Raw genomic sequence first — 56,969 nt, 5'->3', positions numbered from 1 at the left:
CCGGTCCGGGCAGGAAACTCAGCCGACCATCGAGACGGCTCATCACCTCAAGACTGATCGCCAGCCCCAGGCCTGCGCCCGGCGCCCCTCGCGCGGTATCAAGGCGCGAGAACTTCTCGAAAATCAGCGCCTCCTGCCGAGACGGGATGCCAGACCCATTGTCACAGAAATCTACGGCGATCCCCTGCCCCAGACGCTCGACCGAGATGGTGAGTTCCGGCGCCTCGGCGTCGCAATATTTCTGCGCGTTCGAGATCAGGTTGATGAACACCTGAGACAGCCGGTCGGCGTCGGTCCACAGGGTGATCTCTTCCGCCGCGCGGTCGCGGTTGATGATCAGGCGGGACTGCGATTCCGCGACCGCCGCCGAAATCGCGCGGTCCATCACGTCCGACAGCACAGCCTTGTCCATGTTCAGCGTCACGCGTCCGTTCTCCAACACGCTGAGGTCCAGCAGATCGTCCAGAAGCCGCGTCAGGCGCATGGATTCGTCGTGGATGATCCTGCTGAAGCGCGTGCGCGCGGCCTCGTCAACAAGGTCTGACTGCATCAGGATTTCGGAAAACGCCCGGATCGACGTCATGGGCGTGCGCAGCTCGTGACTGATCTGCGACAGGAAGGCGTCTTTCTGCAGCGACAGCTCCGTCAACTTGGCATTTGCCTCGCGCAGGCTGCGGGCGGCCTGGGCCAGCTCTTCGGATTTCGCCTCCAGCTGACTGGAATATTCCATGATCTGGGCCGTCTCGTCCGCCACGGCAAGCAGGTCACGGACCGACACGCTGGCAGCTCCGGCGATCTGGGCCACCATGGCGTGCGCCGTGGCCGCCCCGACGGAGCCCGCAAGCTCGCGTTCCAGTCGTTGGAGGAAATCGGGGGTCGGTTCCGGCAAGTCGCCCTCGCGGCCCTGATCGGCGGCGACCTCGGCAAAGAGCCTGCCCGCACGTCCGGTTCCGAGGATCCGCTGCGCCATGATCAACAGATCATCCGCCGTGCCAACCGCGCCGCGCCAGCCTTTGAGCGCGCGCGAATGATCGAAGACGTTGACGAATTGCGCGCCTTGCAGCCGTTCCAGCGGTGAGGGAAAGCTGAAGAGAGAGCCCATGATGAACAAAGCCGTATTAACGCCCAGCGACAGCACCATGGCGGTGAGCAGCGGGTCCGTGGCTTGCAGCCCGAGCGGCGTCGCGGGAGAGAGCCAAGCGATGCCGAAAGGTCCTTCCGACAGGATCGGGGCGATCAGGCCGCCGGTCTCGAACACATTCGGCAAGAGGAGCAGCCAACCCCAGATCAGGAAGCCCGACCCGATCCCCAAGGCCGCCCCGGGCCGCGTGGCCCCGCGCCAGAGGATGCCGCCGACCAGCGCCGGCAGCACCTGCGCCACACCAAGGAACGAGATCAAACCGATGGAGGCAAGCGCCTCTGTCCCGCCGGATTGACGGTAATAGAGAAGTCCCAGCAACAGCACGCCCGCAATGGAGAAGCGGCGCGCCATCAGGGCCATGCTCCGCATGTCGCCGTCCCGCGCCTCGCCCCGGTGGCTGATCCGCAGCCAGAGCGGCACGATGATATGGTTCGACACCATCGTCGACAGGGCAAGCGCTGCCACCATCACCATCGAGGTTGCCGCCGAAAACCCGCCGAGGAACACCAGCAGCGCCAGCATGTCCTGATCGAGCGAGAGCGGCACGGTGAGAACGTAGAGGTCCGGATTGTCACCGGTGCCGGGCAGGCTCATCCCCGCCACGGCCAAGGGCACCACGAAGAGCGAGATCAGCATCAGGTAGAGCGGAAACGCCCATCCGGCGACGGCGAGGTGACGTTCGTCGGAGTTCTCGACCACCAGCACCTGAAACATCCTCGGCAGGCACAGGATCGCGGCCCCGGCCAGCACGGTGAGCCCCAACCACCGCGCGCCATTCAAAGGCTCTGCAGCGATGGGCGAGGCCTCGATCCGTGCCAGCATGTCGCCGGGGCCATCGGCGACACCCCAGACCACGAAGATGCCCACGCTCAGGATGGCGGCGAGCTTGACGATGGCCTCGAAAGCAATGGCGCTGACGAGGCCGGGGTGACGCTCGTTCAGATCAAGCGAGCGGGTGCCGAAGATAATGGTGAACAAGGCGAGGCCCGCAGCCAGCCAGACCGCCGTCGCCCCTGCCCCGTCCGGCCCGAAAGAGCCCGGCTGCGCAAAGACGGCAAACGACAGCGTGACGGATTGCAACTGCAAGGCAATGTAGGGCGTCGCGCCGATGACCGAGAGGACCGTGACCAATGCAGCCAAACCGCCAGACTTGCCGTAGCGGCTTGAAATCATGTCGGCAATTGACGTGATCCGCTGCGCGCGCCCGATCCGCACCACCTTTCGCAGGAGCCAGTACCATCCGACGAAAACCAGTAGCGGGCCGAGGTAGATCGTCAGGAATTCCAGCCCCGACCGCGCGGCGGAGCCGACCGCGCCGTAGAACGTCCACGCGGTCGCGTAGATCGACAGGCTCAGCGTATAGGTGATCGGCGAGTTCAGCCATTTTGCCCCGCCCCGCCGGGCGCTTTTCTCGGCCCAGAACGCGATGGCAAAAAGCCCCAAGACGTAGAGGACGCAGACCGCGACGAGGGCGTCCAGATCCCGCATCTCAGCTACGCTCGGACGTCGCGGCGGGCGTTTGATCGGCCGTCTTGTCTGTCGGTGGCAAGGCGGGCGATGGCGGGGCGGATGTCTCGCCCTCGCCTCCGACAGACCGCACGAGGGCGCGGCTGATCACGGCGGTCAGAACGATCAGCCCGAGCCATATGGCAAAGTAGTACACCAGTTCGCCGGCAAGCGTCGGCGCACCGCCTTCCTCGTCACGGATGAAGACAGGCCCAAAGATCATTATCGCACCGAGGAAGGGCAAAAGGCGCGCGGCGTCTTGCAGCCGGTTCTGTCGATAGGTCCGACGCTCGAGGAACATGCGGCGCGGCACGGGTCAATCCCCGCTGGCCGCAGCGCTCTCCCGCAGGGAAGAGATCACGTCCAGCAACTCGGTATTGGCGAAAGGTTTGGTGAGAAAACCGTTCGCCCCCAGTGACATGGCCTGATCGCGGTCCTTCGTCTGCCCCTTCGCGGTCAGCATCAACACCGGCAGGTTCCGCGTCTCAGGACGCGCGCGCAGGTCGGCGAGGATCTCGAACCCCGTACGGCCGGGCAGCATCACGTCGAGCACGAGTATATCGGGCGTCAGCCGCGCGATCTCTTCCAGCGCATCGCTGCCCTTGCCGTGGCCGCGCACGTCCCACCCCGCACGACTGAGAATGAAGCTGAGGGCCTCCAGGATATTGCCCTCATCCTCGACGATCAGGATGCGGCCGATGGGTCCGGTGGATGTCGCGCCCTCATCCGTCGTGGTCGGCGCCTCACCGGTCTCGCGGCGCTCTGTGGCGATTATCTCCACCGGATTTCTCGACATGGGCTCATTGGCAACCGCCAACTCGCTGGCCCCACTGCCCATCGCAGCTCCGGCCCTGTTATCATGTTCTCCCGTCATCGGCCCTCCTCTGTGGGGCGCTGGACCCTCCCGTCCCTCGCGCCGCCAAGCCTGATGGCGCGAGTGTGCATCCTACGCACCGCCCGTGCAATGGTCTCCTGCGTTCGGCAACTCGGCCCCTAGCGCCGCGCAGGGCAGCCCTCTCGCGGGCATGTGCCGCATCCGGGGCCCGCTGGAATTACTTCGACCGACTCCTTCGCTGCTGTCGTCGGCATGACCAGCATGGTCGCCTCGATCCGAGGCAACGAGCCGAAGCGTGCGCCGCCGCCGGAGCGTGCGCCGGATTGATCGGCGACCGGTTGCGCCACGGTCCAGGCCTTGAAGCGCGCGCCTCTCGGTGTCTCGATCACGGCCATGTCGGGCTGACCGACCCGTCCCATGACGCGGTAGAGCGGCCAAAGCGGACATCCCGCCGCCACCCGAGGCAGCGCAAAACCCTGCACGCGGCGTCGATGCAGCATCGCGCCCGAGGCATCGCAAATCGCCAAGCCGCGCGGCGGCACGGTTTCGTCTGACGGCAGGCTTGCCATGCGGCGCAGGATCAAGGCGACATCTCCGCCGATCGCATCGAGAATGCGCGCCGGATCATAGTCCAAGCCTTTGGCCAAAGGCGCAAATTCCGCCATAGGCAGACGCTTGGCGTCCCGCGCCATGGCCCGCAACCGCGCCTCGGCGCGGCCTCGCGCTGGCCCTTCCACCATGCCCGCATGGCGCGCAAGGACCGTTGAAATAGCGTTTTCGTAGCCCGCCTCACCGGCGGTTTCGATCTCGGCGAAATAATGGTCTTCGGCCTCGAACATGGCCTCAACGGTTTCTTCCGGCGCCGAAACTTCAGCGCCCGCACCCGGTGCTTCGAACTGCGCGAGCAACCCCGTGGCGCGGGCCGAGAGGCGTTCGGCATCCTCGTGCAAGTTGCGGTGAAAGCGTCCGCGCCACGCGGGATCCAGATCGGCTTCTTTCACGAGGATATCCGCCGTCGTGCGGATCGCGGCGACCGAGGACAGAACCTCATGCATCGCCTCTGCCAGCGCGGGGTCATGGGCCAACCGGTCGCGCAGCGCGTCGATCTGGCCTTCCAGATGCCGCGCGCGCGCCTCCTGCGCCGCGATCAGGGCGGTCCAGCCGGGAAACCGCGCCACCAGCTCGTCAATCCGCGAGGTCTCTGCCGGCACATCGCCCATGGCGCGGGCTGCCGCGTCGAGCAACTCGCTGATGCCCGCGTCGACGCCCTCGGTGAGGGTCGAGGCATCGACCTCCAGCGCGCGGGCTAGTTCCAACAGCAGCTTGCCCCCGATCCGCCGGTGATTGTGCTCGATCAGGTTGAGATAGGACGGCGAGACCCCGACGTCCGCAGCGAGCGCCCCCTGCTTCACGCCCAGGGCCAGACGCCGCTCGCGGATACGGCTGCCGGTCAGGTGGTCGGGGCCTTGGAGCATCGCTTAGGGTCCAAAATTTACAACATTTTCAGCTAATTTACACGGATCGAAGGCCGGCGCAACGTGCGCCCCGGATCTGCCGACGAACGGGTCACGCAATTTAACTCAACCCTTTGGCAAATGGCCCGGCGCGTTAACGCTTTTGAAACCTGAATGCTGAACCATCGCTGGCGGGTGTCTCTGAACGAAATTCGTGTGAGGAGTGAGAAATGGAATATTCGAGTTTAGTGCCACGAACAGAACCTGCGGGCCTGCCGGCCAGCACAAGTCAGAACTTTGCGCCAAGCGCGCTCAGCACAGCCGCCGAAACGGCGCGGCCCGTGCTGGCTGTCGCCAAGACGGATGCGGCGGATGCCAAGACCGGAGAGGAGTTTCAACCTCTCGATACCTTCGAGGTGGGTGACAACGATCACGTCCCGGTCCCGCCGGAACCTCCGCGTGAGGCGACGGTTCGAGCGATCATCGCCGACGCGCCCGAAATTGAGGAGGTGGAAGAGCCCGCCGATCCCGAAGACCCGATCGCGGCCACCCTGCGTGACATGGAAGCGGACAGTAAAACCCCCACGGTTGATGTGCGCAGCTGAACGGCGACAGAAGTGATCCTGTCAGCGGCGACACGGGCCGAGGGCAGGTAAAGGTCGAAGAACGCACGGGCGTTGACGACCAGCAAAGGCTTCCCCTTTGATCCGGACAACAAGGCAACGCATCGCACGACACCTGCGCCGCTCCAGTCCCCGGTCGAAGAACCAAAAGACCCCGCACGCCAAGGCGCACGGGGTCCAAGCAAGCTACTGCCTGCTGCCTTGGGTTACTCTGCGAGTGCCGCGTCGGTCACCACATGGGTGAAGGCCCCTTCGGGTGCTTCCGAGATGACGGGATCCGAGCCGCCCGCCAGCAGGGTATCGACCGTGCGCTGATAGGCTTCCTCATCCAGTCGGCCGTCACCCCCTTCGACAAGCAGGGCGACCTCGCCCATCATGCGAAGCTGGTGCTCTTCGGTCTGCGCGCCGGTCTCGTCGTAGTCGAGCACGATCATCGCGGCTTCATCGGGGTTCTCGGCCGCCCAAGCCCAACCGCGCATGGAGGCCCGCACGAAACGCGCCATGCGGTCGACGAACTCGGGGTCTTCGAGGTTCTCTTCCAGAGCCCAGATGCCATCTTCGAGGGTCGAAACGCCGTAATCCTCGTAACGGAAGGTCACCAGCTCGTCCGGCGAGACGCCCGCGTCGATCACCTGCCAGTACTCGTTGTAGGTCATGGTCGACATGCAGTCAGCCTGACGCTGCAGAAGCGGATCGACGTTGAAGCCTGCCTGAAGCAGCGTCACGCCATCGTCGCCGCCTTCGACGCCGATGCCGAGCTGCGACATCCAGGACAGGAACGGATACTCGTTCCCGAAGAACCAATGGGCGACGGTGTGCCCGGCGAGGTCTTCCGGCTCCGTGATACCGCTGTCCGCCCAACAGGTGAGCATCAGACCGGAGCGCACGAAAGGCTGCGCGATGTTGACCACGGGCAGACCGTTTTCGCGCGCTGCGAGGGCCGAGGGCATCCAGTTCAGCATCACGTCCGCGCCGCCGCCGGCAAGCACTTGCGGCGGGGCGATGTCGGGGCCGCCGGGGATGATGTTCACGCTCAACCCCTCTTCCTCATAATAGCCGTTCTCGAGCGCCACGTAGTAGCCGGCGAACTGGGATTGCGTGACCCACTGAAGCTGCAGGTTCACTTCCGCCTCGTGGCCGTCAGCCAGCGCCATGCTTCCGCTTGCCAGCAGCGCCGCGGCGCCAAGTGTCAGATGTTTCATAGTTTTCCCTCCAGGTTGCGTAGGTCTTGTTATTATGTTCAGCCCCGCCTTTGTGACGGGTGCCAGAATGTCAGTTTGCGCTCCAACAGCGCCATCAGCCCGTAGAGGCCAGAGCCCGCGAGGGCCGCGACCGCAATCTCGGCCCAGACCATGTCCATGGCCAGACGTCCGACCTCGATCTTGATCCGAAAACCCATCCCAACCGTGGGTGAGCCAAAAAATTCAGCCACAATCGCCCCGATAAGCGCAAGGGTCGTGCAGATTTTCAACCCGTTGAACAGGAAGGGGAGCGCGGTCGGCAGCCGGAGTTTCAACAGCGTCTGCCAATAGCTCGCCGCGTAGGTGTGCATCAGATCGCGCTGGATCGCGTCGCTTTCCTTCAGGCCCTGCACCGCGTTGACGAGCATCGGGAAGAAGACCATCGCCACAACCACGGCGACTTTTGACGAGGGCCCGAAGCCATACCACATCACGAGGATGGGCGCGGTGCCCACGATCGGCAGCGCGGCGATGAAGTTGCCGACCGGCAGAAGGCCTTTCTGCAGGAACGGGCTGCGATCAATCGCCAATGCGGCGAGGATCGCGATGCCGCAGCCCAGAACGTAGCCCACCAATGCGCCGCGCACGATGGTCTGGACGAAATCGACCCAGAGCGTGGGGAGGTTCGACATGAAGGCCGCGGCGATGTCCGTGGGTGCCGGCAGAATGACCGGCGAGATCTCGAACCGCACCACGATCATTTGCCACAAAATCAACAGCGTGGCGCCAAAGATCACCGGGACCAACAGGCGTGCGAAGGGCCATGACCGCGACGCGAGCAAGACGTTGACGCCCCAGAACATCACCCAGACCGCAAGGATGACCTGCAGATTGCGCCCGGCCTCGGCGTTCGGCAGCAGGAGCGGAAACAGAAGGATCGCCGCCAGTCCGAGCCAGGCAATCATGCGAGGGAGGTTCAGCATCTGCGTCATCGATCCAGCCCCATCCGCTTGAGCGTGCTCCGCTCGGCCAAGCCGAGGAGGCTCACCAGTATGGCGGCGCAGATCGCGGCCATGAAAAGCGCGCTCCAGATCTGGATCGTCTGGCCGTAGTAGCTCCCGGTCAAGAGCCGCGCGCCAAGGCCGAAGCGGGCGCCCGTCGGCAGCTCCGCCACGATGGTGCCGACCAGTGCGGCGGCAATGCCCACCTTCAGCGAGGCGAAGAGGAAGGGCACCGAGGCCGGTAGACGCAGCTTCCAGAAGGTCTGCGCACGGCTGGCCGAATAGGTCCGCAGCAGGTCGAGATCCATCGCGCCGGGACTGCGCAGGCCCTTCACCATGCCCACGACCACCGGGAAGAAAGAAAGATAGGCCGAGATCAGGGATTTCGGCACCAGTCCAACCAGCCCCACCGCGTTCAGCACCACGATGACGATGGGCGCGATGGCGAGGATCGGAATGGTCTGCGAGGCGATGGCCCAGGGCATCACGCTCATGTCCATCGCGCGATTGTGGACGATGGCAATGGCAAGCGCCATGCCCGCCAGCGTGCCGATGACGAAGCCGAGCATCGTTGGTGCAAGGGTTTGAAACGCATGGAAGAACAGGCTGCGCGGGTTGGGCCGAAGCTCTCCACGCCGCTCGCGGAACATCGCCTCGCCGGCGGTGGTATTCCACAGCTCGATCGCCACCTGATGCGGCGCGGGAAGTCGGGGGCGTTCCTGCCACATGGTGTCGGTGAACAACTCGGTGGCGGTAATCTCCACTCCGCGACGCTCGGCCTGATCCAGCGTCCAATGCCGGTTCATGTTCCAGGCTGCGGCGTACCAGATCGCGATGATGACCCCGACGACGACGAGGATCGGCAGCACCGCACCGGCTGCGCGGCGCATGGCGAGGCAGAAGGCGCAGGGGGCGGCCTCGACCGCCGATGCCGATGCCGCGTCACTCATAGGCATGGCCCTCGCGCAGGCCTTCGCGCACCCGGTGCGCCAGCGCCAGGAACTCGGGCGTGTCGCGGATCTCGAGAGGCCGCTCGCGGGGCAGATCGCTTTCGATCACGTCGGTGATCCGGCCGGGGCGCGGCGACATGACGACGATCTTGGTGGAGAGGTAGACCGCCTCGGGGATCGAGTGGGTGACGAAGCCGATGGTCTTCTCGGTCCGCGCCCAGAGTTTCAGCAACTCCTCGTTCAGCCGGTCGCGCACGATCTCGTCCAGCGCGCCGAAGGGCTCGTCCATCAGCAGGATGTCGGCATCGAAGGCCAGCGCCCGCGCGATGGAGGCGCGCTGCTGCATCCCGCCCGAGAGCTGCCACGGAAATTTCTTGCCGAAGCCTTCCAGATCAACCAGTTGCAGGACACGGTCGGCCCTCTCCTGCTGGTCGCTGGCGGAATATCCCATGATCTCCAAGGGCAGCTTGATGTTCTTCTCGATCGTCCGCCAGGGGTAGAGCCCCGCGGCCTGGAAAACATAGCCATAGGCCCGCGCGCGACGCGCCTCGTCAGGGGTCATGCCGTTGACCGTGACCGTGCCGCCCGTGGGCTGCTCCAGCGCCGCGATGGTGCGCAGGAAGGTGGTCTTGCCGCAGCCCGAGGGCCCGATGAAGGAGACGAAATCACCCTTGTTGATGTCCAGCGACACGTCCGAGAGCGCGTGGACCGGCCCATCGTTGGTGGGGAACGTCAGGTCGAGCGACTTGGCCTGGATGACGGGGGAAGTGGTGTCCAAAGCGCCCTCTCCGGTAAACTGCGTGGTCGAAACCTGGTTCATCGTGCGGCCCCCGCTATGGCGAAAGGGCCGCGACGCGTCTGATCGGCAAAGGCTGACCGCACGCGCTTACACCCCCGCCGGAATGTTCATCGGATCACGCTCGATCTTGCGGGGCGTGTTGAGCGACTTCCACTTCGACAGAGCCTTCGACGCGCTGGCCGCTGGCGGGCGCTTGACGAAGCGGCCCCGGCCCGGCTGCGGCTGGCTGTTTTGCCCCGCCGCCCAGACCACATCCCCGCGCGAGAGCGTGTAGCGGGGTGAGGCGCTTACTTCCATGCCCTCGAAGACGTTGTAATCAAGGATGGATTTCGCCGTCGCCGTAGAGATCGTGCGGCCCAGTTTCGGGTCCCAGACCACGATATCGGCGTCGCCACCGACGTTGATGCCGCCCTTCATCGGGTAAATGTTGAGGATCTTGGCGATGTTCGATGACGTCACCGCGACGAATTCCTCCGGTGTCAAACGGCCGGTCTCGACCCCTTGGGTCCAGAGCATCGCCATCCGCTCCTCAAGCCCGCCGGTTCCATTGGGGATCATCCCGAAGTTGTCGACGCCCATGCGCTTCTGCTCGTCGGTGAAGGCGGCGTGGTCCGTGGCCACCACCTGCAGCGAGCCGGCTGCGAGGCCAGCCCAGAGCCCGTCCTGGTGCTCCTTCGAGCGGAACGGCGGCGACATCACCCGGCGCGCGGCATATTGCCAGTCCTTGTTGAAATACTCGCTCTCGTCCAGCGTCAGGTGCTGGATCAACGGCTCACCGAAAACACGCATCCCCTTCTGGCGCGCGCGGCGGATCGCCTCGTGGGCCTGCTCGCAAGAGACATGAACGATGTAGAGCGGCGTGCCGGCGGCGTCCGCGATCATGATCGCGCGGTTGGCGGCCTCGCCTTCCACCTCGGGCGGGCGGGAATAGGCGTGGCCCTCGGGCCCGGTGATGCCCATTTCCATATATTTCTGCTGCAGCTCGGCCACGATGTCGCCGTTCTCGGCATGGACCAGCGGCAGCGCGCCCAACTCGGCGCAGCGCTTGAAGGAGGCGAACATCTCGTCGTCCTCAATCATCAGCGCGCCCTTGTAGGCCATGAAATGCTTGAAGGTGTTGATGCCACGCTCGTTCACGACCGAGGCCATCTCTTCGAAGATCTTCTCGGACCAGCCAGTGATTGCCATGTGGTAGGAGATGTCGACGCAGATCTGGTCCTTCGATTTGCGATCCCACGCGTCGATGGCGTTCAGAAGCGAGCCATCCTCGCCGGGCAGGCAGAAGTCCACCAGCATGGTGGTGCCCCCGGCGGCGGCGGCGAAGGTGCCGGTCTCGAATGTCTCCGCCGCCGTGGTGCCCATGAAAGGCATTTCCAAGTGGGTGTGGGGGTCGATCCCGCCGGGAATCACGTAAGCGCCCTCGGCGTCGATCACTTCATCGCCGCGCAGGTTCTCTCCGATCTCGGCGATCTTCTCGCCCTCGATCAACACGTCCGCCGTCCATTGCCGGTCCGCGGTTACGATCGTGCCGCCCTTGATAACCTTGCTCATGAAACCCCCTTGGTTAACGTCGTTTACCTTTGTGCCACCACGCAGATCATCCGCTGGTCGCGGGTCAGAAGCGGGATGTAGACGCTTTCGACCACGTTATTGTGCAGGTACCAGTAGCAGCCATCGTCCTGCAGGCGCACCGTCGAGGTGTCCTGCCCCGGCGCGACAAGCGCCAGGACCTCGGGCGGCAGCGCCTCGGTCTCGCCCACCGGGGTCGGCGTGACGCAGCCCGAAAGGATCGATGTTGCCGCAATGGCCAGCCAAATCTTTGAATTCATGTCGTTATCTCCGCCGTCTCTACGACCGCGTGAAACAAGACGTTTGCGCCAGCCGCCGCCCATTCCGGGCTGATTTCCTCGGCCTCGTTATGGCTCAGACCGTCCACACAGGGACACATCACCATCGCCGTCGGGGCCACGTCGTTTATCCAGCACGCATCGTGCCCTGCCCCGGATACGATATCCATGTGAGAATAGCCAAGCCTTTCAGCCGCTTGTCGGATCGCCTGCACGCAGCCCTCGTCGAAGGCCGGCGGATTGAACTGGCCGACGATCTCGGCCTCGAAGCTCACCTCGATGTCTTCGCAGAGCTTCGGCGCGCGTTCCATCAGCTCCGCGACCATGCCTTCGAGCTTGTCGAGAATGTGCGTGCGCATGTCGATGGTGAAGACAACCTTGCCCGGAATGATGTTGCGGGAGTTCGGGTAGACGTCGATATGGCCGATGGCGCCCACGGCGTTGGGCTGGTTCTTCATCGCGATCTCGTGCACCAGCTCGGTCACCAGCGCGAGGCCCCGGCCCGCGTTCTTGCGCATGTGCATCGGGGTGGAGCCGGTGTGGCTTTCCTTGCCGGTGATCGTGCATTCGATCCAGCGCAGGCCCTGCCCGTGGGTCACGACGCCCACGTCCTTGCCCTCGGCCTCAAGGATCGGGCCCTGTTCGATATGCAACTCGAAGAAGGCGTGCATCTTGCGGTCGCCCACTTTCTCCTCGCCCTTCCAGCCGATCCGCTCCAACTCGTCGCCGAAGCGTTTGCCCTGCGCGTCGACCTTGTCATAGGCCCATTCCTGCGTGTGCTTGCCGGCGAAAACGCCCGAGGCCAACATGGCGGGGGCGTAGCGGGTGCCCTCCTCGTTGGTCCAGTTGGTCACCACGATCGGGTGCTTTGTCTTGATACCGAGATCATTCATCGTGCGGATGATCTCCAACCCGCCGAGCACGCCCAAAACGCCATCGTATTTTCCGCCCGTGGGCTGCGTGTCGAGGTGGCTGCCCACGTAGACCGGCAGCGCGTCGGGGTCGGTGCCCTCGCGGCGCGCAAACATATTGCCCATCTGGTCGACGCCCATGGTGCAGCCCGCGTCGTCACACCATTTCTTGAACAGGTGCCGCCCCTCGCTGTCCTCGTCGGTCAGGGTCTGACGATTGTTGCCACCCGCGATGCCCGGCCCGATCTTGGCCATCTCCATCAGGCTGTCCCAAAGACGCTCGCCGTTGATTTTCATGTTTTCTGCGGGGGCTGGCATGGTGGTGGTCCTTCGGATGCTGGCTTTGGTCGGAGAGGCGCTCGACGTTCTACTGCAAGTTTTGCAACACGTCGCGCAGGGTGCCAAACAGTTGATCTATTTCGCTTTTCGAGATGATGAGCGGCGGGGACATGGCGATGATGTCACCCGTAGTCCGGATCAAAACGCCCTTGTCATAGCAGTCGAGGAACGCCTGGAAGGCGCGCTTGGTCGGCTCGCTCGCGATGGGCTCCAGCTCGATCGCGCCGATCAGACCCTCGGACCGGATGTCGATCACATGGGGGCAATCGCGCAGGGAGTGGACCCCGTCGGCCCAATAGGGTGCCAGTTCGGCCGCGCGCTCAAACAGGCCATCCTCCTTGTACGTCTCCAGCGTCGCGAGTCCGGCGGCCGAGGCGACGGGATTGCCGGAATAGGTGTACCCGTGGAAGAGCTCGATCAGGTGCTCCGGCCCGGTCATGAAGGCGTCGTGGATCTCTTTAGTCGCCAGCACCGCGCCCATGGGAATGACACCATTCGTCAGGCCCTTGGCGGTGGTGATGAGGTCCGGCATCACGTTGTAATGCTCAGCCGCGAAGCTGGAGCCCAGACGCCCAAAGCCGGTGATCACCTCGTCGAAGATAAGGATGATGCCGTGCTTCGTGCAGATCTCGCGCAGCTTCTCGAGGTAGCCCTTGGGCGGCATCAGCACGCCGGTGGAGCCTGCCATCGGTTCGACGATGCAGGCCGCGATGGTCTCGGCGCCGTGGAGCGCCACGATCCGCTCGAGTTCTTCGGCCAGATGCGCGCCATGTTCGGGCTGACCCTTCACGAAGCGGTTCTGGTCCGGCAGATGCGTATGCGGCAGGTGGTCCACGCCGGTCAGGAGTGAGCCGAACACCTTGCGGTTGTTGACGATGCCGCCCACGCTGATGCCGCCGAAGTTCACACCATGATAGCCCCGCTCGCGCCCGATCAGCCGGGTACGGGAGCCTTGGCCGATGGCGCGCTGGTAGGCGATGGCGATTTTCAGAGCGGTCTCAACGCTTTCCGAGCCGGAGTTGGTGTAGAAAACATGCTCGAAAGGCTTGGGCGCCATGTCGCGCAGGCGGTTGGCGAGCTCAAACGCCTTGGGGTGACCCATCTGGAAGGCCGGCGCGTAATCCATCTCGGCGGCCTGCTTCTGGATCGCCTCGACAATGCGCGGCTGGTTGTGGCCCGCGTTGCAGCACCAAAGGCCGGCGGTACCGTCCAGCACCTGCCGCCCGTCGGCGGTGGTGTAATGCATCTTGTCCGCGCCCACGAACATCCGCGGCTGCTTCTTGAACTGGCGATTGGACGAAAACGGCATCCAGAAGGCGCTGAGGTCGTTGGGGACCGGGTTGCTGCGGTCGAGAGCCATGGCTATTCCCCCTGCCCCTGATCGAGGCGGCATGATTTTTAAGTCACACGCGTGTTGCGCGAAATCTTTTGACCAAATGGTCAAGAGCACGCTAGCAAATGAATCGTGCCAGTCAACGTTAACGATCCATTTGCAGTCACAAACATTCGCGTCGCGGCGCCTCGCCCCTCCAAGTTGGACGGTTTAACCATTTCAACGGGGCATCTGCCGCGCTATTGGGCACCAAAAATACAGGCAGACCGATGAACGCTCCCAGACCCCGCACCCGCATCCAGGAAAAAAACCGCGCCCTCGTGCTCGGCGCGGCGCTGGAGGTTTTCTCTGCCCATGGTTTCCGCGGGTCGACGCTGGACGCCATCGCCAAGGAGGCGGGGCTCTCGAAGCCGAACCTGCTCTATTACTTTGCCTCGAAGGAAGAGATCCACGTAACGCTACTGGCGGGCCTCGTGGACAAGTGGCTCGCGCCTCTGCGGGCCTTGCGTGCGGACGGCGATCCGCAGGAGGAGTTGCTCGCCTACGTGCGCCGCAAATTGCAGATGAGCCGCGATTTTCCGCGCGAATCCAGATTGTTCGCGCAAGAAATCGTGCAAGGCGCGCCGCGCATGTCTGACGGCCTGCGGTCCGATCTGCGCCCTCTGGTGGATGAGAAAGCCGAAGTTATCCGCGGCTGGATGGAGGCGGGCAAGATCGCGCCCTCGGACCCGCATCATCTGATCTTTTCGATCTGGTCGCTGACCCAGCATTATGCCGATTTCGATGCCCAGATCAGGGCGGTTTTGGGAGAGGCGCGCGATCCGCTGGACGAGGCCGAGATCTTCCTCGGCACGCTGTTCTCGCGACTGCTTACGCCTTGATCTGCGACGTGTTGAACTCTTCGAAGTCGAGGCCGTCAGCCTCGGAAGCGTGAAAATCGATATGCAGGTGGTTCCCGTCCGGATCCCAGACGTTAACCTGAACCAAGGGCATGTCCGGCACCCGCACCAGACGCATGGCCTCGCCCGCCTCTTGCAAGCGCGCCACGAATTCCCGCAGCCCCTTGGCGCTGAAGGCGGCGTGTTCCAGCGCCAGGTTATCGGCCGTGGGCGGCGCCTGTTCGACGCCGACCAGATGCACGACCGGCATCTCGCCCGCATACATCCATGCGCCGGGAAACGGGAACCCCGGACGGGGGCCGCTTCTCAGCTGCAAGATATGCTCGTACCACGCGATCATCGCATCAAGCTGCGCCGTGCGCAGGTTCACGTGGTCGAGCCGGTCGATCATTCAGCCGCCTCTACCCGTCCGGGATTGTTGGGGTGCGTCGTCCAATTGGCGTATTCCGGCCGGACAGGCTGGCCCGTGCGCTCGTCCAGCGTTCCGGGTGCCAACTCCACCATCGTGATGCAGTCCTCGACCGGGCAGACGTTGACGCAGAGGTTGCAGGCGACGCATTCGTCATCCAGCACCTCGAACACCCGGTCCGCGGACATACCGATGGCTTGGTGCGACGTGTCTTCGCAAGCGGCATAGCAGCGGCCGCACGCGATGCAGAGGTCCTGGTCGATCCGCGCCTTGGCGACGTAATTGAGGTTCAGGTACTGCCAATCGGTCACGTTCGGCACGGCGCGGCCGACGAGGTCATCGAGCGACATTTCCTTTTCGTCGAGGTATTGCGACAGGCCCGAGATCATCTCCTGCACGATCTTGAAGCCGTAAGTCATCGCGGCGGTGCAGACCTGCACGTTCCCAGCGCCGAGCGACATGAACTCTGCCGCGTCGCGCCACGTGGTGACACCGCCAATGCCCGAGATCGGCAGGTTGCGGGTCTCGGCATTGCGCGCGATTTCGGACACCATCGACATGGCAATGGGCTTGACCGCCGGGCCGCAGAGCCCGCCGTGGGAGCCCTTTCCGTCAATCGACGGCTCGGGCGACATCGTGTCGAGGTTGACCGAGGTGATGGAGTTGATCGTGTTGATCAGCGAAACCGCGTCCGCCCCGCCCCGATGCGCGGCCTCGGCGGGCTTACGGATGTCGGTGATGTTGGGGGTCAGCTTCACGATGACAGGCTTGGAGTAGTATTGCTTGCACCAGCGGGTCACCATCTCGATGTATTCCGGCACCTGCCCCACCGCCGCGCCCATGCCGCGCTCGGACATGCCATGGGGGCAGCCGAAGTTCAGCTCGATCCCATCGGCCCCGGTCTCTTCCACCAGCGGCAGGATCGCTTTCCACGCCTCCTCCTCGCAAGGCACCATGATCGAGACGATGATCGCGCGGTCCGGGTAGTCGGCCTTCACGCGTTTGATTTCCTCGAGGTTGGTGTAGAGGTCCCGGTCGGTGATCAGCTCGATGTTGTTAAGCGCCAGCAGCCGCCGGTCGGCCCCGTGGATCGCCCCGTAGCGCGGGCCGTTGACGTTGACCACGGGCGGCCCCTCGGAGCCGAGCGTTTTCCAGACGACGCCGCCCCAACCGGCCTCGAAGGCGCGGCGCACGTTGTATTCCTTGTCCGTCGGCGGCGCGGAGGCGAGCCAGAAGGGGTTGGGCGATGAGATGCCGATGAAGTTGGAGGTGAGGTCAGCCATGGGTTCGGTCTCCGGTTAGTCGGTCTGGCACGGCGCAGCGACCGGGCGGGTCGTCGGCTGTGGCTGGATGGATGAGGAGGAGAGGGTTTGGCTGATCATTGCGTCAGCCTCGCGTGAATATCTTCGGCCGCGTCGCGCCCTTCGGCCACGGCGGTCACCGTCAGGTCATCGCCCCCGGCCGCGCAGTCGCCACCGGCCCAGACCCCGTCGAGCGAGGTGCGGCCCGGCCCCGACACCGCGATCTTGCCGCCTTCGATCGCAACCGTCTCTGGTGCGTTCGCGAGGGTCTGACCGATGGCCTTGAGGATCTGATCGGCGGGAATGTCGAAGGTCTCTCCGGTTCCGATCAGGCTCTGCCCTTCGACGCTGGTATATTCGCAACGCAGAGAGGTCGCGGCGCCGTTGCCAAGCACCTCGATCGGCATCGCGTTGAAGATGAACCGCACGCCCTTGGACGCGGCGAGGTCCTGTTCAAAGCGGCTTGCGGGCATCGCATCGCGACCGCGCCGATAAACCAGGGTGACGCTTTCCGCGCCCAGAAGCTTGGACTGAACCGCTGCGTCGATCGCCGTCATGCCGCCGCCGATCACCACGACATTGCGTCCGACGGGCAGCACACCCAGATCATCCGCCTGCCTCAGATCAGCGATGAATTCGACGGCATCGGCCACCCCGGCGCGGTCTTCGCCCGCGGCACGCAGGGCGTTCACACCGCCAAGGCCCATCCCGAGGAACACCGCGTCGAATTCGGACTGCAGCTTGTCGAGCGTGAAATCCACCCCGAGCGCCTTGCCGTTCGCCAGGGTAATGCCACCGATCTGCAGGAGCCAATCGACTTCGCGCGCGGCGAAATCCTCGGTGCTCTTGTAGCTCGCGATCCCGTATTCGTTCAGACCGCCGGGCTTCGGGCGGGCCTCGAAGATCACCACGTCATGGCCTTTCATCGCCAGACGGTGCGCGCAGGCAAGGCCGGCCGGGCCGGCGCCCACGACCGCGATGGTCTTGCCCGTCGGCGCCGCACGCTCAAAGGGGTGGATACCTTGCGCCATCACCGTATCCGTCGCGAAGCGCTGCAACTGCCCGATCAGCACCGGACGCCCCTCTGCCGCCTCTCGCACGCAGGCCTCTTCGCAGAGCGTCTCCGTGGGGCAGACCCGCGCGCACATGCCGCCGAGGATGTTCTGATCGAAAATCGTCTTGGCCGCGGCCTCTTCGGTGCCGGTGGCGATCTGCCGGATGAACAGCGGGATATCGATGGAGGTCGGGCAGGCCGTGATGCACGGCGCATCGTGACAGAAGTAGCAGCGGTCTGCGGCCACCAGCGCCTCGTGGGCGTCGAAGGGTTCGTGCAGATCCGAGAAATTCTGCGCCAGCTCGGTCGCATCAAGACGCGCAGGCGCGATACCGGGAGTGAAAGGAGTGTTTCGCATTGGGCCTCGCTTGAAAGTCATGGCTTGGTCAGGAATCACGCTGGCACGGGTTCAAAAATTTATCAAATGGTAAAATTTTATAATGTGCAGATTCTGCGCCCCCAGGCGCTCGCTCACCGATTTGCTGCTATTTTAGGCGCGCGCGGGCTGTGTCGGGCGTTCCACCAAGCGCACAGAGCGGGTTTTCCCCACGCCGACGCTGCGTTATAGCCGATAGGACACGAAGACCCACGGACCTGGGCCAACGACAGACGGTGAGAGCAACATGGCAGAAAAAACGCACGATAACGACGTCGCCTTCATCAAGGCGCTCGCAGATGTATTGCGAGAGAACGAGCTCACCGAGCTGCACGTCAAACGTGAATACGGCGAGAACGACTGGCTGAACGTGCGTGTCGCCAAACAGGCAGCGCCTGCCGCCCCGATGATGGTGCAAGCGCCCGCAGCAGCCCCCGCGCCCGCCGCAGCAGCGCCCGCGCCTGCCCCGGCGGCTGCGCCTTCCGCGGCTCCGGCGCCCGCCTCCGATGATCCCTCGCAAGCACCCGGCGCCGTGACCTCGCCCATGGTCGGCACCGTCTATCTGCAGGCCGAGCCCGGATCGCCCCCGTTCGTCAGCGTCGGAGACAAGGTCTCCGAGGGTCAGACGCTGCTGATCATCGAAGCGATGAAGACGATGAACCAGATCCCCGCCCCCCATGCGGGCACCGTGAAGCGCATCGTCGTGGGCGATGGCTCGCCCGTCGAATTCGGCGCGCCGTTGATGATCATCGAATAACTGAAAGGGTCCTGGCCCATGTTCCGCAAGATCCTGATCGCCAACCGGGGTGAGATCGCCCTGCGCGTCATCCGCGCGGCCCGTGAAATGGGTGTTGAAACCGTCGCGGTGCATTCCACCGCGGACGCCGACGCGATGCATGTGCGCATGGCGGATGAAAGCGTGTGCATCGGCCCGCCGCCGGGTACCGACAGCTACCTCTCGATGTCCGCGGTCCTGTCGGCCTGCGAGATCTCGGGCGCCGAGGCGATCCACCCCGGCTATGGCTTCCTGTCCGAGAACGCCGCCTTCGTGCAGGCGGTCGAGGATCACGGCATCAAGTTCATCGGCCCGTCCGCGGCGCATATCTCCATGATGGGTGACAAGATCACTGCCAAGGAAACCGCCAAGCGCCTGGGCATCCCCTGCGTGCCCGGCTCGGACGGCGGCGTGCCGAACGTCGAAGCCGCGCGCCAGATTGGCGAGGATTTCGGCTACCCGGTCATCGTCAAGGCCACCGCCGGCGGCGGCGGGCGCGGCATGAAGCTGGCGAAATCCGCGGCCGAGATCGACACCGCTTTTCAGTCGGCGCGGCAGGAGGCCAAGGCGGCTTTCGGCAACGACGAAGTCTATATCGAGAAGTATCTCGGCACGCCCCGCCACATCGAGGTGCAGGTCTTTGGCGACGGCAAGGGCAACGCGGTCCACCTGGGCGAGCGCGATTGCTCGCTCCAGCGGCGCCACCAGAAGGTGTTCGAGGAAGCCCCCGGCCCCTCCATCACGCCCGAGATGCGCGACGAGATCGGCATGATCTGTGCCAACGCCGTGGCTGAACTCGGCTATGAGGGCGCAGGCACAATCGAGTTCCTCTACGAGAACGGCGAGTTCTACTTCATCGAGATGAATACCCGCCTGCAGGTGGAGCATCCGGTGACCGAGGCGATCATGGGCGTGGACCTCGTGCGCGAGCAGATCCGCGTCGCCGCCGGGGAGCCGATGTCCTTCCGCCAGGAGGACCTGAACGTGCAGGGCCACGCGATCGAGGTGCGGATCAACGCCGAGAAATTGCCGAACTTCGCCCCCTGCCCCGGCACGATCACCCAGTATCACGCGCCCGGCGGGCTCGGCGTGCGGATGGATAGCGCGCTCTACGATGGCTACCGCATCCCGCCCTACTACGATTCGCTGATCGCCAAGCTGATCGTGCACGGCCGTGACCGTCCCGAGGCACTGGCGCGTCTGAACCGCGCGCTTGGAGAGCTTATCGTGGACGGCATCGACACCACGGTGCCCCTGTTCCACGAGTTGCTGCAGGCCGAGGCCGTGCAGACCGGGGATTACACGATCCACTGGCTTGAAAAGTGGCTGGAAGAGAACCTTCAGGGCTGACGACATCACCACCATTGCGAGGGAGCTGATCCCTCGCAATGGCCGCGCCTAAGGCGAGCGGTTCAGGTTGGTAGTCGACGCAGGCGGATCGCGCCTCGCTGACGGCACGGCGGCGAGCCTGCAAAGTACAAACACCCATCGATAATCGGCGCTCAACACCCGGCACTGAGACCTACCGCACCGCCATTTGCGCCGTGTTACTCAAACACGAACGTCCAGCCGGCGCCCTGACTGGAAGGGCACCGACTGGGCGCGTGTTCACGAACACATTTGAACGTCGTGGCGCCGAGGGGGGTGAGGCCCACCAGCAGCACAACGCGATTGGTCCTGTCTTTGCCGGGTAAGGGAGACGAGGCGGGTTCCACGACATTCTGCCGTCACATCCGCTTGATCCAAGACCATCCAAAACCCGGGTTTAGAACAGGGTGCCACTTTAACAGTCAAACCCCCTGAACCCGTGTCAGTCCGTGCCAGTCCCGTGTCGGAGCCTGCGCCGAACTTCCATGGCAGATAAAAAACCACGACCGTCTTAATGCCGGGTTAAAGCGCATCAAAAAAATTTGCGGCGCGCTTGAAGCGCCTCTGACGCCGCCCATTTACGCTGAAAACTTCATAGGCTTTTGGCCAGCAACCCGTTAGAAATATCGCCATGGCCCACGATATGACGTCCCACTCACAGCCTCGGCTGACGCCAGATCTCATGGTGCGCGCCTATGCGGCGGGGATTTTCCCGATGTCCGAAGGGGCCGAAGTCTCGGACGTCTTCTGGGTCGACCCGCAGGAGCGCGGCGTTTTTCCGCTCGATGGTTTCCATATCTCCCGCTCGCTGAGGCGGCAGATCAATCGCGGCGGTTACCGCGTCCACGTTGACCGTGATTTCGCGGGCGTGGTGGAGGGCTGTGCGGCCCGCGATCAGACCTGGATCAATGGCGAGCTGTTCGGTTGCTACCTCGCGCTCAATGCACAAGGCCTCGCCCATTCGGTCGAGATCTGGGATCAGGAAGGGCTCGCTGGCGCGGTCTTTGGCCTCACGCTCGGCGCGGCGTTCTTCGGCGAAAGCATGTTCTCCGCACGCACCGGCGGCTCGAAACTCGCGCTCGTGCATCTGATCCACCGTCTGCGGTTCGGCGACTTCACTCTTTTCGATACGCAATTCGTGACGGACCACTTGATCAGCCTCGGCGCGGTCGAAATCTCGCGCGCGGCCTATCGCAAACAATTGGCCGAAGCTCTTGAGAACGAAGCTGATTTTCTGGCGCTTCCCGAAGACGCGCCGCTGGACAGCCTGTCCTAGGCCGAGCAGCCAAGCGCCCAGACATCATAGCGGGCATGTTCCAGCGCGTTCAGCGCCGGGCTGGAGGCGATCATCCAACCGGTGAACAGGTCCCGCCCATCGAGGTCGAGGATCTCGATCAGAGCAAAGGCGTCACCGCCCGGATCGGCGGTGGGAAAGCGGCATTCCACGGCACGGATCGCGATGCGCCCGAAGACGACGGTCTGGCCGATCGAGAGCTCGATATCCATCGGCTGACCCAACATCTTGTCGAGCGCGCGCAGCGACATCGTCGTGCCCTGCTCGGTCTCGGGTTGGCTGACCGAGGTGACCGGACCGGTTACACCGGGAAATGTCGTGAACACACCGGGAGACCCGGTGCCGAGGTTCAACTGGATATCCCCGTCCTCAGCGCCTTCCGACAGGGTGAGGCCGGTGCCATCCCCGCCGTCCAACTCGAAGTCGTCGAAATCTTCCCCGCCCTCGCCCGCTTCACCCTCGGGCTGGCCGAACTCCACGAAGGGCACTTCGCCATCGGTCACGTCGAATTGCTGCGCGGTGGCGAAGGAGGTCAGGCTGAGTGTTGCAGCGACTAGGAAAGCAATCGGTTTCATCGTTTATCCATCGCCGCCGACAAAGCGCAGAAGCAGGGTGATCAGGCTGACCGAGGATTGCGTGTCGAGCACCTCGCCCCCCGGTTCAAGGTTGAAGGGAGAACCGCCGGGAATGATCTCCACGAAGGAGCCACCCAGAAGGCTCTCGGAGGAAATCGCGATGGCACTGTCGTCGGGCAGCACGATGTCCTCATCGACGGTGAACGTGGTCTCGGCCAGGAACGACTGGGGGTTCAGGGTCATGCCGGTCACGGTCCCGATGCGGACCCCGCCGAGGCGAACCTCGGTGCCGACCGAGATGCCCTCGGCCGAGCGGAAGGCGGCCTGCAACTCGTAGCTGCCAGCGCTGGAAGCGACCCCCGTCCCCGACGCATAGAGGAAAAAGCCCACGGCAGCCGCCAAAACGGCGCCGCCGGTCGCAATTTCTGCAAGGGAATAGTCAGTCTCGGCCATGGGATGTAGCTAACGTGCCAATTGGCTGCCGCCAAGGGGGATTTCAGCCCGCCTGACCGGGGGGCTGTATTTCGCTTCGCGGCATCGAGGGCGCCGGTTACTCGGGCGTCCAGGCCTCGTAATCGCTGCGGGACGCGGGCTGCTCACGGCGGATCGAGCCCGCGGGCGCATAGGCCAGCGGTGTCCCGGTGAGGTTCGGCAGATGCGGCGCCTCCCAAGCCTTGTGGACCACGGGGCGATCGGTCGGCGGCTCATCCCAGGTGTGGTGCAGCCAGCCGTGCCATTCGGGATCGATGCGCGAGGCTTCGACCAGACCGTCGAAGATCACCCACCGTTTGCTGTCATCGCCGTTGCGATAGAAGACGTTGCCCTGGGTGTCCTCGCCCACTTTCACGCCCCGACGGGCGGTGAACAATTGCGTTCCGATCGTCTGGCCGTTCCACCAGGTGAACAGGCGATTAAAGATGCTGGCCATGGGCTGTGATCCGCAGTTTGGGTCGTTTGAGGGGGGTTTTGCCTTGTTGCACGCGCGACGTCCAGTGGGCTTTGCGTCGCGCCTTCTGCGGGCGGCGTGTCGGTCGTGCGAATAACGGCCGGCAGCGCGCGGTGCGAGGGGGGGGATTGAGTTGTATTGGCCAAGATGAAGGGAGGCCGTGCGTTTTGCTTTCGCCCGATTTGCAGAACACGCGGCCTTGGATCTGGCACGGTTGTTGCAGGCCTTGGGCCGCATGGCCTACAACCGGGCAAATTTACTTGGAGGGATACCATGACAGACGGCCCAAGCTACGGTTTCGACACGCTTCAGATCCATGCGGGCGCACGGCCCGACCCAGCGACAGGCGCACGGCAGACGCCGATCTACCAGACCACCGCCTACGTTTTCCGCGACGCCGACCATGCGGCGGCTTTGTTCAACTTGCAGGAAGTGGGGTACATCTACTCGCGTCTGACCAACCCCACGGTGGCGGTTCTCCAGGAGCGGATCGCGACACTGGAAGGTGGCGCGGGGGCGGTGTGCTGCTCCTCCGGGCACGCGGCGCAGTTGATGGCTCTGTTTCCGCTGATGGCACCGGGTCGCAACGTCGTGGTCTCGACGCGGCTTTACGGTGGCACGGTCACGCAGTTCAGCCAGACGATCAAGCGCTTCGGGTGGGAAGCCAAGTTCGTGGACTTCGACGATCTCGATGCGGTCAAGGCGGCGATCGATGACGACACCCGCGCGATCTTCGGCGAGGCGATCGCCAACCCCGGCGGCTACATCATGGACGTTCGCGCGATCGCGGACATTGCCGATGCCGCAGGCCTTCCACTGATCATCGACAACACCTCGGCCACGCCTTACCTGCATCGCCCGATCGAGCACGGTGCGACGCTGGTGGTCCACTCCACGACCAAGTACCTGACCGGCAATGGCACCGTGACCGGCGGCTGCGTGGTGGATTCCGGCAAATTCGACTGGAGCGCCTCGGACAAGTTCCCCTCGCTCTCGCAGCCCGAGCCCGCCTATCACGGCTTGAAGTTCGCGGAGACCTTCGGGCCGCTGGCCTATACGTTCCACAGCATCGCCATCGGCCTGCGTGATCTTGGCATGACGATGAACCCGCAGGCGGCGCATTACACGCTGATGGGGATAGAGACGCTGTCGCTGCGGATGGAGCGGCACGTGGAGAACGCCCAGAAGATCGCCAAGTGGCTGGAGGACGACCCGCGCGTCGATTTCGTCACCTACGCGGGCCTGGAATCCTCGCCCTATTATCACCGGGTCAAGGAGGTCTGCCCGAAAGGGGCGGGCGCGCTTTTCACCTTCGCGGTGAAGGGAGGCTACGAGGCCTGCCTGAAGCTTGTCGATTCGCTGGAGATCTTCAGCCATGTCGCCAACTTGGGCGATACGCGGTCGCTGATCATCCATTCGGCCTCCACCACGCACCGCCAATTGACGCCCGAGCAGCAGGAAGCCGCCGGTGCGGCGCCCAACGTGGTACGTGTCTCGATCGGTACCGAGGATGTGAACGACCTCATCGCTGATCTGGACCGCGCGCTTTCGGCGGCAACGGCCTAAGGCGTTATTAACCAAATCAAACCTACAATGGGGGGCGGCGTGGATCTTTTCTGCGCCGCCCTCTTTCTTGCCTCCGGAGGCGCCCCCTTTTGCCAAGCCCCCAAACGGGTTAGTCTGAATCTTGCCGATCGGCACCCCTGGGCGCGGTGGGTGCTTTGCCCCGCCGGGAATCCCCTGTAAGAGGGGGCGATTGTGGCACGTGAGCCACGGCTGAGACGAAATATTGAGGTCTGACTTGACGGTGAATATCGCACTCTTCCTATCGTCCGACGGCATTGCCCTTGCCCATCGACAAGCGGCGGGCCACTGGGCGATGATCGGAGAGACGGCATTGGACGTGCCGGATCTGGGCGCCACCCTATCGGGCCTGCGCGACCTTGCCGTGGAGCGGGAGGGCGACGATTTCGAGACGCTCTTGGTGCTGCCGGATGACCAGATCCTCTACACCTCGCTCACCGCGCCGACCGCGGATGCGGATCTCACCGCTTACCGGATCGAGGAAGGTCTGGAAGGGCTGACGCCCTATGCCGTGACCGAGCTGGAATACGACTGGCAGGTGCTGGAAGAAGACCGCGTGAAAATCGCCGTGGTCGCCCGCGAAACGCTGGACGAGGCGCGCGGTTTTGCCAAGGAGCACGGCTTCACCTGCAAGGGTTTCGCCGCCATGCCGCCGATGGAGCGGTTCCCCGGCGTGCCGACCTTCGATCTCGGCGCAGAGGCCAAGAGCATGGGTTTCAGCGCCGAGGGTATTGCTTTCGGGCCGGATACCCATGGCCAGCCGGAGCCGGCCGCCGACCCGGAAGAGGCGTCTGCGCCCTCCGATGAAGCGAAGGCCGAAGATAGCGCGGCGCCTGATGCCAAAGGGTCAGACGAGGCCGCCTCGCCTGACGCCGCCACGGATACAGACAGCTCTGAAGCCGGTGCCGATACGCTGGTGCCCGAAGCAATCGCGCCGCTTGAGGACACGCCATCTGCGGAAGAGCATCCTGCCTTGGCGGAAGCGCTTCTGGGTGCGGGATCGACGGATGACGGTTCGGACGCGCCCCTGCAAGCGATTGAAGACCCAAGCGTTTCTGGCCCCATCACGTCGATAGCCGAGGATGACCAGCCCGATCAGCCGACTGCTTTCGTCGCTGATTCCACGCCGCCTCAGGAAGTGGTCGGCGATGCGGGTGACGATGATGATGTGCTGCCACCCGCGCCGTCACCGGCGTCCCGTGAAGCGCGGCAGCGGGCGCGCGCGCTGCGAGATGGGCAATCGTCGGCTGAAGGTGTCTCGGGCAATGAAACGCCGCCCGAAGATTCCGGCGCCGGTCAGTTCATCGCGCGTCGCGGGCCGTCAGCCGCGCCCGGCGCAGGCGGGCGTTCCATCACAGCGCCATCGGCGGGCAGCGGCGCGATTTCCGCGCCCGATAGCTCCCGCGGCTCGCTGGTCGGTCAACGCAGCTCACGCATTGGGCTGACGCATCCCGATGAGCCGGGGAAATCTGCCGAGAGCGCCGGCGCCGCGTCCACCACGCCAACTGCCCCCACGCCGGATGAGGACGCCACCGCGTCCCCGATGCCGCGCTTGGCCGAACAATTGCAGCGGGTGCGCAACGCCAGCAAATCGCGACCGATTACGCCAAGCAAGAAAGCCCCGCCCCGGCCGCGCGTGGAAATCGAGCCCGGCCCTGCGGCTGGCGTCACCGGCGCGACGGCATCGCGGCGCCCGTCTCCGTTCGACGAGCCGCCCGCCGGTGAGCCTAAATCTTCTTCCGCCAAAGATCGCCTGTCGGGCCTCTTGAACCGTGGGAGCAAGAAATCATTCAAGGCGGCGCCTGCTAAAGGCGCCACCTCTGCCGCCATGGCTTCCGCCCCCGTCGCCGCGTCGGCGGCAAGCGGAAGTCCGCAAGCCTCGGGTGCCGAAACCGGGGCCTCTGGCATCACGAAAGCTGTGCAAAGCCTGCCGCTTGGACGCCGCAAGAAGGCCGCGGCCTCGACGACACCCGATGTGGCGAGCGGTGATGAACGGTTCTCCTCCGGTCTTCTGGCTCGGAAATACCTCAAGCCGACCGGCGGCTCGTTCCGGACCGGCGTGATCCTCACCGTCATCCTCCTCCTGCTTCTCGCCCTCGTCGCGATCTGGTCGGCGCTATTCATCCCCAATGGCGCGGTTGCGCGCTTCTTCGGGACGGGGGGTGAGGTGGAAGCCTCGGCCGGTTTGAGCGACGGCTTCGCGCCGGAGGTCACCACCTCGACGCCGGCTTTCGGCACCGAGATCGCACAGCCAACCCTCATTGACGAGGCGGCGGCCGATGGCATCGAGCTCGCCGAGAATGACCCGACCGTTGTGATCGACACGCCCGTCGAAGTGGCGGAGGAACCGACCCCCGCGCCCGAAGAAGAAGACGTCGCGGCCCTGCCGGATATCGACGCGGATCTGGACCTGCCGCCGCTGCCGGAGATCGATCAGGGGCGCAACCCGTCGGTGGAAGAGGCCGAGGCTCTCTACGCGGAAGACGGGATCTGGGCACGCTCGCCCGAGCGGCCGGACCTGAGGTCCTTCGACCTTCTGGACCGCGTCTACACCGCCGCCATCGATCCAGAGGTCAATGTCCTCGACGCGGTCGCGCTGCCGGATCCGGGGATCAACCCCGCCGAGACACTCGCCCGCTTCCCACCACCCCCCGCCTTCGGGACCGAGTTCGATGTGACCGACGAAGGCCTGATCGCCGCCACGCCTGAAGGCGTCCTGACGCCCGAGGGCGCTTTTGTCATTCTCGGCACACCGCCGACACTCGCCGTGCAACGACCCCGAGAGATCGCGGAGGCCGCGCCTGCCGTGGTGGATACCGACGCGGCGGTCCTGTCGGCCCTGCGCCCGTCCGAGCGTCCGGGCGACCTGTCTGAAACCCGCGAGCGTCAGGTCTTGGGCGGTTTGACTTCGGTCGAGTTGAGCGAACGCCGCCCGTCGACACGCCCCGCCTCCCCCCAGGAAGCCGCCGCAGAGGCCTCTCTCTTTCCCGAGGGCGCTGGCGCTGATCCGGACGCGGTCGATGCCGCGGTCGAACAGGCACTGGCCGGCACCGATCTGGCTGTCGCCCGCTCCCTGATGCCGCGCACGCGACCCGCCAACATTGCGCAGATCGTCGCCAGTGCGGAGCGCACCCCCACGGAAGCGCCAACCGCCGTCGCCGCCTCGGCCGTCGCACCCGGGCCGTCGATCCCGTCCAATGCAGACGTCAGCCGCGCCGCGACAGAGAGGAACGCGATCCGATTGAGGAACGTGAACCTGATCGGTGTGACGGGCACGTCCTCCTCGCGCCGCGCCCTCGTGCGACTGTCGTCCGGCCGCTTCGTGCGCGTATCGGTAGGCGACCGACTGGACGGCGGGCGCGTTGCCGCGATCGGAGAGACCACGCTGCAATATGTCCGCAGCGGTCGCACCGTGACGTTGGAAATCCCGGGCTGATCGAGCCCGTGTGAGCCCTCTGCGGCCTAAAGCAAGACCAGCGCCGCAAGCCCGAGGAACGAGAAAAATCCGACAATATCCGTGACCGTCGTCACGAATGCGCCCGATGCCAGGGCCGGATCGATCCGCAATCGGTCCAACACCACGGGCACCAAGATGCCCGCCAGCCCCGCCACCAACAGGTTGATCACCATCGCAGCGCCGATGACGACGCCGAGAAGCGGCGTGCCGAACCAGACGACGCCGACGATGCCCATCACGACGGCGAAGATCGCGCCATTGATCAGTCCGACCCCGGCTTCCCGGGTGATGACCCGCATCAGGTTGGAGGCCGTCAAGTCCTTCGTCGCGATGGCACGGACCGCCACCGTCAGCGATTGCGTCCCCGCGTTGCCCCCCATCGACGCCACGATCGGCATCAACACGGCAAGCGCCACGATCGTCGCCAGCGCCGTCTCGAATTGCGCGATCACCAGTGACGCGATGATCGAGGTCACGAGGTTCACGAAGAGCCAGGGAAAACGCTGACGCGTGGTCTCGATCACGCCGTCCGAGAGGCTCGATTCCTCGTTCACGCCGGCGAGACGCAGGATGTCCTCTTCCGCCTCCATATCCAGAACGATCATCGCGTCGTCGATGGTAATGACGCCGACAAGCCGCCCGTCATCGTCCACCACCGGCGCGGTGATCAGGTGATACTGGTTGAAGGCATAGGCGACCTCTTCCTCCGGCTGGCTCGCCGGAATCGGGCGGAAGCTGTCCTCGGTGATATCGTGCAGCTTGACGCCACGAACCGTGGCCAGAAGCCGCCCGAGCATGACGTAACCCGTTGGTTTCATGCGCGGATCGGTCAGAATGACGTGATAGAATTCCTCCGGCAAATTGCCGGCCTGGCTGCGGATGTAATCGATGGCCTCGCCCACCGACCAATGCTCCGGCACCGCGACGATCTCGCGCTGCATCAGGCGGCCGGCCGTGTCCTCCGGATAGCTGAGCGCCGCCTCGACCGCGGCCCGATCCGCAGGCTCCAGCGCGTCGAGGATGACCTCCGCCTGATCGTCACCCGCATCTTCCAGCAGGTCGACAACATCATCGGAATCCAGCTCGCGCACCGCCACGGCGATCTGGTCGTCGGGCAGCAGGGCCAGAACCTCTTCGCGAAGGCCTTCCTCCAGCTCCGACAGAACCTCACCGTCGATTCCCTTGGACCAATGGGTAAGCCAGTCCTCCCGCTCGGCGCTCGTGACCTGCTCCAGCAAGTCGGCGATGTCGGCCGGGTGAAGCGGCTCCATCAGCGCATCGATGGCGGCCACGTCACCGGCGTCCAGCGCCTCTCGCAGGCGGGCGCGCAGGGATTTGTCCAACGCGTAGGTGTCGCGCGCGTCTTCGACGGTGTCTTCTGCGTCTACGGCCATCAGATGCCCCCCTGCCAATCGCTCACTTTCCGCCTAACATGGGGGCGCGCGAAGGGCTATTACCCCAACACTAAAAACCGGAGATGACCGTGGCTGAACGATTGATTCTTGGGCAAGTCCTGTGCTTCGAGGGCGACCCGCGCAAGTTGGGCGTGGAGAGCGTGCGCCATGAGACCCATGGCGCCGTCCTGATCCGCGACGGCCTCATCGCCGAGGTGGGCGAGGCCCGCGCCCTGCGTGCCGCCCACCCCGAGGTGCCGGTGACGGACCACGGCGCGGACCTGATCCTGCCGGGCTTCATCGACGCCCATGTCCATTATCCCCAGACGGCCATGATCGCCTCCTGGGGCAAGCGTCTCATCGACTGGCTCAACAGCTATACCTTCCCCGAGGAAGCCCGCTTCGACGACCCCGCCTACGCGGCCGAAATCGCAAACCGATACCTGGACCTTCTCACCGCCAATGGCACCACGACGGCTGCCAGCTATTGCACGATCCACCCCACCTCCGTCGACGCTTTCTTCGAGGCCGCGCAAAGCCGCAACATGCGCGTGCTTGCGGGCAAGACCTGCATGGATCGCAACGCGCCGGACAATTTACGCGACACCGCGCAATCCGCCTACGATGACAGCCGTGAGCTGCTGAGGAAATGGCACGGCACGGATCGTCTGAGCTACGTGATCACGCCGCGTTTCTCGCCGACCTCCTCGCCGGAACAACTCAGTGCCCTTGGCGCGCTCTGGGCCGAGCATCCCGATTGCCTGATGCAGACCCACCTGAGCGAGCAGACCGACGAGATCACATGGGTCCGAGACCTCTACCCCGACGCGCGCGACTACCTCGATACCTACGAGAGCCACGGCCTGCTTGGAGAGCGCGGCCTCTACGGTCACGCGATCCATCTGGAGCCGCGCGAAATCGACCGCTTGGCCGACGTCGGCGCCGCCGTGGTCCACTGCCCGACGTCCAACACCTTCATTGGCTCCGGTCTCTTCGACATGGCTCTGGCCGACAGGATGCCCGTCGGCCTAGCGACCGATACCGGCGGCGGGTCCAGCTTCTCGATGCTGCGCACCATGGCTGCCGCCTACGAGATCGGGCAATTGCGCGGCCATGCGCTGCACCCATCCGAACTTCTATGGCGCGCCACCGGCGGCTCTGCCGAGGCGCTGCACCTCTCCGACAAGATCGGCCGACTGGCACCCGGATATGAGGCTGATCTCTGCATTCTCTCCCTGACCTCCACGCCCGCCATCGCCCAACGCGCCACCCGCGCCGACAGCATCTGGGAGGCGGTCTTCCCCACCATCATGATGGGCGACGACCGCGCCATCGCCTGCACCTATATCGCGGGCGTTCCGGTCAAGCGGACCTGACCTCTTCCTCGTTCCCGAAATATCCCGGGGGGTCGCGCTCTTCGCAGAAGAGCGCCGAGGGGGGCTGGCCCCCCTTCCCGTCCAATCCGATCAAAGCCGCCCGTCAGAGCGGGTCAGACCGCGTCTTCCACCGCGCCCACGATGTCATCGACAACGGCGGTCATCAGCGCCTCGTCCTCGGCTTCCGCCATGACCCGAATCAGCGGCTCCGTTCCCGATTTGCGGATCAGCAAGCGGCCCGACCCGTTCAACCGCGCCTCTCCGGCGGCAATCGCGGCCTTTACGCCCGGAGCCTCAAGCGGTGTCGCACCCGCCCCGAAGCGGACGTTCTTCAGAAGCTGCGGCACGGTCTCGAAATTCCGTGCCAAGGTGCTGGCGGATTGGCCCGTCCGAACCATCTCGGCCAGGAATTGCAGGCCCGCGATAAGTCCGTCACCGGTGGTCGCGTAATCGGTCATCACGATATGGCCCGACTGTTCGCCGCCAAGGTTCAAGCCGTGGGCGCGCATGGCTTCCACCACGTTCCGGTCCCCCACCGGCGTCCGGTGCAAGGTGATGCCACTCTCCGTCAGGAACCGCTCCAGACCGAGGTTCGACATGACCGATGCCGCCAATGTCCGCTCCTTCAGACGTCCAACCTCGGACCAGCGCTTCGCGAAGAGCGCCATGATCTGGTCGCCGTCCGCGATCGTGCCGGTCTCGTCGATCAGGATCACCCGGTCGGCGTCGCCATCAAGGCAAATCCCCAGATCCGCGCCTGTCTCGCGCACCTTTTGCGCCGCTGCTTCCGGCTTGGTCGAGCCGCAGCCAAGGTTGATGTTCAGACCATTGGGTTCGACGCCGAGGGCGATCACTTCCGCCCCAAGCTCCCACAAAACCTCCGGCGCGGCGCGGTAGGCGGCGCCGTGGGCGCAGTCGATCACCACCTTCAACCCGTCCAGCCGCACGTCCGAAGGGAACGTCGATTTCACCCGCTCCACGTAGCGGAAACGGCCGTCGTCGATCCGTTTCGCGCGGCCGATATCTCCGGACTGAACCGGGTCCACGCCGTCGAGGGTCATCTGTTCGATCGCGGCTTCGGCATCGTCGTTCAGCTTGAAGCCATCAGGCCCGAAGAACTTGATCCCATTGTCTTCCGCCGGGTTGTGACTGGCCGAGATCATCACGCCCACATCGGCGCGCATGGAGGGTGTCAGCATCCCGACTGCGGGCGTCGGCACCGGGCCGAGCAGCAGCACGTTCATCCCGGTCGAGGTGAAACCCGCGGTCAGCGCGTTCTCGATCATGTAGCCGGAAAGCCGCGTGTCCTTGCCGATCACCACGCGGTGCGCCGCCGAGCCGTCACGGCGGAAGTACCGCCCCGCCGCCGCCCCCATCCGCAGCGCCATGTCAGCGGTCATCGGATAATGGTTCGCCTGACCTCTGACGCCGTCGGTCCCGAAAAGTTTGCCTGTCATAACCGTCCCCGTACCATGCCGGCGCGAATTCTACGACGCGCCGTGGGATGCGCGCCACAGCGCGATTGCCTGTTTGTGCATCTGAATATCGTGAACGCGCAACAGTTGCACGCCTTGTCCAAGCGCCCATAGGCCAATGCCCGCCGATCCCGGCCCCCGCCGATCGGCCTGTGGCTCATCTCCGATGGCGCCGATGAAGCCCTTGCGCGACACGCCCAGAAGCACGGCGCAGCCAAGGCTGTGGAAAAGCGATAGGCGCTGGATCAGCGCGAGGTTCTGCGCCTGCGTCTTGCCAAAACCGATGCCGGGATCGACAACGATCCGGTCACGCGCCACACCCGCCGCGCGCGCCTGCGCGATGGCATCTTGCAGCGCGTCATAGACGTCGAGGACCACGTCCCTGTAGGCCCCCGCCGCTTCGGCCTGCATCGTCTCGGGCGTTGAGAGGGAGTGCATGAGGATCAACGGCGCGTGCCTCTCGGCGGCGACATCGGCAAGTTCGGGATCAAACCGCAGACCCGAGACATCATTGAGAATGCTCGCGCCCGCATCTAGCCCGGCACGGGCGACCGACGCTTTGCGGGTGTCCAGGCTGACGAGAATACCTGCGGAATCAAGCGCTTCGATGACCGGTGCGGTCCGGGAGATCTCTTCCTCCGGCGCAACGTAGGCCGCGCCGGGGCGCGTGGATTCGCCGCCGATATCGATCAGGTCCGCGCCTTCCGCCATCATCTCCAGCGCCCGCGCGACGGCCTCTGCCTGACCCGCATGTTGGCCGCCGTCCGAGAAGCTGTCCGGCGTGGTATTCAGGATGCCCATCAACCGGGGCTCATCAAGACTGAGCCCGGCGAGGGGCGCGCGCGGCGCGGTCATCGCGTCAAGCACGTCGTCGGGCACCTCCTCCAACGGCACGATCGCGGAAGGCTCACCCCGCCGGAGCCGTTCCACCCGGTCAAACCAGGCCCACCCTCCGGCGAGGCTGCGGGCGCCCGTGGGACGGGCGGGATCAAGGCTAGGTATGGCGCGCCAATAGGTCATGACGCGAGGTAGCGCCCCGCGCGCAGCGACACAAGAGCGTCGGCTCGCCGCGAGGGAACCCAATCGAAGGCTCGCGCCCATGGCCAAACTCTGTCACCATGGGTTCATGCCGACGAAAACTCAATTCCGCACCCTGCGCCTGACGGGCCTGCCCCCTGCGCCCAGTGCCGCGCCGCTTTACGAGCTGTTGTTCGAGGACAAGGCCAAGGGCGCCTTGGTCCGCGATATTCAGGACTGGTCACGGCATTCAATTGCGCCCTGGACGTTGAGCCATGCGGGAAACGAGGTGGGTGTGGGCGGCTTCCGCATCGGCTTCGCAGAAGAAGGACTGGAGGTCTTGTTCCACTTCGTGCCTGAGGTCTGGGGCCAGGGTCTCGCCAGCGAATTTCTGAACGCCGCACTGGAATACGGGCGGGGTGAGTTGCGCGAGGAGACTTTCTTCGGCTTCGTCGATCCCGAGGATAGCGCCTCGCTGCGCGTCATGGAGAAGGCAGGCTTTGCCGCGACGCCCGACCACGTGGACGGTCTGCAGCTGATGCGCTCTAGCTGAGGTCCGGCAACGCGTCTGCCGGGTACGCATCCGGCCCGGTTTGATCGGGCGCACCAAGGGTGATGACGCGCTGTGCCTCGAAGGCGTCGGCAAGCCAGAGCGCCAGCGCCACCGGGTCGGTCACATCCGTTCCCGGCCCGCTCACCGCATCCAGAACCAGTTTCGACGGCGCCCAGACGCTGATCTTGCCCTGTTTCATCGCCCAATCCAGCTCGGTCCGGCTGTCGACCACGACGCAGCGGCTGTCTCGCGCCGCAAGGACCCACGCGGATTGCTCGATTGCCAACAGCGCGATGCGCCGTTGCGGCAACGGATGGGCTGCCTTTGGCGCCTCAGTCTTCGGGGCGTCGACGCAGAGGATCAACGGCGCGTCGGCGCCCTCCAGAGCGTCGAGCAGGTCCGAGAGGTCATCGCGGTGGATGACCTCATCGGCCAGGTAGACGACGATCGGGTGCGGCGCGGCCTCGGCGAGCAGGCGCAGGCGCCGTCGCCCTTCCGGAGCATCGCGCATGATCTCCACGCCGAGCGTATAGGGGCCGCGGTCCAGCTTGCCGATGCGGACGAACACCCGCGCCGCCAACGGATGCTCCAGAATACTGTCCGCGATGCGCGCCGCCAGCGTCTCCAGCAGGTTGACCCGCTCGGCGGCAAGGGCCGCGTCGATGGATTCCGCGATGGTGTCGTAGCTGAGGATCCGGTCCACGTCATCGACAGCGCTTTCGGCGCGTGTCTCGACCTCGACCACCACGTCGAAGCGGATTTTCTGGGTCACGCCGCGCTCTGCCTGGAACGCGCCGATCTCGACCTCGCGCACGTGGTCCGTCATCGAGATCCGGTCACGGGGTGTGCTGCCGGCAATCGCCTTGGCCCGCTCGGACGGATGGTTAAAAGCTTGGGAAATCTCGTCCGACATGCGCGTGGCCTCGAGTTGGGATGAGGTCGTCTAACACGCCAAGACCACGCCGCAAGGGCCAGCTTGCGGCGTTGACCCGTCCAAACCCGACCCGCCGACCCCAAGGATCGACCGGTCCGAGGGACGCTCAGTACTGTTGGCGGTAGAACTGGTGAATGCCGATCGAGGCGGTCTGCGGATAGACCCGCGCCCAACGGGGGCTGACCCAATCGGCATGGTAGTGGGTCGCGCCCTCGGTCAGATCGCGGGGGGCGCCGTCCATCATGATGCGTGCGATATGGCCGAGGCGGTGCATCGCGGCCGTCTCCGTCATCTCGTCCGAGAGCCCGTCGCAGGTGTAGGTGAACTGGCACGCGAAACGGCGGCCCGTGCCTTGCGTGATCACGCCGCAGATCGTGTCGGGATAGTTCGCCGCGTCGACGCGGTTCAGGATCACTTCGGCCACGGCATATTGGCCGATGATCGGCTCGCCGCGCGCCTCGAAATAGAGCGCTTGGGTCAGGCACTGCCATTCCGCGTCACCTTCAGGCGCTCGCAGGGCGTCCAGCTCGGCCGCTTCCATGATGCGGCTGTCATCCTGTGCGCCCTCGCCCTCGTAGGCAGAGCCGATCTGGCGCAGGCGGCTGGCGTTCAGGGCGGACAGCGATGCCGCCTCCATCCCCATCAGCTGATCCAGAACTCCCGAAAGCCCTTGATCGGCTGCCGAGGTGCCCAATGTCACGTCCGTTTCCGAGAGGTTCTGTGCGCCCGCGCCCGTGCCGGCGCACAACGCCAAAATGCCCGCGCCGAGCGCGGACAAAAACCGTACCGTCATAATCTTACCCTTCCAGGGAATTGGCCGGTCCCATTCTGTCGCGGGTCCTGACCATCCATTTCGCGGGCGTAGTTAACTCAGATTAACAAAGAAGCAAAATTGACCCTAATTCCAGCGGAACACGGTTTCGGACCCCCTAGATATAGCGTCTGACGTTAAAGCTAAACTTTAACGTCGAGAGCCAAGCCTTTGTCACGAATGGCAAATTGCGCAGCCGCCAGCTTCGCGACCGGCACGCGGTACGGCGAGCAGGAGACATAGTCGAAGCCCGCACGGCGCGAGAAGTCGACCGACTCCGGGTGGCCCCCGTGTTCTCCACACAGGGCGAGGGTCAGCTCGGGTCGCGCGGCGCGCCCTCTTTCGGCGCCGAGCAGAACCAGCTCTCCCACGCCATCGACGTCAAGCTGGCGGAACGGGTCCTCCGAGAAGACACCCTGCTGCACATAAGCCGACATGAAACGCCCGGCATCATCGCGGCTGAGACCGTAGGTCATCTGGGTCAAGTCGTTGGTGCCAAAGGACAAAAACGCTGAATGCTCGGCGATCTCACCGGCACGCAGAGCGGCCCTCGGGGTCTCGACCATGACGCCCAGGCGGTAGGTAAAATCCACCCCGGACTTGGTGCGCACTTCGGCTGCGATGCCGTCGATGGCCGATTTCACGATCTCGACTTCACGACACGCGGTGACCAGCGGGATCATGATCTCGGGCACGATGGCCGCGCCTTTCTCGGACGATGCCACGGTCGCCTCGAAGATCGCGCGGGCCTGCATTTCGTAGATTTCCGGCACGGTAATGCCGAGCCTCACGCCGCGCATCCCGAGCATCGGGTTGAATTCCTGCAATGCCTCGATTCGCTGCGCCACGCGGCTGACGGGCAGATCCAGCGCTTCGGCGAGGGCCCGGATCCCCTCCCGATCGCGGGGGAGGAATTCGTGCAGGGGCGGGTCGAATAACCGGATGGTGACCGGTTGGCCCTTCATCAACTCGAACAGCTTGATGAAATCTTCGCGCTGCATCGGCAGGAGGCGGTCGAGCGACGCTGCCCGGTCCTGCGCGTTCTCGGCAAAGATCATCTCGCGCATCACGGTCATGCGGATGGCGTCGAAGAACATGTGCTCAGTCCGGCAGAGGCCGATGCCGTCAACCCCGAAGCGCTGCGCCATCGCAGCGTCCTCGGGCGTATCGGCGTTCACCCGGATACCGATATCGCGCGCATCATCGGCCCATTCCATCAGCTTGGCGAAAGCGCCGCCGAGGGCCGGTTCGATCATCTCGGCCGCGCCGACCAGAACCTCGCCGGAGGAGCCGTCCAGCGTGATGATGTCCCCCTCGTGGAACACCCTGCGGCCCGGCACCGTAATGGTCTTCTTGCGGGGGTCCAGCTGCAGGCTTGTCGCGCCTGCCACGCAAGGCAGGCCCAGACCGCGCGCGATCACGGCGGCGTGGGAGGTCACGCCGCCCCGTTCCGTCAGGATCGCCTGCGCCGCGTGCATCCCTCGAATATCCTCGGGCGAGGTTTCCCGACGCACGAGGATACAGGGCTCTCCGCGCGCGGCAGAGGCGGTGGCGGCCGTGGTGGAGAACACGATCTTGCCGGTGGCCGCACCCGGCGCGGCCGGAATGCCCGTGGTCAGAACGTCGCGGTCGGCGCCTGCCTTGACCTGCCGGTGCAAGAGCCCGTTGAGCGTATAGGGCGGGATGCGGTTCAACGCCTCCTCCCGCGGGATCACCTTGCTTTCGGCCAGCGCCACGGCTACCGCGACTTCGGCGCGGGCGGAACGCGGGGTGCGCACGGCATCAAGGATCGACAGCTCACCATCCATCAGCGTGAACTCGATCTGCATTTCTTCGCGCAGGCGCTTGCGCATCAGCCCGTGGGCGTCGCGGAGTGCCTGAACCTGCTCGGGCGCGACATCTTCCAGCGCCGGGCCGCGGGGATCGCTTTCGATGAATTGCGCGGCTCCTTCCGTCAGCGCCTGCCGCCCCTGACCACGCGGCAGATAGCGCCCGGTGATCTGCGGCTCGCCGGTGTCGGAGCTGATGAACTGCACGACGCCAGCACCGGATATGCCCTGCGCCGGGCCAAGCGCCATCTTTTGTACTACGAGGCCCAGACCCGCATCCGCCGGCGCACCTTGGGCCTGCCGCAAGAGCCGCGCCGTCGTGCCTTCCCAAGCCCGCGCCATGGAGCGCAGGACCTCGGCCAATTGCACGGTGGGGTCTTGCGGAAAGGGCTCTTCCATCTCGGCTTCATAAGCGGCTTTCGCCAGACGGGGGGTGATGGGGCCCTCAAAATCGTCCGCATCCAGCCGGTGCACATGGACCGCGTAGGAGCGAATGAAGCGTGTATAGACGGCGCCCGCCACGTCGGGGCCATGGGTCTCGGCCAGCGCATCGGCGGTCGCGTCGCACATGCCGACGTTCAGGATCGTGCCGGGCCCGCCCCAGTCAGGTGTCTCGGACGAGGAGCGCACGGAGAGCAGCGCGCCGGGGCCGAACAGCCCGACAAGCGCCTCCAGATCCGGCATCCGCCCATCGGCAATCGCGCGCACTGTGTCGAAGCTGAGCGCCACCGTCGGCGGCACCGGCATATCGAGCCGCACCAGCCGCTGCAGACATTTTGCACGGTTCCCGTGCCGGTCCTTGCGGATGGCGGCTGTCGGGGTGATCTCGGCAAAGTCAGGCGTGGTGAGCATAGGCTCGCCTCCGGGTTCAGTTGCGCGAAGGATACAGCCCGAGCCATGACTGTCCAGTTAACCGGACAGGTTTGTGACAGATTTACACGAAATGTTGCTGCGCTGCGGCGTATGCGGCCTCTCAGCCCTCGATCCGGGACAGGTCGGCGACCGCGCCGCAGATCTGGGTGATATCGTGCAGCAAGTTCAACCGGTTGCGGCGGATGATATCGCTGTCGGCATTGACCTGAACCGCCTCGAAGAACGCGTCGATCGGCGCGCGCAGCTTGGCCATTTCGCCCATTGCTTCCTCGAACCGCTCATCCTTCACAGCAGGCACGATGGCCTCGCGCGCGGTGGCCAAGGCGGCGAAGAGGGCCTTCTCCTCCGCCGACTCGGCATATTTGACGTCCGCGCCGAACCGATACTCCACGCCATCCTTCTCCTCGGCCTGTGCGAGGATGTTGGCGGAGCGCTTATACCCCTGGATCAGGTTTTCGCCATCGCCGGTGTCGAGGAAAGCCTGCAACGCGCGGGCGCGGGCCACGACGAGGGCGATGTCGTCGACAGGCTCCATCGAGAGCGCCGCGTCGATGACGTCATGGCGGATGTTTTCGGCCTTCAGGTGAACCTTCAGGCGGTCGTGGAAGAAGGAGAGGAGGTCGTGGGCAAGCGCCGTTACCTTGCCGGCGTCCTCACCCTCTGCGGTCAGCCCGTGCAGCGCCAGTTGATGGGTGACAAGTGGCCTCAACGAGAGGCGCAGCCCGCCATCCAGAACGATGCGGATCACGCCCAGGGCCGCGCGACGCAGCGCGAAGGGGTCTTTCGAGCCGGTGGGTTTCTCGTCGATGGCCCAGAAGCCCGTCAGCAGGTCCAGCTTGTCGGCGAGCGCAACGGCGACCGACAGGGGAGCGGTCGGCACGTCGTCGGTGGGGCCGAGGGGGGCGTAATGCTCTTCCGCCACGGCAGCAATGGCCGGGTCGAGGCCCGCTTCCAGCGCGTAATACTTGCCCATGGTGCCCTGCAGTTCAGGAAACTCGTAGACCATTTCCGAGCTGAGGTCGGCCTTGGCGATCCGCGCGGCGGTCTCGGCGGCGGTGGGGTCTGCATCGACCAGCGGTGCGATTTCGCGGGCCAGTGCCGCGATGCGCTCCACCCGCTCGGATTGGCTGCCGAGGCGGCGCTCGAAGGTGACGTTCTTCAGGCTCTCGCGCCAAGCGGTCATGCCGTCACGGGCCACGGCCAAATCGTTGTCCCAGAAGAATTTACCGTCGGCGAGGCGCGCGAAGAGAACCTTGGAATTACCCGCGATGATCGTGGCACCGTCATCGGCCGTGGCGCGGTTGGCGACGGTGATGAAACGCTCGATCCGCCCCGTCGCGGGGTTGCGGACGGAGAAGAACTTCTGGTGCTCGCGCATGGAGGTTTGCAGCACTTCGGCGGGCAGCCCCATGAAGTCCTCGGCGATCTCTCCCATCAGCACGACGGGCCATTCCACGAGGCCCGCGACCTCGGCCAGCAGGCCCGCGTCTTCCACGACTTCCAGCCCGGCCGCGAAGGCCATGTTGGTGGCGTCATGCCAGATCGCATCGGCCCGGTCCTGCGCCGAGAGGACCACATGGGCCTTGCGCAGCTTGGCGGAATAATCCTCGAAGGAGGAGACGGCGAAGCGGCCCGGCGCCATGAAGCGGTGGCCTTCGGTCGTGTTGCCGGCCTCGATGCCGTCGACGTCGAAATTGACGACTTCCGAGCCGTCCTCGCGGGTCAGAATGCAGAGAATGGATTGCAGCGGGCGGACCCATTTCAGGCTGCCCGAGCCCCACCGCATGGACTTCGGCCAGGGGAAAGTACGGATCACTTGCGGGATCAGCTCGGCGATGATGTCTTTCGCCTCGCGCCCCTCGGTCGTGACCTTGGCGTAGTAAAAGGTGCCCTTCTTCTCCTCACGCTCCTCAAGCGCATCGCGGCTCACCCCTGCCCCGCGCAGGAAGCCCTCCAGCGCCTTATCCGGCGCGCCCACCTTGGGGCCGCGGCGTTCTTCCGAGGTTGTCGGCGAGGCATCTGTCAGCCCCTCCACCGTCAGCACCAACCGGCGCGGCGTGACGAAGGTGCCGGCAGAGGCGTAGGTCAGCCCGGCCTCGACCAGCCCGTCGGTCACCATCCGCTTGAGGTCCGCGCTCGCGCGCGCCTGCATCCGGGCGGGGATTTCCTCGGAGAAGAGTTCCAGCAGAAGGTCGGGCATTTGGAGCGTCCTATTGATCGTCTGGCGCGCAGCGGCGCGGGTAAAGGTTTGAAATGGCGGCGTTATTCAAGCGTGCCGTTGAGTTGGGTCCAAGCGTAGCCGCGCCCGTCGGGAAACGTCGCGACAACCAGATCCACGCCGCGGGCGGTGTCGAATGCGCCGAGGTAGGCTTGCGCCGTGCCCGCCTCCAAGGCTTCGCCGAGGGCGGTGGCGTCAAAGCAGTCGAACCACGCGGGCGGGATCAGGGGCGTGGGGTCTTCATATGGCATGGCGTCGACGAGCGGCGCGGGATCATCGAGCGTGAAGCAGGCGCGGAACCGCAGCGGAGAGGTCGCCGCGTCGATCGCCTCGGCGTTGCTGACGTCGAGCGGGACGAGCGTACCGTCCTCGGTCTGGACGGTCAGCACGAGATCCTCCACCGGCGCGTAATAGGCGCGCGTGTTGGTGTACCACAGCCCGAGACCGAAGATGATCGTGGACAGCACGATCACCACCACGATGATGCGTCCCGAGGTCACGCGACCTGCGCCCCGTCCGCAACATCCGCGCCACCGGCGGCGGTCTGCACGAAGGCATCGGCGCACATCTTGGTCAGCGCGCGGACCCGGCCGATGTAAGCCTGACGCTCGGTCACCGAGATCACGCCCCGCGCATCGAGCAGGTTGAACATGTGGCTGGCCTTGATAGCCTGATCATAGGCGGGGTGGACCATGATGATGTGTTTGCCGGTCTTGGGATCGATCGCCTCGTGGGACAGCAGTTGCTGACACTCGGCCTCGGCATCCTCGAAATGGCGCAGTAGCGTCTCGGTGGTGGCGGCATCGAAGTTGTGGCGCGAGTATTCCTCTTCCGTCTGGCGGAACACGTCCCCATAGGTCAGCGGGATCGGCGCATCGGGATCGTTGTAGGGCATGTCCATGACGTGATCGATGCCGAGAATATAGATCGCCAGTCGCTCCAACCCGTAGGTCAACTCGCCCGAGACCGGGTGGCAATCGTGCCCGCCGACCTGCTGGAAATAGGTGAACTGCGAGACTTCCATCCCGTCGCACCAGACCTCCCACCCCAGGCCCCAGGCCCCGAGGGTCGGGCTTTCCCAGTCATCCTCCACGAAGCGGATGTCGTGCAGGTCGGTGTCGATCCCGATGGCGCGCAGGGACCCGAGGTAGAGGTCCTGCAGGTCGGGCGGGCTTGGTTTGATGATCACCTGATACTGGTAATAATGCTGCAAGCGGTTCGGGTTCTCGCCATAGCGCCCGTCGGTCGGGCGGCGCGAAGGCTGCACGTAGGCCGCCGTCCATGCCCGGTCGCCCAGAGAGCGCAGCGTGGTGGCCGGATGGAAGGTGCCCGCGCCCACTTCCATGTCATAGGGCTGCATGATCGCGCAGCCCTTCGCCGCCCAATAGGCCTGCAGGCGCAGGATGATCTCTTGAAACGAACGTGGAGTGCTGGCCTCGGTCATCGGTGATCGGCTCCGGAATAGCGGGTTTGGCGCGATGACTAGACGGGGCGCGGGCCGTGGTCAACAAAGCGCGCCCCCTGTCCTGCCGCGCAGCGTGGCGCATATGGGTCACGCTGCCAGACACACTTGCGGAAACCTATTGCAAAACGGGGTGCAATCCCGCCAAAGCGGTCGTAAGTTCACGATCAAATTGCGCGGGCCGGCAATGGTCTTGCGTTCCAGCATGACAGACAGGGTACCGTATTAATCATGGCGACGCGTTTTTTGCAGGGGCTCCTCGCCCTGACTTTTGTTGTTTTCGGGTTTGTGAGCACCGCTCAGGCGCAAAACCAGGTCTGGGTCCAGATCGAAGCTCATCCGAACCTTGCCACCGCCGAGCAGCGCGTGCGCGCCTATTCGCAGCTGGTCGACAACGTGAACGGCTTCCGCGCAACCACGGGCCTCTATGCCGTTTCGCTTGGCCCCTTCGACCCTGAGACCGGCCAGCTTGTCTTGCAACGCCTTCTGGGCCAGGGCCTGATTCCGCGCGACAGCTATCTTGAGGACGGCGGCCTCTACGCCACGCAATTCTTCCCCGTTGCCGCAGGCGCTCTGGACGAGCCCACCGACGCGACCGATGCGGATACCGACGCAGATGCTGAAGCTGCGGAAGAAGTTGCAGAGCCGGTCGAGACCGCGCCGCTGGACGAGACCCCGCAGCAGGCACGCCAGTCCGAAGCCCTCCTGACCCGCGAGCAGCGCGACGAGTTGCAGATCGCCCTGCAGTGGTTCGGCTTCTACAACGGCCGCATTGACGGCGCGTTCGGTCCCGGCACCCGTGGCTCGATGCAGGCCTATCAGGAATCGCGCGGGATGGAGCCGTCGGGCATCCTTACCACCCGTCAGCGTGCGCAATTGTTGGACGAGTACCAGAGCGAACTCGCTGCGCTCGGCATGCGCAACGTGCTGGATCAGCGCGCCGGCGTGCAGATCGACCTGCCGATGGCGATGGTGGAATTCGACAGCTACAACTTCCCCTTCGCGCAATACGAGGAAATCAACGACAGCGGCGTGCGGGTGATGCTGATCAGCCAGCCCGGTGACCGCGCGACGCTCTTCGGTCTCTACGAGATCATGCAGACGCTGGAGATCGTCCCGCTCGAGGGCGAGCGCGAGCGCGGCGCCGACAGCTTCACACTTACCGGCCAGTCGTCCGAGCTGCGCTCTCACACCGAGGCGCGTCTCGTGGGCGGGGCCGTCAAGGGCTTCACCCTGATCTGGGAGCCTTCCGCCGACGAGCAGGTCGCCCGCGTCCTTCCGATGATGCAGGAAAGCTTCCGGGCCGTGGATGGCACGCTTGACCCTGCCGCCGTGCCTGAGGGTCTGGACGAAAGCGTCGACATGGTCTCGGGCCTCACGGTGCGCCGCCCCGACGTCGTGCGGACCGGTTTCTACATCGATGCACGCGGCACGGTCCTGACGACCACGGAAGTCGCCGGGCAATGCGGCCAGATCCTGATCGACAACGCCTATGAAGCCTCGGTCGCTTACCGCGATGACACTCTCGGCATCGTCGTGTTGAGCCCGAACCAGCAGCTCGCGCCCCTGGGTTTTGCGCAGTTGGCAAGTGATCCGGCGCGCCTGCGCTCCGAGATCGCCGTGGCGGGCTATCCCTTCGGTGGGGCGCTTTCCTCGGCCTCCACGACCTTCGGCTCGCTGGAAGACTTGCGCGGCATGAACGGTGAAGAGACGATGCAGCGCCTCGCGGTCGAGACTGCCGACACCGAGGCCGGCGGCCCTGTCCTCGACCTCTCGGGCAACGTGATCGGGATGGTTCTGCCGGGCACCATCGGCAACCGCGCCCTGCCCTCGGACGTCACCATGGCGCTGCGCGCTGACCAGCTGATCGGCGTTCTGGCGGACGCGGGTGTGTCGGTCACGCAGGCGCAACCCGTGGGCGCGCTGAACCGCGAAAACCTGAGCCGCGAAGCCGCCGACATGACGGTGCGGGTCAGCTGCTGGAACTGACGCGCCGCCTCCAAGAGGCAGCGGCGACATAATAAGGCCGGGCACATGACGTGCCCGGCCTTTTCCTTTTGGCGCTTCCCATATTGGGACACTCACACAAGGGACAGATGGACGTGTAAGAATGGGTCGCACCGTCAGGATCTGGAAAGAAAGCAACCGACCCCTCCTCGCGACGGGGTCAGCCAGCCTTCAGACTTAGCCTGCGGGGAGCAGAACCGTGTCGATCACGTGGATCACGCCGTTGGACTGATCGACATCGGCGATGGTGACAGAGGCAACCTGGCCCTGCTCATCGGTCAAGGTGATCATCTCGCCGTCCATTGCCGCGCTCAGGGTGCAGCCGCCAAGCGTCTCCACATCATGGGCGCCGCCGTCGTCGGCGATCATGCCCGCGATGGCGTCAGAGAAAACCTCGGCGCCCACCACGTGGCAGGTCAGGATCTCGGTCAGGCGGTCCCGGTTTTCCGGCATCAGCAGGGTTTCGACCGTACCTTCGGGCAGCGCCGCGAATGCGTCGTCCGTGGGTGCGAAGACCGTGAAGGGACCGTCGCCCGACAGCGTCTCGACGAGACCGGCTTCAACCACGGCTGCGACCAGCGTGGTGTGGATCGGGGAGTTGCTCGCGTTCTCGACGATGTTCATTTCCATCATCATGTCGGCACCGCCAACCTGCGGGTTCGTCGCGTGGGCGTCAGCAAAAGCTGCGCCGGACAGAAGTGCGGTTGCGGTGAGCGTGGCAGCAAAATTCTTGATCATTTAAGATGACCTCCTGGTGGTATTGGCCGGGTCGTCGCCCGGTGACAGGAGAAGCCACGTAACGCTGCGCCTACTTGTTTCAGAGCATGCGAATTATTTTGAGAAAGTTTCAAAAGCGTGCGCAGAGCCGTTGTTTTGCAAACGGATCAGAGCGCGACGAGCGTGCCGAGCGCGAGGATCTCTCCGGTCGGTGCGCCGGTCGGAGAGCCACCGGGCGGCTCGTCCGAGATCGCCAGCGCCGCGCCGACCGAGAAAAGTTCGGCCGTTTCAGCATCGGGGACCAAAGTCGTCAGCGCGTCCTCATGGAGCACGCCGAGAGAGACCGGCGCATTGTCGCCCGCGATCACCCACAGCTCCTGTGCGCGCCCCGGAGCCATTTCGCCCGCGACCCGGCGCACTTGCAGAATGCCGGAAGGCTCCCGCGTGACCGCCAACCCGAGGGTCGAGCCCTCGGTCGGGATCAGATGCGTCATCAAGAGCGTGCCCGCCGGGATGCCTGCCTCGGGCCCCTGTGTGTCCGGCCCCGGCGTGCCGGGCCCATCCGTGCCTTGCTGCATGTTCGGCAGCAGCACCGCGCCCAGCGCGGCAAGGGCAGCGGCGGAGGTGACGAAAGACAGGCCGCGCCAGAAGGCGACCCGGTTCCAGAGCGAGGCAGAGGGCAGCCCGAAGAGCCGCGCTTCTATCGCGTCGCGCAATCGCGGCGGCGGAGCTACGGGGTCGACTTCCAGATCAGCCATGGTTGCGAAATGACTTTCCCACCGGCGCACTTCGGCCAGAAGCGCGGGCTCGGACCGGAGCCGTGCCTCGAAGGCCACCCGTTCGGCAGGCGTCAGCAGCCCGAGGACGTACTCGGCGGCCAGCGGCTCTGTCTCAGGTGTGGTGTCAGGCCGGTCGGTCACGACGCAAGGCACTCCTTCAAACTGTTCAGACTGCGACGCAGCCATGTTTTCATCGTATTCAGCGGCACGTCGTGTCGCTGCGCCATATCCTGATAGGAATGGCCTTCCAGATATACGCCGCGCACGGCGCTGGCACGATCCGTGTCCAGCTCGGCCAGGCAGGCCATGATCCGCCCGGCCTCGCCCGCGGCAATCGCGGCCTGCTCCGGCGTCGCACCGGGCGCCTGAACCTGCACGACATCGTCGATGTCGTCGGTCGGCGGCCCGCCCGCACGAAGCCTGTCGATGGCCGCGTTCCGCGCGATGGTAATCAGCCAGGTCATCGGGCTGTGCCCCGTCACCCGGTAGCGGTCTGCCTTCTTCCAGACCTTCACGTAGACGTCCTGCAAAACGTCCTCCGCTCCTGCCCGGTCCTTCAAGACACGCAGGATCACGCCGAAAAGTTTCGCCGACGTCGCAGAATAAAGTGAAGAAAAGGCCGCGCGGTCGCGCAGTTGGATGCGCGAGAGGAGTTCTTCAAGGTCTTGCGGCGTCGTCATTGCCTACCCAAAGCATACTGCGGACCACCGCGCCAGTCATGATTGTGCGGTAAGGCGGCTCTGCCCTTCCCCTTGCAGCCCCTCGATATATGTTGCATCCCGACGCGACGCGATTTTTCAGATCTTTGAGGGCACCATGGACGACGGCAACAGCTTGAGCATCGATGCAAAACCCACCGAGGAGTTTTCGGTTCGGGAAGTGTTTGGCATCGACACCGACATGAAGGTGAAGGGCTTTGCCGAGCCGACCGACCGCGTGCCCGAGATCGACCCGACCTACAAGTTCGACCCCGACACCACCCTCGCGATCCTCGCGGGCTACGGCTACAACCGCCGCGTGATGGTGCAGGGCTACCACGGCACCGGCAAATCGACCCACATCGAGCAGGTCGGCGCACGGCTGAACTGGCCCACCGTGCGGGTGAACCTCGACAGCCACATCAGCCGGATCGACCTGATCGGCAAGGACGCGATCAAGCTGCGTGACGGCAAGCAGGTGACGGAATTCCACGAAGGCATCCTGCCTTGGGCGCTGCGCAACCCTGTCGCCATCGTCTTCGACGAATACGACGCCGGCCGCGCGGACGTGATGTTCGTGATCCAGCGCGTGCTGGAGACCGACGGCAAGCTGACGCTGATGGACCAGAACGAGATCATCACGCCGAACCCGAATTTCCGCCTTTTCGCCACGGCCAACACCGTGGGCCTCGGCGACACCACGGGCCTCTACCACGGCACGCAGCAGATCAACCAGGCACAGATGGACCGCTGGTCGCTCGTCGCGACGCTGAACTACCTGAGCCATGACGCCGAGGTGAACATCGTTCTCGCCAAGCAGCCCCACTACAACACCGAGGCCGGTCGCAAGACGATGAGCCAGATGGTAACCGTGGCGGACCTGACGAGGACTGCCTTCATGAACGGCGAGCTCTCGACCGTAATGTCGCCCCGGACGGTGATCAACTGGGCGCAGAACGCCGAGATCTTCCGTGACGTGGGCTATGCCTTCCGCGTCTCCTTCCTCAACAAGTGTGACGAGCTGGAGCGCCAGACCGTGGCGGAATTCTACCAGCGCTGCTTTGACGAGGAACTGCCCGAGAGCGCCGCGTCGATGAGCCTTGGCTGATCCGAACCGACGGACCGAGCGCACGGAAAACCCCGGCCCGCGCAGGCGGCGTACTGGATCTTGGGTGGCCGTCACGGTCACCCTCCTCGCCGTCCTGCAGGTCGGGCCCTCGCTCTACATCATCGTCTCGCGCGGCCTGATCGGCCACATGGATTGGCCGGGCTACACGGCCTATCAACTCGGCAGCCTCATCGTGCCGCTCCTGCTCGGCTCCATCGGGCTCCTGCTGCGACGCCACCGTGGCCTCGGATACCTGATCGCCTCGCTGCTCGCCTTCGGGCTGCTGAGTCTCGGCAGCTTGGCGCAACTCTGAGCACCGCGCGGCCTTTCCCGGCAGCGTCTCTGTCCCGTCGTCCTCCCCCGACTTTTCCCCTCGACCGGACCGGCGCTCCTGCGGCACACTTCGATTCATGACCCTCCGCCTCACCCTGCTCCCGCTCGCCCTGCTCGCGGTAGCCGCCTGTCAGCCGAGCTATGACGCGGGCGAGACCGTCACGCTTGCTGGCGGCGAGCGGTGCGTGGTCCTCGGCCCTGCCCCTGAAGGCACCCGGCTTGACTGCGCGACGCGAGGAGAGATCATCGCGGACCTCCGCCCTCCGGACATCAACGCGCAACTGGACCCCGAGATCGCCCCGGGGGTTCAGCTGAGCGACCTTCCCGGCGTGCCTTCGCTTCCCACGATTCCGCAATCCGAAGCCGAGGCCGCCTGTCGCGCCTCGCACTACGCCGAGAACCGGGTGCGCGGAGAGGTGCGCGGCGCGGTGGAAGGCGCTGTGCTGGAGGCCGCGGGTCTGCCCGGCAATACGCTTGGCCTGATCCGCCGCAGCCAACGGATCGCGCGGCGCATCGAGGGCCGCCCGGCGCCCGCCAGCACCCCCGATCCCTGCGACGGCCTGTAGACGTCAACGGCGCGCCCGCAGGAATTTGCAAATTCCTGCCCAACGCCCTTGCAAGGGCGTTCTCCAGAGCCATGCAAGGCTCTGCCACAGGCTTTTGAAAAAGCCTGTGCGCGCCACGTTGACCATCCGGTCAAACCGGTCCACTTTCGCGCCCATGACACAGCCCCTGCCCGATGCCATTACGGCCGCCGCCCCGTTGATCGCCCCCTACATTCGCCAGACACCGATCCTCACGGTGGAGGCCAATGCCTTGAACCTGCGCACCCCGGTGACGTTCAAGCTGGAACACACCCAGATCACCGGCTCGTTCAAGCTGCGCGGCGCGTTCTTCAACATGCTGACGCGCGACGTGCCAGACGCGGGCATCGTCGCGGCCTCGGGCGGCAACCACGGCGCTGCGGTGGCCTATGCCGCGACGACGCTTGGCCACAAGAGCCGCATCTTCGTGCCTGCCACCATCGCCAAGGAAGAGAAACTGCGCCGCATGCGCGGGTTCGGGGGCGAGGTCGTGCTGACAGAGGGATCGGTCGGGGCCTGCATGGAAGAATACGCCGCCTATGCCGAGAGCTCCGGCGCGCTTTCCGTCCACCCTTACGACACCATCCCCACGCTGACGGGCCAGGGCACCTTGGCGCGCGAGCTGGAAGCCCAGATGGGAGAGCTCGACACCGTCTTCGTGGCCACCGGCGGCGGCGGCCTGATTGGCGGCGTCTCGGCCTGGTTCCGCGACCGGGTGAAGATCGTCTCGGTCGAGACGGAGGGCACGAATACCTTGGAGAAATCCATGCGCGAGGGGCCGGAGATCGACGTGCCGGCCAGGGGCGTGGCGGCGGGGTCCCTCGGCGGGCCGCGGCTCGGGGTCGACAGCTTCGCGCTGATCCGTGAATTCGTGGATGAGGCCGTCGTCCTGCCGGACGATGACGTCTACGACGCCGCCAACCGCATGTGGGAGGCCACCCGTCTCATCGGAGAGCCCGGCAGCGCCGTGGCCCTCGCCGCCCTGACCTCAGGTGCCTATGTGCCGGAGAAGGATGAGCGCATCGGTGTCATCCTCTGCGGCGGCAATGCCGAGCCCGATTGGTTCGTGCAATAGCGCCACCCTTGCACAAGCGGGCCGCGGGGGGCGCAGACCTGCGTCGCTGTGGTTTCCCTTACTCGACACAGAAGCGCCGCGGCGCGAGGTTGCACCGGTCCTGACCGGAGACCTCTCATGTTCGATACCACCTGCGCGGCCTGCCTTTGTGTATTGGTCACCCTGCCCTCAGCTGCGACGGCGCAAGCCCCCTCCGCGACGGAGGCTGAAACAGCCGTTCTGGCCCGCGTGATCGATTTTCTCTGTCTGGATCTTCAGCCCGAGGGGCTCGGCTGTGAGACAGTCGTCTTGCTGCAATCTGAGGGCACCGACGCCACTGCAGATCTTCTGGTCTTCGCCCAAGACCCCTCGACCGACCGCCGTTCCGTGATCGCCGCGAGGGGCGTCGTCTTCAGCGGTCCGTTCGATGGCCAACGCCCCTCGCTCGAGGCGGCTGCGGACGGCACGCTGTTGCTCCATTCAGAGCAATTCGCCGTGGGCCGCACGCCTTGGACCGAGTCCCTCAGCATCCGTGAGCATGACGGCGAGCTGAGCATAATCGCCTCCGCCTTCAGCATGCTCGACCGTCCCGCCGGCGGCGCCCTCTCCTGCGATGTGGACTTCGTCACCGGCGCTTGGCGCGTGCAGGCGGAGCGGACCGATTCCGAGACCGGCGCCGTGACCCAGACCTGGGACCAATCGGGCGCTGCCGCGATTGCACCGTCACCGATCGGCGGTTGGAGCGATGAGCCGCCGATCGAGCAATGCAACGGCGTCATCGCGGAATGGTTCGCCGCCGTTCCCTGAGCAGCGCCGCTTCCCCTTGCCCTCTCTCCCCTCTCGGTCCATTTATCAGGGATGAGCAAGTTCAATCCCAACGACAACCCCGCCGACCCGTTCAAGAAGGCGCTCGCCGACGCGACGCGGGTGATGGCGGATGACCCCGATCTGGCCGTGACCTATACCGTTGACCCGCCCGGGCTCAGCGCCGACAGCGTGCGGCTGCCGCAGGTCAGCCGGCGGATGACGCGGGAAGAGGTCTTGCTTGCCCGCGGCACCGCCGATGCGCTGGCGCTGCGCCACAAGTACCACGACCAAGGCACCGCCGCGCGTTACGCGCCGCAAGGCGCCATGGCGCGCGATTTGATGGACGCGATGGAAGGCGCCCGCTGCGAAGCCATGGGCGCACGCGAGATGCCGGGGACGGCGGGCAACATCGACGCCAAGATCGGCCATGACGCGCGCCGCAAGGGCTATGGCGAGATCCGCGAAGCCTCCGACGCGCCGCTGTCCACGGCGGCAGGCTACCTGATCCGCCACCTCGCCACGGGCCGCGAGCTGCCCGCCGAGGCGGACAACGTCATGAACCTCTGGCGCGGTTTCATCGAGGATCGCTGCGACAGCACGCTGGAGGACCTGCAGGACGTCCTCTCGGACCAGAAATCCTTCGCCAAGTTCGCGCGTCAGCTGATCGACGACCTAGGCTACGGCGACCAGTTGGGCGACGACCCCGATGACATGGACGACGACGCCGAGGAGGATGCCAGCGAGGAACAGGAAGACGACGCGCCCGACAGCACCGGCGAGGACGACAACGACGAGGAGGAGGCTGAAGCCTCCCCCGAGCAGTCGCAGGAAGATCAGCAGGACGAGTCCCAAGCCCAGGTCGAGATGGACGACAACGGCGACATGGACGAGGCCGAGGAGCAGGAGATGCCCGACGGCGAGGCGCCGCAGGAGCCGCTCCCCCCCGCGCCCCATTCCGACGCCGACCCGGACTACAAGGTCTTCTCCACCGAGAACGACGAGGAAATTGCCGCCGAGGACCTCGCCGAAGCGCAGGAACTCGAACGCCTCCGCGCCTACCTCGACCAGCAGCTTGATCCCCTCAAGGGCGCCGTATCGCGGCTGGCCAACAAGCTGCAGCGCCGGTTGCAGGCGCAACAGAACCGCTCGTGGGAGTTCGACCGCGAGGAAGGCATCCTCGACGCGGGCCGCCTCGCGCGCGTGGTCGCCAACCCCACGACGCCGCTGTCCTTCAAGGTCGAGAACGACACCGAGTTCCGCGACACAGTGGTGACGCTCTTGCTCGACAATTCCGGCTCCATGCGCGGCCGCCCGATCTCCATCGCGGCGATCTGCGCCGACGTGCTGGCCCGCACGCTGGAGCGCTGCGGCGTGAAGGTCGAGATCCTGGGCTTCACCACCCGCGCGTGGAAGGGCGGCAAGGCGCGCGAGGAATGGCTCGCCGAGGGCCGCCCGCAGCAGCCCGGCCGCCTGAACGACCTGCGCCACATCGTCTACAAGAGCGCCGATGCTCCCTGGCGTCGGGTGCGCGACAACCTCGGGTTGATGATGAAGGAAGGTCTCCTGAAGGAGAACATCGACGGCGAGGCGCTGGAATGGGCGCACCGCCGGATGGTGCACCGGACCGAGGCGCGCAAGATCCTGATGGTGATCTCCGATGGCGCGCCCGTCGATGACAGCACGCTCTCGGTGAACCCGGCCAACTACCTCGAGAAGCACCTGCGAGACGTCATCGCCATGGTCGAGAAGCGGCGCGCGGTGGAGCTTCTGGCCATCGGCATCGGCCACGACGTGACCCGCTACTACGAGCGCGCCGTGACGATCACCGACGCCGAGCAGTTGGCGGGCGCGATCACCGAGCAACTGGCCTCGCTGTTCGACACTGACCCACGGGCGCGCGCCCGCGTGATGGGCATGAAACGCGCCGGTTAAGCCACGTTGAACGCGCGCGCGGTGCGTTCCGGCATCGCGTGAATCTTCCCCCCGGCATGATGGCAGGGACCCCGCCCGCGCGCCCCGTCAGCGCGCGGGGCGGTCTGCAAGAAAGGGACAGGACATGTTTCAGGATTTCACCGCAGCTACGAAACCCGAAGACGGCCCGCCGCGCCTCGACGCCCTGCGCGCGCATCTGGCCGAGGCCGGGCTCGACGGCTTCATCGTGCCGCGCGCCGATGCTCACCAGGGCGAATATGTCACCGCCGCCGACGCACGCCTCGCGTGGTTGACTGGCTTCACCGGCTCGGCCGGATTTGCCGTCGTGCTGCCGGACGTCGCAGGCGTCTTCATCGACGGCCGCTACCGCGTGCAAGTCAAGGCGCAGGTGGCCGATGTGTTCACGCCCGTCCCTTGGCCCGAGAAAATGCTGGAGGATTGGTTGATCGAGGCTCTGCCCTCGGGCGGCACGGTCGGCTTTGATCCCTGGCTCCACACCGTGGCCGAGATCGAGCGGGTCGAAGCTGCAGTGTCAGCCCATGGGATCACGCTTGAACCCGTCGCCAACGCCGTCGACGCAATCTGGACGGACCGCCCTGCCCGCCCCGACGCGCCGGTGCAGCCCTATCCCGAAAGCCTCGCCGGGACGTCGAGCGCCGAGAAGCGCCGCCAGATTGCCGAGACCTTGACGCAGGCAGGCGAAGCCGCGGCGGTTTTGACGCTGCCTGACTCGATCAACTGGCTTCTCAACATCCGCGGCGGCGATCTTGCGCATCTGCCCGTGGTACAGGCCTTCGCGATCATCGATGCAAAGGGCACCACGCGCGTGTTCAGCGATCCCGAGAAATTCGACGGCCTGACCCTCGACGCGGGCGTCACGCTTGCCCCGTGGTCGGCGTTCAAGCCCGCCCTCGCCGCGCTCACCGGTCCGGTCCGTGTCGATCCGAATTCCGCACCCGCAGCGGTGAAAGCCGCGCTCGACGGCGCGGGCATCGAGATGGCGCGCGGCTCCGATCCCTGCCTGTTGCCCAAGGCGCGCAAGACGGCGGCAGAGTTGGCGGGCTCCACCCGCGCGCACCTGCGCGACGCCGTGGCGCTGACGCGCTTCCTGCACTGGTTCGACGAGACCGCGCCCTCGGGCGGGCTGACCGAGATCGACGTGGCGCGCCAACTCGAAGCCTTCCGGGCCGAGACCGGCGCGCTCCGCGACATCTCCTTCGACACGATCGCCGGCGCTGGCTCCAACGGCGCGATCGTCCACTACCGCGTGACCGAACAGACCAACGCCCCGGTCAAGCCGGGCCAGTTGTTCCTGATCGACAGCGGCGGGCAATACGAGGACGGCACCACCGACATCACCCGCACGCTCCCCGTGGGCGAGGTCGGCGCGGAAGAGCGAGAGTGCTTCACGCTGGTTCTGCAGGGCATGATCGCCATCCATCGCACGCGGTTTCCCAAGGGCGTTGCGGGCATGCACCTCGACGCGCTGGCCCGCGCCCCGCTCTGGGCTACGGGGCGCGATTACGATCACGGCACCGGCCACGGCGTCGGCGTCTACCTCTCCGTGCACGAAGGCCCGCAGGGGCTTTCACGGCGCAGCAAGGTGCCGCTGGAGCCGGGGATGATTGTCTCGAACGAGCCCGGCTACTACCGCGAAGGTGCTTTCGGCATCCGGATCGAGAACCTGATCCACGTGGTCGAGGCCACCGGCGGCGCCGATCCGCACCGGGAAATGTTGGGTTTCGAGACGCTCACCTACGTGCCCATCGACCGCCGCCTGATCGTGACCGAGATGCTCAGCCCCGCCGAGCGGGCATGGCTGAACGCCTATCACGCCGAGGTTCTGGCCCGTGTCGCACCGCTGTTACAGGCTGACGGTTATACTGCCACGGCCGCATGGTTGGAGGCGGCCTGCGCGCCGATCTGAACCGCTCAAACCGCGCGCGTTGTACATCTGCTGCCGGGCGGGATACAACGTCGCTCAATCAGACAATCAGGGGGACTTTCATGGCCGATCATATCTCGATCCGCGACGCATCCGGCACTTGGGTGGTGCGCGCCAGCGGGGCCGTTGTAGGCGAAAGCACGACAGCGCTCGAACTGGTCGAAGGCGGTTACGCGCCGGTGATCTACTTCCCCCGCGCAGATATCGGCATGAGCTTCCTTGAGGAGTCGGCGACCACGACCGAATGCCCGCACAAGGGCACCGCAACCTACTATTCCGTCGTAGGCCCTGACGGCGAAGCCCGCGATGCGGCGTGGAGCTACGAGAACCCCAAGAACGGTGTCAGCGAGATCGCCGGGCATATCGCGTTCCACACCGACCGAGTGGCCGTGGAAAAGCTCTAGCACCAGCCGGGCGCGCGTCCGCGTGGCTACCGGTTCAGCAGGAAGCCGAGACGGCCACTGTCCAGAACGCTCATGAAGACCTCGTAGGCGGCGTTGGTGGCAGCGCCATCGTCGCCCCAATCGCTGCGCATGGTCACGGTGATCGTGCCGCCGCCCGCCGAGATGTCAGGCTCCGCCGGAGACGGCAGATCGCTGAGGATCGGCCAGGCATCGCGCAGCCGGGTCGCGATGACCTCGGCGTCGATGCCCTCGTCCAGCGCCAGCACCATGGCCGCGCCTTCCGTCTCGCGGTGCGCGTAATCGGCCAGCGCCAATCCGGCGACCGGGCTGGTCTCGGCGCCCGTGATCGGCACCTCCGCGCCGTTGCGCAGCCAACACCGGACAGAGACGAGGCCGCCAAGGTTGCCGACCCGGCGCAAGCCGCCCACCAGCCGTTGCGCATCGGCGCGACTGGCGAGCGTCGCGCCCGCTGGCACGCCGATGGCCTCAAGTGCAGGCCATCCGGTCGCCCAGATCGCCCGGTCGCCCAAAAACGCCATGCGCACCGGCAGCCCCATGTCGCCGCCAAAGGGGTTAGCTTCGTCGATCCGCGCGGGGTCGGGCTGGTAATCTGCCTCGCCCAACCAGAAGATCGGGGTCCCGGCGCGGTCTTCCTCGGTGAAGCCGCTGGAAAAGAACGCGCCGCGCAGGCGCATCTCGCTGTCGGGGATGATGTCCATCGCGCCCACGCGCACCGGGCCGACCGCCACCTCCCATGTCTCGATCCAATCAAGCGCGGTCAGGCCGACCGAGGCACGGATCTCCGCATCCGGTGTCCCCTCGATGATCGCACGTTGCATCGGCGCGGCGGAGCGGAGGGCCGCAAAGCGATTGGGCGTGTTGGGATTGCGTCCGGCCTGCGCGCCGCGCACGGCAATCCAGCGTATCGCGTCACCGTTGCCATAGCCCGCGACGATCGGCGCCTCGACGCCCTCGACCACCGCTTGCGGCACGTTTGACAAGATGCCTTGCAGCCGGTCGGCGGCGCCCTGTGCATGGGTGAGTTGAGCGCCAAGAAACAGCGCGGCTCCGGCGGTGAGAATCCGAGTCAACATAGGCTTGACCATGCCGCGTCCCGGCGCGTTCGCCAAAGAAAAAATCTGTTTCCCCGACGCACCCTAGCTGTGTTCCTCGGCTGCGGTGGCGGCCAGCGCCTTGTTGTAGGCCTTCAAAGCGTCGACGTGGAACAGCGCTCCCTCCAGCGCCGGTGGCCCGCCCGAGGGTGAAAGCTGCACCACGGGCAGAAAGTCGAGCCCGGTACGCTCGAAAATCGGCAAGGCACGTTCGAGCGTCGCCCCGGTGTCGGTGAAGATGCCCTGCTCGATCAGCGTCAACAGACGCTCTTCCGGCGCGGAATCCTCGTGGGTCATCGGGCGCATCACGCGCCCGACCCGGAACATCGACAGCAGGTAAGCCTGCGGGCCGGCGGCCAGATGGATATTGCGGCGCTCCAACTGGGTCAGGAAGAAGCTCCGGTGCACCATCTTGGAGGCCACCGCCGTCGACATCGAAATCGCAACCATCACCGCAAGGCCGGTCTGCCAGTCGCCCGTCAACTCAAACACGATCAACGTGGTCGAGATCGGTGCGCCCAGAACCGCCGCGGCGACCGCCCCCATGCCGGCGAGCGCGTAGAGTGTCTCGGAGCCGGAGACGTCGGGAAAGATCCCCGTCGCCACGTAGCCGAAAGCGAGCCCGGTGATCGCCCCGATCATCAGCGACGGAGAGAACACCCCGCCCCCCATGCGCCCGCCCACGGTGATCGCGGTGGCGACAGCTTTGAGGATCGCGAAGACGATCGCCTCATAGAGCAGCAACTGGCCTGTCAGGGCGGCCGAGGTCGTCTCGTATCCAACCCCGATGATATGCGGAAACCAGATCGCGATGCAGCCAAGCGCGAGGCCGGCAATGGCCGGACGCAGGTAACGCGGCAGCTTGCTGCGCTGCTGCAGCGCGGTGCCCAGATCTTCCGCGAGGAACGTGCCGCGCATGAACAGGACCGCGACGAAGCCACAAAGGATGCCGAGGATCAGAAACGCGGGCAGCTCGACGTAGAAGCGCAGGACCCCTTCAGAGCCCAAGACGAACTCGGTGACATCGCCGAACTCGAGCCGGTTGATGACGGTGCCCGCCGCGCTCGCGATGACGATCGGGGCGAAGGCGTGGACCGCGAAGTGGCGCAGGACAACCTCCAGCGCGAAGATCGCCCCCGCAATGGGCGCGTTGAAACTGGCCGAGACCGCGGCGGCCACGGCGCAGCCCAACAGGTCACGCCCGGTGATCCCGTCGGCATTGATCCACCGCGATATCTTCGACGAGATCACGGCGGCCAGGTGCACAACCGGCCCTTCCCGCCCCGTCGAGCCGCCCGACCCGAGGGTGATGAGCGACGCCAGCGCCGAGGCGACGCCCGCGCGGCCTTCGACCCGTCCCTCGTTCAGCGCCGCGCCCTCGATCACGTCGGCGACCGAGCGGACCCGGCCATCCGGCGTGAACTTGTACAAGATGAGGCCCGTGCAGAGCCCGCCCACGACCGGGATCACCAGTATCATCCACCACGGCAAGCCCTGTGCGAAGGAATGCAGCAGACGCACGTCATCCACGCCGTAGAGCGTTTCCTGCAACCAACTGATGCCCTTGCGGAAAAAGAGAGCCGCGAAGC

The 56,969-nt window shown here is 65.3% G+C and carries 50 protein-coding genes (2 of these 50 running past the window's edge); 18 read left to right on the top strand and 32 right to left on the bottom strand.

Annotated features, from left to right (window positions below; translation table 11 throughout):
* From KYE46_RS08945 to KYE46_RS08930, 4 genes are all read right to left on the bottom strand, one after another.
* Positions 1–2,629 carry the 5' portion of an ATP-binding protein gene (locus KYE46_RS08945; RefSeq protein WP_219000284.1) on the bottom strand. The gene continues 53 nt to the left of window position 1, outside the view, so only the first 2,629 of its 2,682 coding nucleotides appear in the window; the start codon lies at positions 2,627–2,629; its stop codon lies off the left edge, out of view.
* Position 2,630: 1 nt separating this feature from the next.
* Entirely contained in the window at positions 2,631–2,960 is a 330-nt protein-coding gene (locus KYE46_RS08940; protein ID WP_219000283.1) for a hypothetical protein, read from the bottom strand.
* Positions 2,961–2,963: 3 nt separating this feature from the next.
* Positions 2,964–3,521 (bottom strand): response regulator transcription factor, encoded by a 558-nt coding sequence (locus tag KYE46_RS08935; RefSeq protein WP_346345200.1) that lies wholly within the window; start codon positions 3,519–3,521, stop codon positions 2,964–2,966.
* Between the two features lie 119 nt (positions 3,522–3,640).
* Positions 3,641–4,957: a helix-turn-helix transcriptional regulator gene (locus KYE46_RS08930; protein WP_219000282.1), complete on the bottom strand. Its 1,317-nt coding sequence runs from the start codon at positions 4,955–4,957 to the stop codon at positions 3,641–3,643.
* A gap of 209 nt (positions 4,958–5,166) precedes the next feature.
* On the opposite strand from KYE46_RS08930, the gene KYE46_RS08925 reads away from it, so the two are divergent.
* The gene (locus KYE46_RS08925; RefSeq protein ID WP_219000281.1) at positions 5,167–5,541 is read left to right on the top strand and encodes a hypothetical protein; all 375 of its coding nucleotides are present in this window, start codon (positions 5,167–5,169) and stop codon (positions 5,539–5,541) included.
* Between the two features lie 224 nt (positions 5,542–5,765).
* Here KYE46_RS08925 and KYE46_RS08920 read toward each other — a convergent pair whose 3' ends face one another.
* From KYE46_RS08920 to aptA, 8 genes are all read right to left on the bottom strand, one after another.
* Entirely contained in the window at positions 5,766–6,761 is a 996-nt protein-coding gene (locus KYE46_RS08920) for an ABC transporter substrate-binding protein (RefSeq protein ID WP_219000280.1), read from the bottom strand.
* A gap of 38 nt (positions 6,762–6,799) precedes the next feature.
* The gene (locus KYE46_RS08915; RefSeq protein ID WP_247716969.1) at positions 6,800–7,603 is read right to left on the bottom strand and encodes an ABC transporter permease; all 804 of its coding nucleotides are present in this window, start codon (positions 7,601–7,603) and stop codon (positions 6,800–6,802) included.
* 125 nt (positions 7,604–7,728) lie between these two features.
* Positions 7,729–8,631: an ABC transporter permease gene (locus KYE46_RS08910; RefSeq protein ID WP_219005070.1), complete on the bottom strand. Its 903-nt coding sequence runs from the start codon at positions 8,629–8,631 to the stop codon at positions 7,729–7,731.
* Between the two features lie 52 nt (positions 8,632–8,683).
* Positions 8,684–9,511 (bottom strand): ABC transporter ATP-binding protein, encoded by an 828-nt coding sequence (locus tag KYE46_RS08905; protein ID WP_219000279.1) that lies wholly within the window; start codon positions 9,509–9,511, stop codon positions 8,684–8,686.
* A gap of 66 nt (positions 9,512–9,577) precedes the next feature.
* A complete protein-coding gene (gene hydA, locus KYE46_RS08900) occupies positions 9,578–11,041 on the bottom strand; it encodes a dihydropyrimidinase (protein WP_219000278.1) in 1,464 nt (487 codons plus the stop codon).
* A gap of 23 nt (positions 11,042–11,064) precedes the next feature.
* Entirely contained in the window at positions 11,065–11,319 is a 255-nt protein-coding gene (locus KYE46_RS08895; RefSeq protein WP_219000277.1) for a hypothetical protein, read from the bottom strand.
* The gene (locus KYE46_RS08890) at positions 11,316–12,566 is read right to left on the bottom strand and encodes a Zn-dependent hydrolase (RefSeq protein ID WP_219000276.1); all 1,251 of its coding nucleotides are present in this window, start codon (positions 12,564–12,566) and stop codon (positions 11,316–11,318) included. The genes KYE46_RS08895 and KYE46_RS08890 overlap by 4 nt, the downstream gene beginning before the upstream one ends.
* A 49-nt stretch (positions 12,567–12,615) precedes the next feature.
* Entirely contained in the window at positions 12,616–13,947 is a 1,332-nt protein-coding gene (gene aptA, locus KYE46_RS08885; protein ID WP_219000275.1) for an omega-aminotransferase AptA, read from the bottom strand.
* A gap of 242 nt (positions 13,948–14,189) precedes the next feature.
* Here aptA and KYE46_RS08880 point away from each other — a divergent pair, with 242 nt between their 5' ends.
* Positions 14,190–14,801 carry a TetR family transcriptional regulator C-terminal domain-containing protein gene (locus tag KYE46_RS08880; protein ID WP_219000274.1) on the top strand — a complete coding sequence of 204 codons (612 nt, stop codon included), beginning with the start codon at positions 14,190–14,192 and terminating at the stop codon, positions 14,799–14,801.
* On the opposite strand, the gene KYE46_RS08875 is transcribed toward KYE46_RS08880, so the two are convergent.
* From KYE46_RS08875 to KYE46_RS08865, 3 genes are all read right to left on the bottom strand, one after another.
* Entirely contained in the window at positions 14,791–15,210 is a 420-nt protein-coding gene (locus tag KYE46_RS08875; RefSeq protein ID WP_219000273.1) for a VOC family protein, read from the bottom strand. The two genes, KYE46_RS08880 and KYE46_RS08875, sit on opposite strands and share 11 nt — an antisense overlap.
* Positions 15,207–16,511 (bottom strand): NAD-dependent dihydropyrimidine dehydrogenase subunit PreA, encoded by a 1,305-nt coding sequence (gene preA, locus KYE46_RS08870; protein ID WP_219000272.1) that lies wholly within the window; start codon positions 16,509–16,511, stop codon positions 15,207–15,209. Before preA ends, KYE46_RS08875 begins: the two co-directional genes overlap by 4 nt.
* Before the next feature lie 95 nt (positions 16,512–16,606).
* Positions 16,607–17,941 (bottom strand): NAD(P)-dependent oxidoreductase, encoded by a 1,335-nt coding sequence (locus tag KYE46_RS08865; RefSeq protein ID WP_219000271.1) that lies wholly within the window; start codon positions 17,939–17,941, stop codon positions 16,607–16,609.
* A gap of 265 nt (positions 17,942–18,206) precedes the next feature.
* Between KYE46_RS08865 and accB the strand changes: the two genes are divergently transcribed.
* The 3 genes from accB (at position 18,207) to aat (ending at position 21,378) form a co-directional block, all read left to right on the top strand.
* The gene (gene accB, locus KYE46_RS08860; protein WP_219000270.1) at positions 18,207–18,716 is read left to right on the top strand and encodes an acetyl-CoA carboxylase biotin carboxyl carrier protein; all 510 of its coding nucleotides are present in this window, start codon (positions 18,207–18,209) and stop codon (positions 18,714–18,716) included.
* 18 nt (positions 18,717–18,734) lie between these two features.
* Positions 18,735–20,084, top strand: a complete 1,350-nt coding sequence (gene accC / locus KYE46_RS08855; protein WP_219000269.1) for an acetyl-CoA carboxylase biotin carboxylase subunit — start codon at positions 18,735–18,737, stop codon at positions 20,082–20,084.
* 649 nt (positions 20,085–20,733) lie between these two features.
* Positions 20,734–21,378, top strand: a complete 645-nt coding sequence (gene aat / locus KYE46_RS08850; protein WP_219000268.1) for a leucyl/phenylalanyl-tRNA--protein transferase — start codon at positions 20,734–20,736, stop codon at positions 21,376–21,378.
* Here aat and KYE46_RS17495 read toward each other — a convergent pair.
* The 3 genes from KYE46_RS17495 to KYE46_RS08835 form a co-directional block, all read right to left on the bottom strand.
* The gene (locus KYE46_RS17495) at positions 21,375–21,971 is read right to left on the bottom strand and encodes a DUF2155 domain-containing protein (protein ID WP_247716808.1); all 597 of its coding nucleotides are present in this window, start codon (positions 21,969–21,971) and stop codon (positions 21,375–21,377) included. The genes aat and KYE46_RS17495 overlap by 4 nt on opposite strands.
* A 3-nt stretch (positions 21,972–21,974) precedes the next feature.
* Entirely contained in the window at positions 21,975–22,424 is a 450-nt protein-coding gene (mlaD, locus tag KYE46_RS08840) for an outer membrane lipid asymmetry maintenance protein MlaD (RefSeq protein WP_219000267.1), read from the bottom strand.
* A gap of 97 nt (positions 22,425–22,521) precedes the next feature.
* The gene (locus KYE46_RS08835) at positions 22,522–22,899 is read right to left on the bottom strand and encodes an NADH:ubiquinone oxidoreductase subunit NDUFA12 (RefSeq protein WP_219000266.1); all 378 of its coding nucleotides are present in this window, start codon (positions 22,897–22,899) and stop codon (positions 22,522–22,524) included.
* 291 nt (positions 22,900–23,190) lie between these two features.
* Here KYE46_RS08835 and KYE46_RS08830 point away from each other — a divergent pair, with 291 nt between their 5' ends.
* Together KYE46_RS08830 and KYE46_RS08825 are read left to right on the top strand one after the other, a co-directional pair.
* Positions 23,191–24,483: an O-acetylhomoserine aminocarboxypropyltransferase/cysteine synthase family protein gene (locus KYE46_RS08830; protein ID WP_219000265.1), complete on the top strand. Its 1,293-nt coding sequence runs from the start codon at positions 23,191–23,193 to the stop codon at positions 24,481–24,483.
* Positions 24,484–24,724: 241 nt separating this feature from the next.
* Positions 24,725–27,937, top strand: a complete 3,213-nt coding sequence (locus tag KYE46_RS08825) for a hypothetical protein (RefSeq protein ID WP_219004954.1) — start codon at positions 24,725–24,727, stop codon at positions 27,935–27,937.
* A 26-nt stretch (positions 27,938–27,963) separates the two neighbouring features.
* On the opposite strand, the gene mgtE is transcribed toward KYE46_RS08825, so the two are convergent.
* Positions 27,964–29,352, bottom strand: coding sequence for a magnesium transporter (gene mgtE / locus KYE46_RS08820; protein ID WP_219004953.1), 1,389 nt, complete (start codon positions 29,350–29,352; stop codon positions 27,964–27,966).
* A gap of 89 nt (positions 29,353–29,441) precedes the next feature.
* Between mgtE and guaD the strand changes: the two genes are divergently transcribed.
* Complete coding sequence (gene guaD / locus KYE46_RS08815; protein WP_428845084.1) at positions 29,442–30,728, top strand: guanine deaminase; 1,287 nt, start codon at positions 29,442–29,444, stop codon at positions 30,726–30,728.
* Between the two features lie 113 nt (positions 30,729–30,841).
* Here the strand turns inward: guaD and glmM are convergent, their stop codons facing one another.
* Both glmM and folP read right to left on the bottom strand, forming a co-directional pair.
* Complete coding sequence (glmM, locus tag KYE46_RS08810; protein ID WP_219004951.1) at positions 30,842–32,185, bottom strand: phosphoglucosamine mutase; 1,344 nt, start codon at positions 32,183–32,185, stop codon at positions 30,842–30,844.
* A 30-nt stretch (positions 32,186–32,215) separates the two neighbouring features.
* Complete coding sequence (folP, locus tag KYE46_RS08805; RefSeq protein ID WP_219004950.1) at positions 32,216–33,223, bottom strand: dihydropteroate synthase; 1,008 nt, start codon at positions 33,221–33,223, stop codon at positions 32,216–32,218.
* A gap of 106 nt (positions 33,224–33,329) precedes the next feature.
* Between folP and KYE46_RS08800 the strand changes: the two genes are divergently transcribed.
* Entirely contained in the window at positions 33,330–33,773 is a 444-nt protein-coding gene (locus tag KYE46_RS08800) for a GNAT family N-acetyltransferase (RefSeq protein WP_219004949.1), read from the top strand.
* On the opposite strand, the gene KYE46_RS08795 is transcribed toward KYE46_RS08800, so the two are convergent.
* The 6 genes from KYE46_RS08795 to KYE46_RS08770 form a co-directional block, all read right to left on the bottom strand.
* Entirely contained in the window at positions 33,766–34,686 is a 921-nt protein-coding gene (locus KYE46_RS08795) for a dihydroneopterin aldolase (protein ID WP_219004948.1), read from the bottom strand. The genes KYE46_RS08800 and KYE46_RS08795 overlap by 8 nt on opposite strands.
* A 127-nt stretch (positions 34,687–34,813) precedes the next feature.
* Positions 34,814–35,500, bottom strand: coding sequence for a cell wall hydrolase (locus tag KYE46_RS08790; RefSeq protein WP_219004947.1), 687 nt, complete (start codon positions 35,498–35,500; stop codon positions 34,814–34,816).
* Between the two features lie 161 nt (positions 35,501–35,661).
* Positions 35,662–38,199 carry a putative PEP-binding protein gene (locus tag KYE46_RS08785; protein ID WP_219004946.1) on the bottom strand — a complete coding sequence of 846 codons (2,538 nt, stop codon included), beginning with the start codon at positions 38,197–38,199 and terminating at the stop codon, positions 35,662–35,664.
* 121 nt (positions 38,200–38,320) lie between these two features.
* Entirely contained in the window at positions 38,321–40,420 is a 2,100-nt protein-coding gene (gene glyS, locus KYE46_RS08780; protein ID WP_219004945.1) for a glycine--tRNA ligase subunit beta, read from the bottom strand.
* 62 nt (positions 40,421–40,482) lie between these two features.
* Positions 40,483–40,938, bottom strand: coding sequence for a DUF6446 family protein (locus KYE46_RS08775; protein WP_219004944.1), 456 nt, complete (start codon positions 40,936–40,938; stop codon positions 40,483–40,485).
* A complete protein-coding gene (locus tag KYE46_RS08770) occupies positions 40,935–41,882 on the bottom strand; it encodes a glycine--tRNA ligase subunit alpha (protein WP_219004943.1) in 948 nt (315 codons plus the stop codon). The genes KYE46_RS08775 and KYE46_RS08770 overlap by 4 nt, the downstream gene beginning before the upstream one ends.
* 249 nt (positions 41,883–42,131) lie before the next feature.
* On the opposite strand from KYE46_RS08770, the gene KYE46_RS08765 reads away from it, so the two are divergent.
* The gene (locus tag KYE46_RS08765; protein ID WP_219004942.1) at positions 42,132–43,889 is read left to right on the top strand and encodes a serine protease; all 1,758 of its coding nucleotides are present in this window, start codon (positions 42,132–42,134) and stop codon (positions 43,887–43,889) included.
* Positions 43,890–44,084: 195 nt separating this feature from the next.
* Here KYE46_RS08765 and KYE46_RS08760 read toward each other — a convergent pair whose 3' ends face one another.
* The 3 genes from KYE46_RS08760 to KYE46_RS08750 all read right to left on the bottom strand — a co-directional run bounded on the left by KYE46_RS08760 (position 44,085) and on the right by KYE46_RS08750 (position 46,083).
* Positions 44,085–44,645 carry a fasciclin domain-containing protein gene (locus KYE46_RS08760; RefSeq protein WP_219004941.1) on the bottom strand — a complete coding sequence of 187 codons (561 nt, stop codon included), beginning with the start codon at positions 44,643–44,645 and terminating at the stop codon, positions 44,085–44,087.
* 146 nt (positions 44,646–44,791) lie between these two features.
* Entirely contained in the window at positions 44,792–45,544 is a 753-nt protein-coding gene (locus KYE46_RS08755; RefSeq protein ID WP_219004940.1) for an anti-sigma factor, read from the bottom strand.
* Positions 45,541–46,083: a sigma-70 family RNA polymerase sigma factor gene (locus KYE46_RS08750; RefSeq protein ID WP_219004939.1), complete on the bottom strand. Its 543-nt coding sequence runs from the start codon at positions 46,081–46,083 to the stop codon at positions 45,541–45,543. Before KYE46_RS08750 ends, KYE46_RS08755 begins: the two co-directional genes overlap by 4 nt.
* Positions 46,084–46,219: 136 nt before the next feature.
* Here KYE46_RS08750 and cobS point away from each other — a divergent pair, with 136 nt between their 5' ends.
* The 8 genes from cobS to KYE46_RS08710 all read left to right on the top strand — a co-directional run bounded on the left by cobS (position 46,220) and on the right by KYE46_RS08710 (position 54,268).
* On the top strand, positions 46,220–47,209 hold the full coding sequence (gene cobS / locus KYE46_RS08745) for a cobaltochelatase subunit CobS (RefSeq protein ID WP_219004938.1): 990 nt from the start codon (positions 46,220–46,222) through the stop codon (positions 47,207–47,209).
* Positions 47,210–47,273: 64 nt separating this feature from the next.
* On the top strand, positions 47,274–47,522 hold the full coding sequence (locus KYE46_RS08740; RefSeq protein WP_219004937.1) for a hypothetical protein: 249 nt from the start codon (positions 47,274–47,276) through the stop codon (positions 47,520–47,522).
* A 97-nt stretch (positions 47,523–47,619) separates the two neighbouring features.
* The gene (locus KYE46_RS08735) at positions 47,620–48,108 is read left to right on the top strand and encodes a hypothetical protein (protein WP_219004936.1); all 489 of its coding nucleotides are present in this window, start codon (positions 47,620–47,622) and stop codon (positions 48,106–48,108) included.
* Positions 48,109–48,262: 154 nt separating this feature from the next.
* On the top strand, positions 48,263–49,201 hold the full coding sequence (locus KYE46_RS08730) for a threonine/serine dehydratase (protein ID WP_219004935.1): 939 nt from the start codon (positions 48,263–48,265) through the stop codon (positions 49,199–49,201).
* A 117-nt stretch (positions 49,202–49,318) separates the two neighbouring features.
* Positions 49,319–49,987 carry a hypothetical protein gene (locus tag KYE46_RS08725; RefSeq protein WP_219004934.1) on the top strand — a complete coding sequence of 223 codons (669 nt, stop codon included), beginning with the start codon at positions 49,319–49,321 and terminating at the stop codon, positions 49,985–49,987.
* 51 nt (positions 49,988–50,038) lie between these two features.
* The gene (gene cobT, locus KYE46_RS08720) at positions 50,039–51,919 is read left to right on the top strand and encodes a cobaltochelatase subunit CobT (protein ID WP_219004933.1); all 1,881 of its coding nucleotides are present in this window, start codon (positions 50,039–50,041) and stop codon (positions 51,917–51,919) included.
* A 124-nt stretch (positions 51,920–52,043) separates the two neighbouring features.
* A complete protein-coding gene (locus KYE46_RS08715; protein ID WP_219004932.1) occupies positions 52,044–53,846 on the top strand; it encodes an aminopeptidase P family protein in 1,803 nt (600 codons plus the stop codon).
* Positions 53,847–53,926: 80 nt separating this feature from the next.
* Positions 53,927–54,268 carry a DUF427 domain-containing protein gene (locus KYE46_RS08710; protein WP_219004931.1) on the top strand — a complete coding sequence of 114 codons (342 nt, stop codon included), beginning with the start codon at positions 53,927–53,929 and terminating at the stop codon, positions 54,266–54,268.
* Between the two features lie 26 nt (positions 54,269–54,294).
* Here KYE46_RS08710 and KYE46_RS08705 read toward each other — a convergent pair whose 3' ends face one another.
* Together KYE46_RS08705 and KYE46_RS08700 are read right to left on the bottom strand one after the other, a co-directional pair.
* On the bottom strand, positions 54,295–55,362 hold the full coding sequence (locus KYE46_RS08705) for a hypothetical protein (protein ID WP_219004930.1): 1,068 nt from the start codon (positions 55,360–55,362) through the stop codon (positions 54,295–54,297).
* Positions 55,363–55,425: 63 nt separating this feature from the next.
* Positions 55,426–56,969: the 3' portion of a chloride channel protein gene (locus KYE46_RS08700; protein WP_219005068.1), read on the bottom strand. It continues 88 nt past the right edge of the window; only the last 1,544 of its 1,632 coding nucleotides appear in the window; its start codon lies beyond the right edge, outside the window; it ends in the stop codon at positions 55,426–55,428.

Origin of the sequence: Gymnodinialimonas ceratoperidinii (genome assembly GCF_019297855.1) — a bacterium.
GTDB lineage: Bacteria > Pseudomonadota > Alphaproteobacteria > Rhodobacterales > Rhodobacteraceae > Gymnodinialimonas > Gymnodinialimonas ceratoperidinii.
This window is presented reverse-complemented; position numbering and strand designations above follow the sequence as displayed.

Bases quoted from the DNA above. Each gene is read 5' to 3' on its own strand.
- KYE46_RS08830 (WP_219000265.1), top strand. From the start codon at position 23,191: ATGACAGACGGCCCAAGCTACGGTTTCGACACGCTTCAGATCCATGCG.
- KYE46_RS08920 (WP_219000280.1), bottom strand. From the start codon at position 6,761: ATGAAACATCTGACACTTGGCGCCGCGGCGCTGCTGGCAAGCGGAAGC.
- accB (WP_219000270.1), top strand. From the start codon at position 18,207: ATGGCAGAAAAAACGCACGATAACGACGTCGCCTTCATCAAGGCGCTC.
- mlaD (WP_219000267.1), bottom strand. From the start codon at position 22,424: ATGGCCGAGACTGACTATTCCCTTGCAGAAATTGCGACCGGCGGCGCC.
- cobS (WP_219004938.1), top strand. From the start codon at position 46,220: ATGGACGACGGCAACAGCTTGAGCATCGATGCAAAACCCACCGAGGAG.
- KYE46_RS08930 (WP_219000282.1), bottom strand. From the start codon at position 4,957: ATGCTCCAAGGCCCCGACCACCTGACCGGCAGCCGTATCCGCGAGCGG.
- KYE46_RS08935 (WP_346345200.1), bottom strand. From the start codon at position 3,521: ATGACGGGAGAACATGATAACAGGGCCGGAGCTGCGATGGGCAGTGGG.
- KYE46_RS08890 (WP_219000276.1), bottom strand. From the start codon at position 12,566: ATGCCAGCCCCCGCAGAAAACATGAAAATCAACGGCGAGCGTCTTTGG.
- KYE46_RS08710 (WP_219004931.1), top strand. From the start codon at position 53,927: ATGGCCGATCATATCTCGATCCGCGACGCATCCGGCACTTGGGTGGTG.
- KYE46_RS08875 (WP_219000273.1), bottom strand. From the start codon at position 15,210: ATGATCGACCGGCTCGACCACGTGAACCTGCGCACGGCGCAGCTTGAT.
- aptA (WP_219000275.1), bottom strand. From the start codon at position 13,947: ATGGCTCTCGACCGCAGCAACCCGGTCCCCAACGACCTCAGCGCCTTC.
- KYE46_RS08725 (WP_219004934.1), top strand. From the start codon at position 49,319: ATGTTCGATACCACCTGCGCGGCCTGCCTTTGTGTATTGGTCACCCTG.
- KYE46_RS08715 (WP_219004932.1), top strand. From the start codon at position 52,044: ATGTTTCAGGATTTCACCGCAGCTACGAAACCCGAAGACGGCCCGCCG.
- KYE46_RS17495 (WP_247716808.1), bottom strand. From the start codon at position 21,971: ATGAAACCGATTGCTTTCCTAGTCGCTGCAACACTCAGCCTGACCTCC.
- KYE46_RS08915 (WP_247716969.1), bottom strand. From the start codon at position 7,603: ATGTTCTGGGGCGTCAACGTCTTGCTCGCGTCGCGGTCATGGCCCTTC.
- aat (WP_219000268.1), top strand. From the start codon at position 20,734: ATGGCCCACGATATGACGTCCCACTCACAGCCTCGGCTGACGCCAGAT.
- KYE46_RS08880 (WP_219000274.1), top strand. From the start codon at position 14,190: ATGAACGCTCCCAGACCCCGCACCCGCATCCAGGAAAAAAACCGCGCC.
- KYE46_RS08800 (WP_219004949.1), top strand. From the start codon at position 33,330: ATGCCGACGAAAACTCAATTCCGCACCCTGCGCCTGACGGGCCTGCCC.
- KYE46_RS08790 (WP_219004947.1), bottom strand. From the start codon at position 35,500: ATGACGGTACGGTTTTTGTCCGCGCTCGGCGCGGGCATTTTGGCGTTG.
- KYE46_RS08785 (WP_219004946.1), bottom strand. From the start codon at position 38,199: ATGCTCACCACGCCTGACTTTGCCGAGATCACCCCGACAGCCGCCATC.
- preA (WP_219000272.1), bottom strand. From the start codon at position 16,511: ATGGCTGACCTCACCTCCAACTTCATCGGCATCTCATCGCCCAACCCC.
- KYE46_RS08835 (WP_219000266.1), bottom strand. From the start codon at position 22,899: ATGGCCAGCATCTTTAATCGCCTGTTCACCTGGTGGAACGGCCAGACG.
- KYE46_RS08765 (WP_219004942.1), top strand. From the start codon at position 42,132: ATGGCGACGCGTTTTTTGCAGGGGCTCCTCGCCCTGACTTTTGTTGTT.
- glyS (WP_219004945.1), bottom strand. From the start codon at position 40,420: ATGCCCGACCTTCTGCTGGAACTCTTCTCCGAGGAAATCCCCGCCCGG.
- KYE46_RS08925 (WP_219000281.1), top strand. From the start codon at position 5,167: ATGGAATATTCGAGTTTAGTGCCACGAACAGAACCTGCGGGCCTGCCG.
- cobT (WP_219004933.1), top strand. From the start codon at position 50,039: ATGAGCAAGTTCAATCCCAACGACAACCCCGCCGACCCGTTCAAGAAG.
- KYE46_RS08910 (WP_219005070.1), bottom strand. From the start codon at position 8,631: ATGCGCCGCGCAGCCGGTGCGGTGCTGCCGATCCTCGTCGTCGTCGGG.
- hydA (WP_219000278.1), bottom strand. From the start codon at position 11,041: ATGAGCAAGGTTATCAAGGGCGGCACGATCGTAACCGCGGACCGGCAA.
- KYE46_RS08795 (WP_219004948.1), bottom strand. From the start codon at position 34,686: ATGTCGGACGAGATTTCCCAAGCTTTTAACCATCCGTCCGAGCGGGCC.
- KYE46_RS08895 (WP_219000277.1), bottom strand. From the start codon at position 11,319: ATGAATTCAAAGATTTGGCTGGCCATTGCGGCAACATCGATCCTTTCG.
- KYE46_RS08730 (WP_219004935.1), top strand. From the start codon at position 48,263: ATGACACAGCCCCTGCCCGATGCCATTACGGCCGCCGCCCCGTTGATC.
- glmM (WP_219004951.1), bottom strand. From the start codon at position 32,185: ATGACAGGCAAACTTTTCGGGACCGACGGCGTCAGAGGTCAGGCGAAC.
- KYE46_RS08735 (WP_219004936.1), top strand. From the start codon at position 47,620: ATGACCCTCCGCCTCACCCTGCTCCCGCTCGCCCTGCTCGCGGTAGCC.
- mgtE (WP_219004953.1), bottom strand. From the start codon at position 29,352: ATGGCCGTAGACGCAGAAGACACCGTCGAAGACGCGCGCGACACCTAC.
- KYE46_RS08905 (WP_219000279.1), bottom strand. From the start codon at position 9,511: ATGAACCAGGTTTCGACCACGCAGTTTACCGGAGAGGGCGCTTTGGAC.
- KYE46_RS08760 (WP_219004941.1), bottom strand. From the start codon at position 44,645: ATGATCAAGAATTTTGCTGCCACGCTCACCGCAACCGCACTTCTGTCC.
- KYE46_RS08865 (WP_219000271.1), bottom strand. From the start codon at position 17,941: ATGCGAAACACTCCTTTCACTCCCGGTATCGCGCCTGCGCGTCTTGAT.
- accC (WP_219000269.1), top strand. From the start codon at position 18,735: ATGTTCCGCAAGATCCTGATCGCCAACCGGGGTGAGATCGCCCTGCGC.
- KYE46_RS08750 (WP_219004939.1), bottom strand. From the start codon at position 46,083: ATGACGACGCCGCAAGACCTTGAAGAACTCCTCTCGCGCATCCAACTG.
- folP (WP_219004950.1), bottom strand. From the start codon at position 33,223: ATGACCTATTGGCGCGCCATACCTAGCCTTGATCCCGCCCGTCCCACG.
- KYE46_RS08770 (WP_219004943.1), bottom strand. From the start codon at position 41,882: ATGACCGAGGCCAGCACTCCACGTTCGTTTCAAGAGATCATCCTGCGC.
- KYE46_RS08705 (WP_219004930.1), bottom strand. From the start codon at position 55,362: ATGTTGACTCGGATTCTCACCGCCGGAGCCGCGCTGTTTCTTGGCGCT.